The following is a 47,140-nucleotide window of genomic DNA, read 5'->3' as shown; positions in this document are numbered from 1 at the left end:
AAACTGATTGTGTTTGGTCACCAACCAGTCTCAGATCTTCAATGTGAGTGAACAACCTTCTTAGATTTCACACCTAGCCATCAAATTTCCTGGCCCTGAGCTTTTCCCTGATCAGAGCCAGCAGCCGGTCTGCGTCATCGATTTCCATGACCACGTCGAGAACTTCCGTGCTGGATGCAATCCAGTGGAACAATTCTCCACTCGCCGACGCAAGCCGCGCCATATCCTTTGACGTGGTGACCAGTTGAAGGCCTTCTTTTTCAGCCTCGGTCAAAAGCGCGCGCGCGTCGGCTTCGGTATATTGATGATGGTCGCCGAACTCGCGGGTCTTTCGAACCTGGTAGCCAAGGCTCTTAAGCGATCCGAAAAACTTGCCGGGTCGCCCAATGCCGGCAAAGGCAAAAAGTTTCGCACCTTCGAGATCGGCGTTCGGCTGCGCACGCGCGTGGGCATGAACGATCGGCAATCCCTTGCGTCCCGCCAGGTGGACCGCTTCCTCTGCTGCATCACCGTCACCGACAAGCACAAGGCAGTCCGTCTTGACGATCTGCTTCAGGGCGGGTGCCCTCAACGGTCCCGCAGGGACACAAAAACCGTTGCCGAAGCCTGTCGCACAGTCGACCAGCACGAGGTTCAGGTCCTTGGTCAGCGACGGATTTTGGAACCCGTCATCCATCAGCAGCACGTCGATATCCAGGTCTTCGGCGAGTTTCGCCCCGGCTGGCCGGTCCGACGAAACAACAACCGTCCCATGCTGCGCCAGCAAAAGCGCTTCGTCGCCAACGTGGTTGGCTCCGTGGACGGACGGATCGACCTGCAGAGGCCCCCTTTCCCGTCCACCATAGCCACGCAGCAAAAAACCGGGCTTATGGCCGTCCTCGCGCAAGAGACCCGCCAGTTCGATTGCAAAGGGTGTTTTTCCGGTGCCACCAACGACAAAGTTGCCGATGCAAATCACCGGCAGCGCGCTCTTGTACTTCGGCTTGGCAAACATTCTCCGGCCGGAGATGGTCCCGTAGAGCCAGCCGATTGGAAACAGCAAAACGGCAAGCAGCGACCGTTGCGGTTGCCACCAGAAATCAGGAGATTTGCTCATCCTCCGCCTCCGCTGAGCGGACGTTGCGCGCATCGCCCAGGTAGGGCTGCAGCAGTTCCCGTGTCTTTGCCAGCGCACCGCGCCCCGCCTCGACGAGTGCCTTGGCCTTTTCGGCCTGAACCCTGACCTCTTCAGGGGCTTGCAGCAAAAGACCTACACGTTCCGCCAGATCCGCCGGCTCGGCGACGCGAAGTGCAGCGCCGCTGTTCCAGAAATCCTTATAGACGGCGCGCGCGTTGGCAACATTCGGGCCGGACACCAGCGCGGACCCTGCCAAAGCCGCCTCGAGCGGATTGTGCCCGCCCGCATCGTTAAAGGATCCACCCAGGAAGGTGACCGGCGCCAAACGATAGTAAAGCCCCATTTCTCCGAGCGTGTCGCCCAGATAGACCTGCGTCGCCGGTTCGATCTCCAAGTCCGCGCTGCGCCGTACAAGGTTCAAGCCGCGCCCGGTTGCGAGGTCTTGAATGTCCGGTGCACGCGCCGGGTGCCGAGGTACCATCACGAGCAACAGATCGGGATAGTCCTGCCTCAAGCGGTCGTATGCATCCAGAACAATCTCGTCTTCACCTGGATGCGTGAGCGCTGCGAGCCAGACCGTGCGATCGCCGATTTGTGACTTGAGTCTTTTAAGTTCCGCTTCGTCTGCAGCCGGTTCAGGCGCATCGAATTTCAGGTTCCCGGGCACTTCAATTTCTGTGCATCCAAGGTCGGCGAACCGGTTGGCATCCGGTTGGCTTTGCGCAAGTACCAGGTCCAGGCAGCGGAAAACGTACCGGGATGTCGCGGGTATGCGGGCCCAATTGTTTCGGGAACTGTCCGAGAGCCTGCCATTCAACAGGACGAACGGTGTTTTTCGAACGTTCATTTCGACAAACAGGCACGGCCAGATCTCGGACTCGACAACCATTGCAAGATCAGGAGACCAATGGTCCAGAAAACGAGCCCAATGCGCCGGCGCATCGTAGGGAGCGAACTGATGGATCGCCCCATGCGGCAAGCGTTTTTCGGCAAGTTCGGAAGCTGTCACGGTTACCGTCGTCAGCAGAACCTTATGGCCTTCCTCAACAAGAAGCGTAATTAGCGGCAAAATCGACGTTGTCTCGCCGACGCTTGCAGCATGGATCCAAACAAGCTTTCCTTCCGGCCGCGTGCTTACCGGCTTGCCAAAACGTTCCCCCTTCCGCGCCACCAGTTCCTTGCCGGATCTGCTCCTCAGCCAGAAAAGCAGGCTGAACAGAGGTGCCGCCAGGCGGGCCAGACCACGGTAAAGACGCAGGAGAAGGGGACGTTGTTCAGCCATCTGACCTGCCGACAAGTTCATAGGCGTGCCTGGTGGCTGCGTTAAGGCCATCTTCGACTTGTTGTCTGAAGCTTTCCAATGCCTCGTCTTCCGTGTCGGCAGGCACCCAGATCAAGTCGCCGACGGCAATGCTGCCGCGACCAAAGGGCAGGTTCACGCTTGCCTTGTCCCAGCTGTTGAGCTCAATGCTGCGGCTTGTTGCGACTGCGACCGGCAGAATTGGGCGTCCGGAATGCTTTGCCAGTTGAACGATGCCTTCTCCAGCCTTCCGCGCCGGTCCCTTGGGAACGTCCGCTGTCATGGCAATGCTGTAGCCGTCGCGCAGCGCCTTGACGGCTTCTATGAATCCTCGCATGCCACCGCGCTTGCGGATCTGGCGCGCATTTTTGCCGCCAGACGCCCGGATGAGCCCAAGACCGAATTTGCTCGCGGCAATCGCATTCACTTCCCCGTCCGCAGACCTGGAGATCATGACCTTGGCCGGCCACTCCCTCGGTTTGGCAAACGGCACCATGAAATGCTGGCCGTGCCACATCGCCACGATGACGGGCAACTGTTTCTCGGTTTCATCGTGCACACCGTCAGGTTTCACAACGAAGCGGTTGGTGTGGTAAACCAGCTTGAGGTAACCGGCGAGCGCGGAGCCGATGCCTGCGAGAACCCAGGGGTGGCGACCGAGGCGTTTGATCATTGTTCTTATCGCCTGAGTTTCTTTCTCGTTACGCTGCCGTTTCCGGATCCAGCAGGCGGTGCATATGAACGATGAAGTACCGCATATGCGCGTTGTCGACTGTCGCCTGCGCCTTGGCCTTCCAGGCCTTGTAGGCTTCCGCGTAGTTCGGATAGATGCCGACAATATCGAGCTGATCCAGATCGCGGAATGTCAGGCCTTCAGGCGATTCCAGCTCGCCGCCAAAGACCAGGTGCAACAACTGTTTCGGGGCGTCAGTATCGCTCATCGGTATCCTCGCTATGTTTTACGCCGTGCCGGCGACGTTTGAAGCAAATCTGCGAGCACGGTGCGCACAGGTCCTATAAGCTCGCTTGAAGCGGCAATCAATGCCGAGTGACCGGTGCGAACACGATTATAAATCAGCTCGTTTCCGGAAAGATCCGTCAACATTCCGCCTGCTTCATGCACCAGGAGGTCCGCTGCCGCGAGATCCCAGTCGCTCGGTCCTCCGCGGGCAACCCCGACATCTGAGGACCCTGCAGCTACGGTCACGAGCCGATAGGCCAATGACCGGAATATTTCCGCTTTTTCGAACCCGGCGGCAATCACATCTATATTCGAAACAATCGAATGCGGCCCCGAGAGCGTCGCACCTTCCACCGTTCGTTGACCGGACACCTGTATCTTGTTGCCGTTCAATGATGCCCCCCCGCCGCGTTGGGCAACAAACATTTCCTCGCGCCGCGGACAATAGACGCACCCGGCGACCGGACGCCCGTCTTCAACCACCGCAACCGAAACCGTCCACTCGTCTCCCCCGGCCAGAAAGGCGCGCGTTCCGTCAATCGGATCGACAATGAAGACCCGCCGGAAATTCAACCGTTCCTTGTTGTCGGCGGTTTCCTCCGAAAGCCAGCCATAGTTCGGCCGGGCGCCCAGCAGCCGGTCGGCGAGAAACCGGTCGACGGCAATATCGGCTTCCGACACGGGTGATTTGTTGCCCTTGAACCAGGTTTCGAGCCCTTGTCCAAAGTAACTCATCGCAAGCGCACCAGCCTGGCGCGCCGTCGTCTCCAGAAGTTCAACGTCCGCTGAAAGAGGCCGATCGTATGTGTCCTGATCAGTTTCCGGCAAGCGCCATTCCTTCAATCATGACGGAGGGCGTTGCTGCAGAGTAGCGGTTGTCGAGGTCGCTGCCGGGCACAAGGCGCTGAAACATGTCATTCAGATTGCCAGCGATGGTAATTTCACTGACTGGCTCAACGATTTCACCATTTTCGAACCAGAAACCGGCGGCGCCGCGTGAATAATCGCCGGTAATGCCGTTTACACCATGGCCGATAAGATCGGTGACAAGCAATCCGCTGCCGGTTTCCGCCATCAGCTCTTCCATCGATTTTTCGCCCGGCATCAGGGTGATATTCGTGGCCCCCGGCGAGGTTCCGCTGCCGCTGCGATGCGCGCGGGCGTTCGGTTTCAATCCGAGTTCGCGCGCCGAAGCACCGTCCAGGAACCAGTGTTGCAGGACGCCGTCCTCGATCATGTTCAGGACCGAGGCAGCCGTTCCCTCACCGTCGAAGGGGCGGGTCGCAGCACCGCGGCGCTTGAAGGGATCGTCGACGACCTGAATACCGGGCGCAAAAATCGCCTCGCCCATACGGTCCTTGAGAAAACTGGTCTTGCGGGCAACCGACGCCCCATTGATGGCACCGGACAGGTGGCCGAGAATGCTGCGAGCCGCCCGGGACTCGTAAATCACATTGGTCGTGCGTGTGGACAGCTTTTGCGGATTGAGGCGGCGAACCGTGCGTTCGCCCGCACGGCGGCCGATCTCCGCAGGCGCATCGAGATCTTCAAAGTAGGTTCGGCTGTCGAAATCGTAGTCACGCTCCATCGCGGTCCCGTCCCCGGCTACCGCTGTCATGGACATACCGTAGCGGGACGTCATATAGGCGCCCTGAAATCCGTGACTGGTGGCAAGCACAACACCCGCCAAGCGCCAGGACGCGCCGGCACCACCAGACTTGCTGACGCCCTTGACCGCAAGCCCGGCAGCTTCCGCTTCAAGCGCAATCTCTGCCAGCTCGTCTGCGGTCAGTTCCTTGGTATCGAGAAGCTCAAGCGACGGCAGATCCCTGACAAGCAAGCCGGGATCGGCCAGACCCGCATAAGGATCTTCAGGTGCGACCTTGGCCATCGCAACGGCCCGTTCTGCCAGCGTGTCCGGATCATCAAGCTGATTTGCGGAGACGGCTGCGGTCCGTCCACCGACAAACACGCGCAGGGTTACGTCGTCGCCTTCCGCGCGCTCGGTCTCCTCGACCTGTCCTTCCCGGACATCGACCGACAGGGAGACGCCTGTCACCGCGACAGCGTCGCAGGCATCCGCCCCGGCCTTGCCGGCTGCTTCAACGAGGCGCACAGCGCGCGACTGCAATTCACTTTGATCAATCAATTCCGACATAAATTCCGCCTCGATGGGTCTGTTGCTTCCGCCCCGCTCCGGTTGTTTACGCCCAGCGCCCGGGCTCCGCAACAATTTGCGGTGAAACAAAGGCGAGACGTCTTTGTCAGCCCATTGATCGGACTTTGGAATTCCTGCATCGGCCCATTTTCGCCACAGGCATGAACGGGACGTAAGCGTCGTGATTACTTTCCAGTAACCCTCTTTAAAATCACAGTTTTTTAACTCTATCTCTTAAGTGGTTCACGACCATTCTCCGGTACCTTCAGGTGCATCAAGAGGCCAAAAGGCCCGACGGAGAGTCATTTGAGACGTCAAACAGAACAACAGGCAGCAGCGGCAACCGGGAATACTGCAGAGACAATACTGCACCCCGGTTGCTTGCCGGTGCAATTTGAGCAAAGACTCGAATCCCGTCCTGGAACTCCTTCCTTTCCTGCAGAGATTTTTCTGGACCAGAACCGCGCGGTCATCAAACGCCGGGTCGCGGGCGTACCGGTCAGGGTCGTTGTCCCGGCCAGCGGATTTGACGGTGTCATGGTACGCGTGACACCTGGCCAGGTTCCGGGTGAAATTGTCGCCGCGCTGATCCTGAAACATCCGGACAGCGCCCTGTCGATCAAACTGGCAGAAACCGCAAATTCAGACGATCTGGCGGTTCTTTGGAGCCGTTGGGCACAGACACTGCAATTGCCGATGCTGGTTTGTGATCTGGGCGGTCAGGTCAAGCCGATCGATGCCTTCAGCGCCAATCCGGCGGCCAAGCCTGCACCGCGCCGCAAGATGCGCCTGCTGACGGGTCGCCGCCCGCGCTTTTTAAACAAGCGTGCCGCCGCACGCCTTCCCGAGCGCCCGCTGAACTTTGCGCACGAACGGGAAATCATCGCCCGTACCTGAGCAAAGCTGCCGGCGGTTACAGCCACCCGATAAACGCATCCAGAACAAAGCCTGCGAACAGGATCCAGCCGTAAGTCGTGTTGGACCGGAACAGTTTCAGGCACTGGTCGCTGTCATCGATGTCGAGCACAACGACCTGCCAGGCAAGATGAACACCCCCGGCGAGAATGCCGACAAATGCAAGAGGTCCGGCGTCTGCAAACATGGCCGCCAGGGAGAAAAGCACGGTCGCCAGCGCATACAGGACGATCAGCGCCGGCTTCGTGCGATCGCCGAACAGGCGTGCGGTTGACTTCACGCCGACAAGGGCATCGTCTTCCTTGTCCTGGTGCGCATAGATCGTGTCATAGCCGATCGTCCAGCAAATGCCGCCTGCATAGAGCAGCATCGGCGTTGCGGCGAGCGCTCCGAATTCGGCAGCCCAGCCCATGAAAGCCCCCCACGAAAACGCAAAGCCCAGGAAAAGCTGAGGCCAATCGGTGAAGCGCTTCATGAACGGATAAATCGCGACGGGGAACAGGGCCGCAATACCGAGTGCTATTGAAAACAAATTGAACTGCAAGAGCACGGCCAACCCAACCAGGGCCTGGGCTACCAGAAAAATCCTTGCCTGGTTCTTAGTCACCTGGCCGGCAGGAATTGGCCGCGAACGCGTGCGTTCGACTTGGGCGTCAATATCCACGTCCACAAGGTCGTTATAGGTGCATCCGGCACCACGCATCGCAACAGCGCCGACAAAGAACAGAACAAGATGCCAGGGATTGGGCCAGCCATTTCCAGCGGCAATCGCCGCGAGCGCGGCCGACCACCAGCAGGGCCACAACAACAGCCACCAGCCGATAGGCCGCTCCCACCTTGCAAGACGGGCATACGGGCGCATGGCGGCAGGCAGTTTTGTGTCGACCCAATGCCGTTTGACAGCATCGGCAACTGGCCCGGTATCCTTCGTGGAAAAAAACATCTTGCGCCCTCTGTGACTTCGGACCTTCTACAAAAATTCGAGATGGAATCCATCCCGCAAATCACTTTAGTCTCGCCGATGTGGGCCTCATCCAGGGTATCCTTGGCCAACCGTTCCGGAGCACACCGTGATTTTACCACCCAATCGTTCGAGCGCTCTTTTCGTCGCCATCGTTTTAGGCGTGTTGAGCGTTGCGACCGTATCGTCAGCACAAAATCCGCCTTCGCCACCGCCGCGTCCAGATGACGCTTCGCCGCCCCCAAGGCCCGGTGACGCGCCACCACCACCCCGCGCGGGTGATCGTGCGCCTCCGCCCAAACCGGGAAGCGGTGGACGGGAGCTTACCGAAAGCAGTCTGAGCAATCAGGGCGCGTACAGCGTCACTGGCGAAGTTTGGGCCGACAACTGGTTCAAGCTTTACATCAACGGTGCACCGCTTATCGAAGACAGCGTTCCGATCACGACCGAACGATCCTTCAACGCGGAAAGGTTTGCGTTCCAAACCGACTTTCCGATGACAATCGCCTTCGAATTCCGCGATTTCATGGAGAACAGCACCGGCCTGGAATATGTCGGGACACGGCGTCAGCAGATGGGCGACGGCGGTGCAATTGCCCAATTCAGGGACGTTGCGACGGGTAAACTTCTGGCGGCAACCGGTTCCGACTGGCGCTGCATTACGGTGCAGTCCGCCCCTCAAGACCGATCGTGCGAACGGGAAAGCAATCCCGCGACCTCGCTGGCCAATTGCGCCGAAACGCTCACACCGGTTTCCGGCGACTGGATGACACCGGGCTTCGATGACAGCGCATGGTCCGGCGCGACTGTGCATAGCGCGTCGGCGGTGAGACCGAAGGGTGGCTACGATCAGGTCAAATGGGACCCTGCTGCAAAACTCATCTGGGGGCCGGACCTTCAGAAGGACAATATCGTGTACTGCCGGATCACGGTCGGCGGATAACACCTCGTCCGTCTCCCCGGAGACCAAATCTCCGGGGAAAACACCTCCCAAAAGATCCAGATCTCCGGTCATCGCGTTCATCCAATTGCGGCAGCAGGTTGCTCGTGTTAGACCGCGCATCTGCAAGGCTGACCGCCCAAAAGTCAGCGATATGGACCGTTTGAAGAGATCGGCGATAGATGAAACTCCTGCTTATCGGATCCGGCGGGCGCGAACACGCCCTGGCCTGGGCATTGGCGAAATCTCCTAAACTCACCAAGCTATATGCAGCACCGGGGAACGCCGGCATCGCCGAGGTGGCTGATCTTTCCGATATCAATGTGTCCGACCATGACGCGGTGATCGGCTTTTGCCGGGACATGGGGATTGACCTTGTCGTGGTTGGTCCCGAAGCCCCTCTTGTTGCCGGGATTGTTGACGATCTGGAGGCTGCCGGCATCAAGGTGTTCGGACCCAGCAAGGCCGCGGCGCAACTGGAGGGCTCCAAGGCATTTACAAAAGGCGTTTGCGACGAGGCGGATATACCGACCGCCGGATACGGCCGCTATTCCGACCGCGACTCCGCCGTTGCTTACCTGAATGAGAAAGGCGCACCGATTGTCGTCAAGGCCGATGGTCTTGCAGCCGGAAAGGGTGTTGTGGTCGCACTCACCGCACAAGAGGCTGTAGATGCTGTAAACGACTGTTTCGAAGGCACTTTCGGCGACGCCGGGGCTGAAGTCGTCATCGAGGAGTTTCTGCGCGGCGAGGAAGCCAGTTTCTTTGTCCTGTCAGATGGCGAAAATGTCTTGCCGCTTGCCACGGCTCAGGACCACAAGCGCGCCTTTGACGGCGATGAAGGGCCGAACACGGGGGGCATGGGCGCCTACTCCCCAGCACCGGTCCTGACCGACGAACTTGTTGCGCGCGTGATGAACGAAATCATCGAACCGACGATCAAAACCCTGGCGCAGCGCGGAACACCTTTTAAAGGTGTCTTGTATGCCGGTCTGATGATCACTGCCGACGGACCCAAGCTGATCGAGTACAACACCCGCTTCGGCGATCCGGAATGCCAGGTGCTGGTGATGCGCCTCAAAAGCGACTTGCTGGAGCTTATTCTTGCCAGTGTCGAAGGGCGGTTGGCAGACACGGCAGCCGAATGGCACGAGGACGTGGCACTGTCTGTGGTCATGGCGACGAAGGGTTATCCATCCGGCTACGAAAAGGGCAGCGAAGTCAGAGGACTGGATGAACTCCGCTCTGAAGTTCTTGAGGTTTTTCATGCGGGAACCAAGCAAGAAAGTGGCCGTATCCTGGCCAATGGTGGCCGGGTTCTGAATGTCACCGCGCTTGGCCAAACGGTCGCTGATGCCAGAGAACAGGCTTACGCGGCAATCGAGAAGATCGACTGGCCGGAGGGATTTTGCCGCAGTGACATCGGATGGCGTGCCATTGAACGCGAACGGTCAGAACAATAACTGACTGTCCCGCGTCAGCGCGCAATCGAAGGATCGCTTCGGCTGATCTGACAATTTCAGCTTGGCAGTGTTCAAGACGTGCAGCTAGTGTTCTCCCGGCAACGACCTCGGGAGAGCAGCTTGAGCACGGAATTGCCGGATCTTTATCCTGGATTTGAGACCAGGATCGTCGACGTAAAGGGCATGCGCCTCTTTAGCCGGATCGGCGGTTCCGGTCTGCCACTTCTTCTATTGCATGGGTATCCGCAATCCCATGTAATCTGGCACAAGTTCGCGCCCGAGCTTGCCAAACACTTCAAGCTGATCATGCCGGATCTGCCGGGTTACGGTAATTCGTCCATCCCCCCGATCCGCACCGATTACGCGAATTACTCAAAGCGGGCGATGGCAACAGCGGTGCTTGACATGATGCGGGCCCTTGGCCACCAGGAGTTTTACCTGGCCGGCCACGATCGCGGCGGTCGGGTCGGATACCGCCTTGCGCTCGATCATCCGGAGGCGGTGCTAAAGCTGGCCGTTCTCGATATCCTGCCGACATCGGATTACTGGGACCGGCTCGATCGCGAATTCGGGCTCGCCGTCTACCACTGGATGTTCCTCGCCCAGCCATTTCCGTTTCCGGAAAAGATGATTGCTGCTGCACCAATACGGTTTCTCGAACACACACTGGCAGGCTGGACTGCGGAAAAGAGCCTCGACTGCTTTACCGATGAAGCGCTTGCACATACGCGCGACTGGTTTTGCGAGCCGGACCGGATTTCAGCTACCTGCGAGGACTATCGGGCGGGCGCCACGCTTGATTACGAGCACGACAAGACCGACAGGGAGGCAGGAAAGACCATAAAGGCTGACCTGCTCGCGCTTTGGGGTGACAAGGGAATTGCAACGAAGGTCGACGACCCGCTTGCAATCTGGCGCACCTGGTGTCCGCATGCGCAGGGCGCTGCCCTTTCCTGCGGTCACTTTCTGCCCGAGGAAGCCCCGCACGAAACCTGTGAAGCTTTGCGAAGGTTTTTTGGCTCTTGATCTTGCTTGCTCGAATGATCTCGAGAAATGCAAAACAAGGTTAACGAATTGATTTTCCGCTCTCGGCCATGCCTTAAACTTTCATGACTTAGTAATTGATTGCTTAATACCAATTCGGGCGACCATTCAATCCAATTTAACTATTCGTCTTTATTAAAGAAATCGGCGATGAATGCTTTCACCTCAACGTTGTACCGCTCTTTTGGACAACGCACCGAAAGCAGGTCATGCCGATTGGTTCGCGGCTTCGGCTGCCGGGGGTATTTGTGCTGGGCATGGGCAAGAAAGGTCCGGGGAATCGGGAGAACCTGCGGGGTGAAGAACCGCGCCGGGAACAATCCACTCGTCTTCTCGACACCCTCGTGGCGAAGCTTTGCCCGGACGATTCCAAGTTCGAAAGACCCCTCAGGATTGTCTTTCTTTCCTTTCTTGCGCTCACGGTCTGCGTTCTGACTGTCCAGAACTTTGTTTCGGAATACCGGAATTTGCGGGAACCTCAGGACGTGATCGTCAAAACCGCAGAGCGACTGTTGCTGCAGCAAAAGGCGCTCGGGTCCGAGACACTGGACGAGATTGTCAAAACAATCGGTTCGAACAGCGAGCTTCAGGACGCGATCCGCGAAAGAAACCATCAGAAAATCAAACAGATTGCCGACAGCCAGCTTTCCCTCAGGTTCGACAGCCTCAACATTGAAGAGTTTTCAATCTATGCCGCGAACAGGGAACGCGTTTACCCCGCTGAAGGCACATCTCCCCTGGAAGCGCCCGGAACGGCATTCAAGTCAGACATGACTGAAGCCCTTTTGAGCCGGACCAACGGTATTGAATTCGGACCGGACAATCGCTTCGTTGTCAGCGTCTTCCGGCCCTGGGTCTCGGACGGTCAGCTTCTTGGATATCTGAAACTTGCGATCGGCATCGAGCGATCGCTTGCGCTCGCCAGTGCTGCGGTCGACGCCCAGATCGTGAAGATATGCGAAGTGCCTGCGACGGAAACCGGTCAAACCGAAGCAGCCAGTTACAAGGTTCTGGGAAATCTTGCGCCGACAGGTTTCAATCTCGACGTTTTCACAACAGATGGCACGAACCTTACGAAAATCAGCCCATTCTACCTGCAAGACGGCAAGGTCTTCATGGTGCGTGACTTGCCGATCGCCATTTCGCAGCGAGATCACGTATCCAGACTTCTGCTGGTCAAGGACATCACCCAAAACGTTTGGGCGTCTCTCAACGGCATATTGATCTCGATCCTTGCAGGGACCGGACTGACGCTCATCGCCTGGGCGGTCATCCATCGCCTCCTCACACGCTTGCAGTCATCTGTCCTGGTGACGCGCACACGCTTGGAAGCCGAGGTGCGCAACCAAACGGAAAAACTGGAGCAAAACGCAGCCAAGCTCCTCGAAGCCCAGCGCATTGCCACCGTCGGCAGCTGGGAGCGGGACGTTGTCACCAACGAGGTCAACGCGACGGAAGAGTATTTCCGGATCATGAATATCCCGGCAGATCTGCCGTCGGAGAAAATCATCGAACGGGTCTATGCTCAAATTCCCGAAAATGAGGGACAGGCCGCAAAGCTGATGGTTCAACGTGCCATCGACACGTGCAGTGAATTCGACTTTGAGCACTCACTCGTTCCGGACAACGGCCCTGCCCGCTCACTGCACATCCGTGGTTACGTTCTTGCCGGTCAGGACGGAAAAGCCTCCAAGGTTGTCGGCACCGTTCACGACATTACCGACCGCACCGAGGCGGAACGGAAGAACAATCTTCTCGCCAAGATTTTGGAATCGTCGCTGAACGAGATCTACATCCTGGATGCGCAGACATTCCGCTTTGAACACGCCAACAGGTGCGCCCTCAGCAATCTCGGCTATGGGATCGGCGACTTCAAGTCGCTGCATCTTTGGGACATCAACCCGATCTACAATGAGGAAACGATCCGGCGTCAGGTCAGACCGCTTCAGAACGGCGAGCTTGAGGGCGTTGCGGCTGAGTGTTTGCACAAACGCAAGGACGGTTCCGAATATCCCGTGGATTTGCGCATCCAGTTGCTCCGGGACGCGGATCAGGACCTTTATGTCATCATCGCAAACGATGTGACCGAGAGAGTTCTGAGGGAAACCGAAACACGGGAGGCACGCGTCCGTGCGGAGCGTCTGGCCTATTTCGACCCGCTTACCAAGCTCTCCAATCGCGCCGGATGCCAGCGGGATGCAAAGTCCCGCTTCGCCAAAGAAGATAAACCGGCCTTTTTGGTGCATGTCGACATGGACAACTTCAAGCGCGTGAACGATACGCTTGGGCACCTTGCCGGCGATTATTGCCTTGAAGAAACCGGACGCAGGCTGCGTGAAGTGTCGCGCGGGCTCGGTACACCCTACCGGTGGGGCGGCGACGAGTTTGTCATCATCGCGGAATCCGGCAAATCCGACCCGAACGAGCTTTGCGAGCGCGCGCGCCGTCTCATGCGTATGCCGATGGAGTTCAACGGAACCAAATTCTGGCCGACCGTCAGCATGGGCATTGCCCTGTGTCCCGAAGACGCTCTCAACTTCGAAGACCTGCTCTTCAACGCGGACCTGGCGCTGTATCAGTCGAAGGAAAACGGCAAGGACCGCTTCACCTTCTTCAGAAAAGACATGAAGACGGACAGCGAGACGGAAGCCAGGATCGAGCGCGAGCTTCAGGACGCAGTCAAGAACCACCAGTTCTTCATGGTGTTCCAACCCCAGGTCAATCTGCGGTCACAAACCGTGACGGGCATCGAAGCCTTGATCCGGTGGGACCATCCGGAACGCGGGATCATTTCGCCTGCTGACTTTCTGCCGATTGTCGAAAAGACCAGCCTTGCACCCGTCTTGGGCGAGATCATCATCGACAGGGCGCTCACAGCGGCGCGCTACTGGCTGGATCAGGGGCTCGAGTTCGGCCGGATCTGCGTGAACGTCTCGCCCGCCCACCTTGCCTCGGGCTTGCTTGTCGATCACTTCAAGGCGGCAATGTCGAAACACCGCATCGAACCGCACATGGTGACGGCAGAAGTGCTTGAATCGGTATTTCTGAGCGACAACCGGTCGGGACATCTTGAAGCGCTGCGAGAACTCTTTGAGCTCGGCGTTCACATCGAACTGGATGATTTCGGCACGGGATACGCCTCGCTGACCCATGTGGCGGACCTGCCGATCAACGGCCTGAAAATCGACCGTTCCTTTACGGCTCAGATGATCGAGGATGCCAAGAAAGAAGCGGTCGTCAACCAGCTCATCCACCTTGCGCGCTCGCTCAACATCTCAATCGTTTGCGAAGGTGTCGAAACGGAAGCGCAATATGACCGCCTGCGCATGATGGGCGACTTCTCAATTCAGGGCTTCCTGATTGCAGAGCCGATGACGCTCGACCGGATGACCGACTGGATGACAGAGACGTCCGACGATCTTTACTTCGTCGTGTGACCCGCCCGGAGGCCACCCTGCGCCTGACTGCCCCAGGATTAAGCTTGTTCCCTATCAGTTCTTGGAATTGAGCCCTCCGGTCCCCATCTGCCAGGAACACTGATTAATCCAGGGTACGGACAGAAATGGCTCTGCCTCTTACTTCTTCTCATGACAGTCCGCGTATTGGCCTTGCACTTGGCGGCGGCGGCGCGCGAGGTTTAGCGCATATCCCGGTCCTTGAGGCACTCGACGATATGGGGCTCAAACCGGTCCAGATTTCTGGAACGTCGATCGGTGCGATCCTCGGAGCAGCGTATGCAAGCGGACGGAGCGGTGAGGAGATCCGGCAAATCGCACTGGAAATATTCGCTGACCGGAACAGCGTTCTATCCAGGGTGTGGCAGCTGCGGCCACGGCGCTTTACCGAAATGTTCCGGCCCGGTCTCGTCCAGTTTGATCCCGAACGCGTTCTGGAGGTTTTCGTCGCCGACTATCTTCCCAATCGTTTCGAGGACCTGGAAATTCCACTGCGCCTTCTGGCGACGGACTTTTTCGGTTGCACGGAGGTGGATTTCGAATCCGGCCCGCTTCTGCCGGCTCTCGCAGCGTCGATTGCAATCCCGGCCCTGTTTCGTCCTGTGCGCCACGGAGACCGCTTTCTTGTGGATGGGGGTGTCGTCAATCCGCTCCCGTTCGAGGGCATGCGTGCCAATTGTGACATCGTCATCGCCGTCGATGTTGTGGGCGCGCCGGTTCCAAGGCCCGAGAAGTCCGACATCAACATGCTGGATTCCCTCTTCGGCTCCGCACAGATCCTCATGCAGACCATCACAACTCAAAAACTCAAGATGGAACAACCGGATATTCTGGTTCGTCCGCCCCATGACACCGTCCGGGTTCTCGATTTCATGAAAGCAGAAAAAATTCTGGACCGGGCTGAATCCTTGCGAACAACAACAAGAGAACAACTAACTAGATTGATAAAAGAGCCCGTAGAGATCACCTGATTGTGATCTAAGTAAATTTGTCCAGATAGCCCGTTTATATTGGGCTCGTTTTTGAAATTAATAAACTTTTAATAAAATCCTGAAATCCTATTCTTGATATTTTAGGGATGGACCAATGCGGACTTCGGGATCTACAGACTTGGAGAATTGCCCGGTATCTGAAGACCTGCTCAAGCGGTTGCTGGACGCAACACTCTCCGCGGGCTCGGACCTTGGCGCCCAATTGCCTGAACCACAGCGCGCGGCGCTGGCAGTCTATTGCTACCGCAGGTCTCATTTGCGCCGTCTGGGTCTTTCCCTTGCCGCCCTTTGCAGCCGTTCTGCGCTGATGATGGAAGCCGGGCACGCCGGTGAACTCATCCACGTACAGGCTCAGGCCGGAGTCATGCATGACACTGACACTGCGAGCCGCCCCAAGGGAACGCGCGCACCTGTCAGCCTGCACGTGGTCTAACAGAGCAATTCGGGGCAGGTCCTTCCTCCCTCCTGCCCCCACCTGCGGCAACCGCCTCCGCACCGATCTGCGCTGGCCGGTTGCCTTTTCTTTCGATTTTCCTCGCGAGACGGGAAGAATCCCGCAATTGGCACGTGTTGCAGCCGATCCGGCTTGCCGTGGGCGATCTGGCCGCTAATATCACATAGAGGACCAGCAACAGGATCATGGCATCATGGCTTTCGCCGTTTCCGCCCTCGTCAAGGCCCTCAAAAGGGTATTAAGCCGCCGGCAAACCGCTGCAGTCGCAATCGGGTTGACGGCGATGGTTACGGCGGCACCGGCTCACGCCATCTGCCAGCTGATTGCCGAGGCGCCTTACAAGTCGCCTCAACCCGGTCAGGCGCGCGTGTGGAACGCGCAACTGGAGGCGGGGCAGATACAGATCCGCTATATCGGCCATTCGACTTTCGAGCTTGAGACGCCCGGTGGCGTGCGCATCGCGACCGACTATAACGACATTTACCGGCCGTTTCTGACGCCAACAGTCGCGACGATGAACGGCGCCCATTCAACCCACTATTCGTTGGCACCTGATCCGGAAATAGAACACCTGCTTTACGGATGGAACCCCAACGGCGGACCGATGGACCACGATCTGACGGTCGAAGACGTCCGCATCCGCAATATCCAGACAAACATCCGCGGTTGGGATGGCGAGACCCGGCGCCTCGGCAATTCCATTTTCATATTCGAGATCGCAGACTTGTGCGTCGCGCATCTCGGCCATCTGCATCACAGGTTGACGAAGGAAGACCTGACCCGGCTTGGCCAGATCGATATCGTGTTCGCCGCGATCGACAATTCATCGACACTGCGCCTCGACAGTCTCATGGATGTTCTGGGGAACATCGGGCCTGCCATGGTCATCCCGATGCATTTCCACTTTGCGGGCGCCCTGGATGCATTTATGGGCCGTGCGACGGAAGCCGGCTACACGATCGTCAGGGCGGAAATTCCGAAACTTGTGGTCAGCCGGGCCAGCCTTCCGGCGAAACCAACCGTTTACATCATGATGCCGGGCGGTGCGTGACCCTGCCGTTTCAGGCTCCGGCTTCAAACCTCAGAAAGATAACCTGGCTATCTCCCGCGCGGCGGCGGTCCACTTCTGAAAAGCCAGGGGGTATTTCCACGTCAGTATTGGAACGCTCTTCGAGGACGCAGGTCGCACCCGGCTTGAGCCAGTTGCCCGCTGCAGCCGAGACAAGAGCCTTTTCGCCCAATCCCTTGCCGTAAGGCGGGTCGGCGAAAACGAGGTCGAACGGATCAATTGTGCCCGTGGGTCCAAGCCGGGTCGCGTCTCGGCGAAAAATCTTCGCGACCCCGTTCAGTCCGAGCGTCTCCATGTTGCGGCGGATGACACCGCGGGCTTCGACGTTCTCTTCGATGAATGTGCAATGGCGGGCACCACGGCTGAGCGCTTCAAAACCAAGTGCGCCGGTTCCGGCGAAAAGGTCCAGAACCCGTGCATCCTCGACTTCCACATCGAGGCCATGCGCCAGGATATTGAATATCGTCTCACGCAAACGGTCGCTTGTTGGCCGTGTCGCCTGTGACTTCGGCGTGGCGAGTGCCGTGCCCTTGAAGCGACCGGCGACAATTCTCACGAGCGGTTGCCGCCGCGCGGACGCCCGCCACGGTCAGGTCTCTCGCTGCGGTCCTGACTGCCACGCCCGGTCCGGCTCTCCTGCTGCTTGTCTTCCACAAGGCCGTCTTCACTCCAGATCCGACGCTGAGGCGCCTGCCGCTCTTCTGCGAAATCCTTGCGCGGCTTCGGATTTGAGGTCATGCGGAAGCGGGAACGCGGCGAAACCTTTTCCTGCCTGGGTCCCGCGTTTTTTCGCTTTGCCTGTTTCTCGTCAGAGCGTGTGGCTTTTGCAGCCTTGCGGCGGTCGGTCTCGGACTTGCCTTCGCGCGCCGTCAGCCATTTTCCCTGGGCTGCCTCGCGACCGGCCGACTTGCGCGCGGGACCTTTCCCGCTGCCCTGCCGGCCTTCCCGCGCCTTTTTCGGCTTGTCCTGCTGCGGTTGATGAAAGATCGGCGCATCAAAATCCGCGCCGGCTTCACGGGCCAGCGTTTCACCGAGCTGATCCCGCAGGATCCGTCCACGGATTTCCCTGACATCGCCCTCCGGCAGGTCCATCAACTGGAAGGGGCCGTAGGAAATCCGGATAAGCCGGTTTACCGTGAGGCCGAGATGTTCAAGAACCCGTTTGACCTCGCGGTTCTTGCCTTCGCGAAGGCCGACGGTGATCCAGACATTGCCGCCCTGCTCCTTGTCGAGCGTGGCCTCGATCGCACCGTACAAAACCCCGTCTATGGCAATGCCGTCCGCAAGGCCGTCAAGATCAGCCTGGGCAATCTTGCCGAATGCGCGCACGCGGTAGCGACGCAGCCAGCCTGTCGAGGGAAGTTCAAGCACACGAGCGAGTCCACCATCGTTCGTGAGCAGCAGCAGTCCCTCGGTGTTGATGTCCAGCCTACCAACTGTCAGCACGCGCGGAAGCTCGTCGGGAAGCTTCTGGAATACGGTCGGCCTGCCTTCCGGGTCCTTGTTTGTCGTCACCAGCCCGCGGGGCTTGTGATAAAGCCAGAGGCGCGTGCGCTCTCTCGTCGGCAACGGCTCTCCGTCAACAAGCACCTTGTCGTTGCCCGTAACTGTGATCGCCGGTGTCGTCAGAACCTTGCCATTCAGCTCAACCCGTCCATTCTCGATCCAGGTTTCCGCCTCCCGGCGTGAGCAAAGACCCGCGCGGGCCATGACCTTGGCGATGCGTTCGCCGCGCTCGGCCGCATCGTCGCGAGGCTGGTTTGCAGGTGCCGGTCCCGCTTTCTTAGCAGCCGGCGGACCGGACCGCTTCTTGTCCGGCATAGATTTCGTGCGCCCGCGGCCTTTTGGCGTTTCAGGGCGTCTCGGAGATGATTTTCCTGTCGTCATGGGGGCGTCATAGCAGAGCTTGGCGGTTTCGGAAATCGCTTGTTGCCGCCCAATTCTGCAAGGGAGCTCTTTTCCTGGCGCATGGCGCGTGCGAAACAGGAACGCGAACCGACACGTAGCCACCTCGAACAAGCACAGGCATGACCGCTAACCGTCCCCCGTCCGATCAGGTCTCCTTCATGAGCATCGCCCTTGAAGAGGCGGAAGCAGCAGCAGCAAGGAACGAGGTGCCCGTCGGTGCCGTGATCGTCAAGGATGGAGACATTCTGGCGCGTGACGGCAACCGGACGCTGGAACTGAACGATCCGACCGCGCATGCCGAAATTCTGGTCATCCGGGCAGCCTGCGCCAAGCTAGACTCCCAGCGGCTGACCGGATGCGATCTTTATGTGACGCTCGAACCCTGCCCCATGTGCGCCGGCGCCATATCTTTTGCCCGCATCAGGCGGCTTTATTACGGTGCCGGCGACGAAAAGGGAGGCGGGGTCGATCATGGCACCCGGTTCTTTTTCCAGGCAAGCTGCCACCATGCGCCAGAGGTCTATTCCGGAATAGGCGAAACAGACTCCGCAAAACTGCTGAAAAGTTTTTTCTCCACCAGACGGTGATGACGGTCTCACGTTGCGCAAAAGCAACATCGACCGGGAATTGACCGCCGCAATGATGCTGAGATCGGTTTCCGTTAGCAATTTGTCATTCACCGCTTCCATAGTTGTGTCAGGGGCCATTGCGCAACTAAGGAGCAAGCCATGATTCGCTATTCTGTGCTCGGAGCCGTCACCGGTCTTATTGCCGCTGCCACTCCGCTCCAGGCCGCTGACCTGCCGGTAGCGCCGGAGCCCGTCGATTACCTGCGGATCTGCGACGCTTACGGCGCGCGCTTCTATTACATCCCGGGCACCGAGACGTGTCTTCGCGTGCGCGGCCGGGTGCGCACCGAATTCCGCGTCCGGAACTTCGGTGAGGCGCAAAACAGCTGGGGTGACCGTGACACCGACGGCTACCAGATGCGCTCCCGCGCTTATGTCTATCTCGATGCAAGGACCGCGACCCAATTCGGCACGCTGCGGGCCTTCTCCGAAATCTACATGCAGCAAACCAATCAGAGAGCCGATTTCGAAATCGACAACGCCTTCATCCAGTGGGGCGGCCTGACGATGGGTTTCACGAATTCCAATTTCGACTTCTTCACCGGATATGCCTTTGACGTCCAGATCGAAAGCTACTCGGATCAATCGATCAACCAGGTCGCCTATACCTACGCATTCGGTGACGGCTTCAACGCAACGATTGCCGTTGAGGACCGTTCCAACCGTGAATTGGGCATCGCCTTGAATGGCAGCACGCTTGACTACGGTGGAACCCGCATGCCGGACATCGTAGGCGCGCTCGGGCTCAGCCAGGCGTGGGGCAGTGCCCAGGTCATGGGTGCGCTGCATCAGGTCTATCCGAACGCGTTCTACAACGGCACAACCGGCAGCTCGGAGGACGAACTCGGCTTTGCCGTTGGTGCCGGTGTTGAACTCAACTTCGGCGGTCTTGCCAACGGGGGCCGCGTTGCCCTTCAGGGCGTCTATACGGACGGTGCCAGCTCATATGGCTCCACCGGCTGGATCAGCCAGATCACGGATGCCGTGTGGGATGGCAACAGCACCGAAACGACCAAAACCTGGAACGTCTCCGGGGGTGTCAGCCTTGGGGTGACCGACACGGTCGAGGTCAATCTCGAGGGTGGTTATCACACCGTCGACGCTGGTACGGATGCCTACGATTTCACGCAATGGAGCGTGACGGGTAACGTAGTCTGGGAGCCGTACTCCGGATTCATCATCGGACCGGAGCTTCAGTATCGGGATCTCGACTTCAACTCGGCCTCAGGCCTCGACGATACCTACCAGCTCTTCGGTACAATCCGGATGCAGAAGTCCTTCTAGGGTCGGACCAAACGCTCCGGGTCTCGGTATGAACCATAGTGACCCGGAGCTTTGTTTTCACGGTTGAATTTCGGCCCAGTTCTCCTGAACCGAGTTCCAAAGGCCCCTCTTCCACAAATCGCCATGGCCGGCGCCTTCTAAGATCAGTAGCTCCTTGGGCTCCGGCGCGATCTCGAACAGTTTGCGGCCGTGCTCGACGGGAATGACCCTGTCTTCAGTCCCGTGAATGACCAGGACAGGCGCTTCGACACTTGCGATGCGGTCACGAGTCTTCATCGGATCCTTCATCAGAAGGTTGACGGGGAGCCATGGATATTGCTCTGCGGCCATGTCGACGAGCGCCGTGTAAGGGGCTTCCAGCACCAGAAGCCCGACATCGGGACGGACAGCGGCAACTGCGGTTGCGATGCCGGTTCCCAGGCTCTCGCCATGGACAATCACGGGCGCTCCTGATGCCGACAATGTGTCGTAGACCTCAAGCGCATCCGAGATCAGGGCAGCTTCGGAGGGACTGCCCTCACTCCCGGCATAGCCGCGGTGGGTCGGCGCATAAAGGCCATAGCCGCTGTCGAGGATCTGCCGGAACCGTTCCGAACGGTTGGACAAATTGCTGGAGTTGCCGTGAAAATAAAGAACGGTCGGAGCTCCTTCTATCGAAGGGTCTGCCGCCCAGGCGGTGATCCTGGTTCCATCCGCCATTTCAACCAGTTCGACGGAAACATTTTCGAGGCCTCTTTCTTCCGGTGTCATCAGTTCACCGGTCGGTACGAAAACGAAATTGCGCTGGTTAAGATACATAAAGCCCGCAGCCATGCCGTACGCGATTGCGACGATCACGGCCAGTTTCACGAGCCATCGTCCCGACTTCGCCCAAAAGCCGGATGACTTGTGTTCAGTTGTCCCTGCCCTGCCGGTTTCGGCATCGGCCATTTCGTACTCCTTTTCACGAAATTCAATAGACGGTACGCGAGGCAGGCCCTGGCCGATCAGCTTTTCACCATTACTTGCGGCCAAAGAGCTTTTCGATGTCCGTTAGCTTGAGCTCAACCCAGGTCGGTCTGCCGTGATTGCATTGCCCTGATTTGGGGGTGGCCTCCATGTCCCGCAAGAGCGCATCCATTTCTTCTGCGCGCATGCGGCGCCCAGCCCGGACCGAGCCATGGCACGCCATCGTTGCGGCGACGTGGTCGAGTTTTTCCTGAAGACCGTCAGCCGTTTCCCACTCGGCAAGTTCATCTGCGAGATTGCGCACCATGCTCTGAATGTCCATGTCGCCGAGAAGCGCCGGTGTTTCCCTGACAGCAACAGCACCCGGACCAAAGGCTTCCAGAACCAGACCGGCCTGCTCCAGGTCGCCAGCCTTCTCGGCAAGGCGAAGCGCGTCTTCCTCGGTCAATTCCACGATTTCGGGAATCAGCAGGATCTGGCGGGGAACCTCGTTCTTCGCCAGCGCGTCCTTCAACCGCTCATAGACCAGGCGTTCATGGGCCGCATGCTGGTCGACAATGACAACGCCATCCTCCGTTTGGGCAATGATGTAGGTCTCGTGAACCTGAGCCCGCGCTGCACCAAGGGGCAACTGCGTTTTTTCCTGTTCAACCGGGACCTCGTTTGCCCTTGCGTCTGCGGACGGAACGGCCAGACCGGAAAACCCGTTTTGTGTCTCGTAGGCCGGTTGAGCCGCCTCGGCAAAACCTGGCTGGGGTTCGCCATCTGGATCAAGCGGGCGAAAAACGTCGGGGTTCCAGCGAGGCGCTGCTTCCTGGCGCGCATATGCAGTTGACGCGCCCATACCGTTTGCGGTGCGCATGTGCTCGGCCGAGGCAAGGCCACCGGCAGGCGGCGCCTGAAATCCGGCCCCGTGCGAGCGAAGAGCGTCGAGGGCAACAGCCGCATTCGAAGTTGAAGACCTGTGCCCTGCCTGAACGAGCGCCTGCTTGATCGCTCCGACAAGCAGGCCGCGCACAAGCTGGGAATCGCGAAAGCGAACGTCTGCCTTGGCCGGGTGAACGTTGACATCCACCTGAGTCGGATCGAGGTCAATGAAGAGAACGACAACGGGGTGCCTGTCTCTCGCAAGCACATCCGCATATGCCCCGCGCAGACCGGAGAGCAGCAGCTTGTCCTTGACCGGCCGCCCGTTGACGAAAAAAAACTGATGCTGGGCATTGCCCCGATGGTGGGTGGGCAGACCGGCAAATCCGCTCAACCGGACGCCTTCACGTCCGGCATCGATCTCCATAGCATTGTCCACGAAATCCTGTCCGAGGATCTGGGCAATGCGCGCCAGATGCGGCTCGCTGCCTCTGGCCGCCGGCCAGCTTTGGGGCTGGCGGTCGGCGCCTGAGAGGGCAAAACCGATATCGGGATAAGCGAGCGCAATCCGCTTGACGATTTCGGTGATTGCCGAGGCTTCGGCGCGGTCCGACTTCAGGAACTTAAGCCTTGCTGGCGTGGCAAAGAAAAGGTCTCGGACTTCAACCTGCGTCCCTCGTGCCCGCGCGGCGGGAACCAGCGGCTGTTCCTTGCCGCCTTCCACGGCAATCGCCCAGGCGTGGTCCTCGTCCGCATGCCGGGTCTGGATCAAAAGCCTGGCGACAGACCCGATCGACGGCAACGCCTCGCCGCGAAACCCGAGCGTTCGGATATCAAAGAGATCATTGTCTGATATCTTGGAAGTGCAATGCCGGCGGATGGCAAGCCTGAGATCGTCCTGGCGCATGCCCTCGCCATCATCGGCAACGCGCATGAGGGTCTTACCGCCGGCTGCGGTCGTGATCTCGATGTTGCGCGCTCCGGCGTCGACAGCATTCTCAACCAGTTCCTTGATCACGCTGGCGGGCCGTTCGATCACTTCGCCGGCTGCGATCTGGTTGATCACCTTTTCGCCAAGTTGCCTGACCTGCATGAATGTCCCTTTACTCGGTTTCCCCCCGAGCCCTGTTCCTATATGGTCCGCGCCGAGTCTGTCTCGATTCTTTTGCAAGCTTACCAGATCAATCTCAATCCGAGTGACCCTCCATGACCGTTTCTGCACCGCTTCTCATTGACGGGCTTCGCGCCGTTGCTCCCTTGTACAAGGGGATCCTGTGCGACGTCTGGGGCGTGTTGCACAATGGCATTGCCGCGTTTGAAGATGCGCACAAGGCCTTGCGCGCCTACCGCGAGGAAACCGGTGGCAAAGTTGTGCTCATAACCAACGCGCCGCGCCCGGCCAAACAGGTCGGCGAGATGCTGGCAAAACTTGGGGTTCCCGAAGAAGCTTATGACGACATCGTCACTTCCGGCGACGTGACACGGGAAATTCTGGAAGCACAGGGCGACAAGACGCTGTTGCATATCGGTCCAAACAGGGATCAGCCGCTTTACTGGAACCTGGAGGCGACCTTCACGTCCAACGACGAAGAGGCCGACGCTATCAGTTGCACGGGTCTCGTGGACGATGAGCGTGAAACACCAGACGACTACCGGGACCGCCTGCAGAAACTGGCAGATCGCGGCCTTCTGATGATCTGCGCCAATCCGGACATTGTCGTTGAACGGGGCGACCGGCTGGTCTGGTGTGCCGGTGCACTGGCCCGGCTTTATGAAGACCTGGGCGGCGATGTTGCCATTTTGGGCAAGCCTCATGCCCCTATCTATCATGCCGCTCTGAAACGGCTGGAAGCACTTCACGGCGCGCCGGTCGCCAAGGAGGATGTTCTTGCCATCGGCGACGGGCTTCCGACCGATATTCGTGGCGCCGTGTCTCAGGATATCGACGTGTTGTTCATCACGGCAGGCATCCATGCATCCGATTTCGGTCCAAGTGATGCGCCGGAAGAGCACCTGATCCGCAAACGCCTGATCGAAGAGGGCCTTCGCGCCCGCGCTGCACTACCGCGTCTCCGGTGGTGAACCCAAAAACGCCGAAACGGACTTCTTTTGACAGTCCTGAGCTTTTAAGGGGAGGCCCGATCCTCCGGATCTGCGGCAAAACGGAAACGGGCCCTCGAGAGGAGGACCCGTTGCGCCATCCGGTTTCGGACTAAATCCGACCGGAAATTTAGTCGAACAGTTTGTCGATGTCGGCCTGAACGTCCGTGAGCAAGGCGTCGATATCGTCCTGCGAGACGCCCTCGCCGGTATGCTGCGGCCCGTGCAGGATCAGCTCGCGCTTCCGGCGATCCTCTTCGCTTTCCTCAATCGCAGCGTCAAGTTCCTCGGGAATCCGAAGGTGCTCGATGAAAGACGACACGCGTTCGTCAATATAGTTCAGCGTCGTGACGACCTTTGAGATCCGCTGACCGGTAATGTCCTGGAAGGTGCAGGCCTCGAAGATGGAAATCATCTTGTTGCTGACCAGTTCCTGATACGCTTCGGCATCACTGGTGTCGGCCCCCATGATTTCTTCGGCAGCTTCCATGATGGTGTTGGTGGCGTCTTCGGTTGCTTCGACGATCGCGTCCAACTCCCGCCCGGCATCCGGGATCTTGTTGCCGGTCATGTCGTTTGCGCGCAACTGGGAGATTTCATCCTTCATGCGCGAGATTTCCTTGCCGATCAGCGTCAGCTCTTCCGTCACTGCCGGCTGTACCGCTGTCAGGAAATCGTGCATCGAACCGGACATGACTTCGGCAAGGTGCATGACGTCGGTCAAGGAGACCTCGCCATCGCGATTTTTGTTCTGTTCCAGGAAGTCGATGACGCGAGCCACGTTTTCCTGCTTCATGTTGGCCATGGAATTCGCCCCCCGAATGAAGCCTTCTCCAACATGCGGTTCGACATGGTTTGAACCGCACTTTCTTACGGGTTTGTTGTGCCGGCGAACGACCTGCCCCCCGGCAGGTCCCCCCGGACACCCGTAGCGTTCGGGCGGAGTTCCCCTTGTCGGGGCCCCGCCAGATGCATGAAATCAGTCGGAGAAGACGGCTTCGATCTTGCCTTTCAGCGTCTGAGCGTTGAATGGCTTCACGATATAGTTGTTCACGCCGGCCTTTTTCGCGGCAATGACGTTTTCCGTCTTGGATTCCGCGGTGACCATGATGAACGGGGTTTTGCTGAGACCCGAGTCGGACCGGACCTGCTTGAGCAGCTCGTAGCCGGTCATCGGCTCCATGTTCCAGTCGGAAATGACCAGGCCGTAGCGGCGCTGTTTCATTTTTTCCAGGGCTTCGGTACCGTCCGCAGCATCGTCGATGTCTTCGAAGCCGAGTTGCTTCAGCAAGTTGCGAATGATGCGAATCATCGTCTTGTAGTCATCGACCACGAGGACCGGCATCTGAAGATCAAGGGCCATTGTCTACTCCATACTGTCAATTAGCGCGGCCCCTGGCCGTGGGCCGGTGGAAACGCGATTTGACTCTGAAGGAGAGCGACACAATTCCTGTGTCCTCACCTCCCCACACCCGGCGTAATCTACCTGCTGGCCCTGAAAAGACCGTTAATTTCAGATTCTTTTTGTTCGCCGAAAGCACAATTGTCAGAAAACCTTAGGAGGCCTAGCGTCCCTCGCGGTGGGAAAAAAGAAAAAATCGGGCGGAAATTACAATGTTGGAATTGCGAACACTCTATTTCGAAGATCTGGAAACGGGAATGCAGGAAGAACTGGTCAAACACGTCAGTTCTTCTGACGTCGTCGGTTTTGCCGAAGTCTCCGGAGACCGCAATCCAATTCACCTGTCGGAACACTTCGCGGCCCGCACACCGTTCAAGACCCGTATCGCCCACGGCCTCTATACCGCCAGCCTCATTTCGGCGGTGCTCGGCACGCGCTTGCCGGGCCCCGGTGCGATTTACCTCTCGCAGACGCTGAACTTCAAGGCGCCGGTAAAGATCGGTGACGACGTCAAGGTTACGGTAACGGTGGAAGAACTCATGGAACGGGGCAACCGCGCACGACTGTCCTGTATCTGCAGCGTGGACGACACGATCGTTCTGGAAGGTGAGGCCCTGGTCAAGGTGCCCAGCCGCGGCGACGACAGATCGCGTCTTTGACAAAGCTCTGCGCCCTTGACGTTTTCACGTGTAAGCGGCAGGTTCCCCGCCAGCGTCGGCAACGCTCCCATTAGGAGCGTTTGTCCTGTCTGCCGATTCCTGAAGAGCCGTCCCGGCCGATAGATTGCACGAAGGTCTGCTGCATGAGCCCGTCTCCGTCCTCAAGGTTCTTGTATGTTGAAAACCTTGAAGCCTTTCCCGAAGAGCTGAAGGGCGGAATTGTTGCAATCGGCAATTTCGACGGCGTGCATCGGGGACATCGGGCTGTGCTGGATGCTGCACTCGGTCTCGGCCGTGGAACCCATCATCCCGTCTTTGCGATGAGCTTCGAGCCGCACCCGCGCACGGTGTTTAATCCGTCGAAGCCCGTTTACCGCCTCACTCCGCCGCCACTCAAGGTCGAGATGCTGAAGGTGTGCGACTTGGACGGGGCACTTATCCTGCCGTTCACAAAGGACTTTGCCGGGATCGAGGCAAACGTCTTCGTGGAAGACATCCTCATAAACACGCTCGACATTTCACACGCGGTGACGGGATACGACTTTCACTTCGGCAAAGCCCGCAAGGGAACACCTGACTTCCTGCGTGCCGCAGGCGCCGACTATGGCTTCGGCGTTACGATCGTCCAGCGGGAGGAGGATGAAGGCGCAGAAGTGATCTCGTCCACCCGCATCCGGGATTGTCTGAAAACAGGAGACATTGCGCAGGCCAACGCGCTTCTCGGATACCGGTGGTTTTTCGACGCGACGGTCGAACACGGCAACAAGCGCGGCCGGGATCTCGGCTATCCGACAGCCAACTTGCACCTGGACGAAGGGTGCCCGTTGCTCAGCGGTATTTACGCCGTGAAGGTGAAGACGGAAGACGGCTGGTATGACGGCGTTGCCAGCTATGGGCGGCGCCCGACATTCGACAACGGTTCCGTTGTCTTCGAAGTCTTTCTGTTCGATTTTTCAGGCGATCTCTACGGCAAGACGCTCAGGGTGCACCTTGTGTCCTATCTCCGCGGTGAAGAGAAGTTCGAGACGGCCGATGCACTGGTCGCGCAGATGGATCGTGACAGCGAAGAAGCGCGTGCAGCGCTGCAGTCCCTTCAGCCGCTGTCGGAAATAGACATGAAACTTCTGGATCTTGCCACGTGACACGAAGCAGCGCCGGGGCTGCGGTCGAGCAAAACCCTTTGCAGGCAATTTTCCTGATGACATCGGCGATGCTGATCGTTCCGATCATGGACATCATCGCGAAGTACCTGTCGGCTTACATTCCCGCGCTTGAAATTACCTTCGGGCGATTTCTGTTTCAGTTCCTGATCTGTCTTGCCATTGCGCTTTTGACCGGCCGGATCACACGGCTCCGGGCAAGGCAACCGGTGGTCAATGCCGTCCGAGGCATACTGCTTGCCATTGCCTCGCTCAGCTTCTTCACCGCAGTCAAATACATGTCCGTGGCGACAGCGATTTCAATCTTCTTCATCGAGCCGATGATCCTGACTGTTCTGGCGGCGCTGATTTTGAAAGAACAGGTCGGCATTCGCAGGATCGGTGCCATTCTGGTCGGATTGCTCGGCGCCATCATCATCTTGCGGCCCAATCTGGCAGAGATCGGGTTGGTCAGCCTGTTGCCGGTCTTCACCGCAATCGTGTTCGCGTTCTATCTCCTCATCAACAAGCTTTATCCGGTCGAAGACGACCTGCTCACAATTCAATTCGGGGCCGGGCTCTCCGGTGCCGTGCTGTTGGGTAGCGCGTTGCTGATCGGTTCACTTGGCTCATTTGAGGGCTATGAATTCGTGATCCCGTCCGGACCGCAAACCGGGTGGATGGTCCTCATCGGTTTCATTTCCTTTGCCGCCCACGGCCTTGTCGTCGCCGCGTTTCAACGCGGCAACGCCAGCCTGCTGGCACCGCTGCAATATGTTGAAATCGTCAGCGCCACGCTCTTCGGCTATCTCGTTTTTTCCGATTTTCCCGACGGCCCGACCTGGATCGGCATCGCGCTCATCATCGGCAGCGGGCTTTACATCACCCACCGCGAACGAAAGCGGAAACTGAAACATCAGACTGAAACCGTTCCGGAGATATGACCCTGTTTTTCCGACGGTGTGCTCGCAAGCGGCAGCATCTGCATGCGGCGCATGCCGAGATAAAGTACAATCGCCGGCAGCAAGGGCGCAATCGGCAGGCCGAGCAGAATGGCAAAGGGTGCCGTTGACGCCGACAGGCCGATGACCAGCGCAAGCAACACTTTTTCATAAGGAAAAAAGCCGTCCTTCAGTCCGTCCCGGATGAGGAAGGCGCATGGTATGACCAGCAGCGTCAGGTCATAAGACAGGGCAAATGGCGTCACGAGCAGGGTGCCGCAGACAAGAACCGAAGCCCGTACGGCCATGTCGGTGGTTCCACGCCAGACTTTCCAAACGCACACCAACGCGCCGAATGCGAACAGTGCCTGAATGGCCATGGCAGGCGCATGCCCGAGGCCGAACTGGCGGAAGCTGCTGTAGACCGAGATCATCTTGCCCCACTCGACACCACCAAGTTCCATCATCGCCGACGCGACCGGTGCCTGATGCCAGAACACCTGCCAGACGCCGATCCCGAGCACGGCAACGCTCAGGGCTGCAAAGGCAAGTGTCGTAACCGAGGCGCTGAGAAAGGTTCGCCAGTTGAGGCTCGCGATGAGCGCGATCGGCGCCAGGATCCCGAGTTGAGGCTTGATGGTCAAAAGGCCGAGCGCAATTCCGGCCAGGAACAGTTTCTGCCGCTCGACACCTACAAGAAAAAACCCGTATAGCGCAGCGGTCAGCGCAGCGTTCTGACCGTGAAAGGCGTTGTTGGCGCAAGCCGGAATGATGATCAGGCAGAGCGCGAACAGCCAGTTGCCCGTGATCAGACGGCACGCGACGCACAGAAGGGCGGTGGTCGAAAGGATGAAAGCAGCAAAGGCTGCCTTGTAGGGAAGCAGCGCATAGACACTTTGCAGGAGCTGGAACATCGGCGGATAGAAGAACCCGAACACCGTGTCGGAGCCCGACAACTCTGCCTGAAGCGCGGAAAAGTCGGCCGGAACATAGACGATTTCAGGTGTTCCGGCGAGAACCTGCCGGCCTGCTAGCCAGAAGCTCAGATAATCCATCAGCAGGGTGCCGCTGGGGGCTCCGAAGGAATTGGGCATGAGAAGCAGCCAGATGAGACCGAGACTGATACCGATTGCAGAGCACAGGCTTGCAAAGCCGATGCGGTCCCAGGTCAACCAGTCACCGGAGCGGACACCGCGCTCCCAAAGGCCGCGGTCCGGATCCGCCGGCGGTGCTGCCTCGTGTCCGTCCTTGTGCGTTATCGTCATGTCGCCGATGCCACTCTTGCCCTGTTCTTGTCTGATAAGAGTGCATACACGGGACTTGTCTATTTTCGGTTACCGTGCGTTTCGCACGGCACGCTTCCAGCCATTTTCCGCTGGTCTTCAACGTTAGTGAGCCGGAACGCAAAGCAGAAAGGCGCGCGCCTTCAGATGCATCGGCGGTAAATCGAAGCTTTCTCTTTATTCACGCGACAAGTGCTGCTATGTCCCATGCCATGCTCGACACGGACCTCATATTCATCGGTTTTGAGATGAACGCGATCACGCGAATTACCAGCCCGGCCTTCGGCTGACGCGAACACCGCGGCGCCAGGGTCCGGGATCTCCCTGTTTTTTGCTGCCTGACGACAGGCTTGCAAACACCCTTGATAAATTGGCGGGCCACAGGCCCGAACGACCGGATCGAACAGACGATGACCGAGACAGATAAACGCGACTATTCAGAAACCCTCAATCTGCCGCAAACCGAATTTCCGATGCGCGCCGGGCTCCCGAAAAAAGAACCGGAAATCCTTGCGCGCTGGGAAGCGCTGGACATCTACAAAAAGCTACGCGAGCAGGGTAAGGACCGCAACAAGTTCATCCTGCATGACGGCCCCCCTTATGCCAATGGCAACATCCACATTGGCCACTCCCTGAACAAGACATTGAAAGACATCGTGACCCGGTCCATGCAGATGATGGGTTACGAGAGCAACTATGTGCCTGGTTGGGACTGCCACGGCCTGCCGATCGAATGGAAGATCGAGGAACAGTATCGCGCCAAGGGCAAGAACAAGGACGAAGTGCCGATCAACGAGTTCCGCAAGGAATGCCGGGAATTTGCCGAGCACTGGATCGACGTTCAGCGCAAAGAATTCAAAAGGCTCGGCATCGAGGGCGACTGGGACAATCCCTACCTCACCATGAAGTTCGAAAGCGAAGCCGTTATCGCCCAGGAACTGATGAAGTTCGCCATGTCCGGTCAGCTCTACCGGGGTTCCAAACCCGTCATGTGGTCGGTTGTTGAAAAGACTGCACTGGCCGAAGCGGAGATCGAATACCAGGACTACAAGTCCGACATGATCTGGGTGAAGTTTCCGGTCGTGACGGCCGGCGGCAGCGACGAAGCCGCCGTGGAACAGCTTCTGAATGCTGCCCTCGTGATCTGGACAACCACGCCCTGGACGATCCCCGGCAACCGCGCGATCTGCTACTCCTCGCGCATTGCCTACAGCCTCTACGAGGTCACACAAGACGGACTGCCGGAAGACAACTGGGTCCAGAAAGGCGATCTGCTCGTTCTTGCCGATGCGCTGGCCGCGGATGTCTTCAAGAACGCACGCATCGAGGCCTTTGAGCGTGTTCGCGGGGTAAGCGCCGACGAACTGGCCACCCTCACCTGCGCCCATCCACTCGCGGAGCTGGGCCTTGGCGGCTACGAATTCGACGTGCCGGTGCTTGACGGCGATCACGTTACCGACGATGCCGGTACGGGCTTCGTCCACACTGCGCCGGGTCACGGGTCGGACGACTTTGAAATCTGGATGGAAAAACGGTCCGAGCTCGAGGAACGCGGCATCAACACGGCGATCCCCTTCACGGTTGCCGACGACGGGTTCTACACAAAGGACGCGCCGGGCTTCGAAGGCTTTGAGGTGATCACCCACAAGGGTGAAAAGGGCAAGGCCAACAGGGCTGTCATCGAAAAGCTCAAGGAAAGCGGCAACCTGATCGGCCTCGGCCGGCTTAATCACTCCTACCCGCATTCCTGGCGCTCCAAGAAACCGGTAATCTTCCGCAACACGCCGCAGTGGTTTGTCTACATGGACAAGACACTTTCAGGCGAAGGCGACACGCTGCGCACCCGTGCTCTCAATGCCATCGATGAGACCCGGTTCGTTCCGGGCAGCGGCCAGAACCGTTTGCGCTCGATGATCGAGAACCGCCCCGACTGGGTGCTCTCGCGCCAGCGCGCCTGGGGCGTGCCGATCACCGTCTTCATCCATAAGGAGAGCGCGGAGATCCTGAAGGACGAGACGGTCAACGCGCGCATCTACGACGCTTTCTGCGAAGAAGGTGCCGACGCCTGGTATGCGGACGGTGCCAAGGAGCGCTTCTTGGGCAATGACTATGCCGCCGACGACTGGGACATGGTCACCGATATTCTCGACGTCTGGTTCGATTCAGGTTCCACCCACGCTTTTGTCCTGGAAAAGCGTGAAGACCTGATGCCAAAGCGCAAGACGGACGGCGGCAACGACTACGTGCTTTATCTGGAAGGCTCCGACCAGCATCGCGGCTGGTTCCATTCCTCCCTCCTGGAAAGCTGCGGGACGCGCGGCACGGTGCCTTACGACGCGGTGCTGACCCATGGCTTCACCATGGCGGAGGACGGGCGCAAAATGTCCAAGTCGCTCGGCAACCAGATGTTCCCGCAAGACATCATCAAGCAATATGGCGCCGATATTTTGCGGCTTTGGGTGGCTTCGACCGACTACTGGGAAGACCAGCGCCTCGGCCAGGAAATCATCAAGACCAATGTCGACAGCTACCGCAAGCTGCGCAACACCTTGCGATGGATGCTCGGATCGCTGGCGCACGCAAGCGGCGAAGAGGTCGCCCTTTCCGACATGCCGGAACTCGAAAGGCTGATGCTGCACCGGCTCGTGGAACTGGACGAGATGATCCGCGAGGCTTACTGGGAATTCGATTACAAGAAGGTCTTCCACCAGCTCTTCACTTTCATGACCGTTGAGCTGTCGGCGTTCTATTTCGATATCCGGAAGGATGCGCTTTACTGCGATGCTGGTTCCTCCACGCGGCGCAAGGCGTCTCTTTTTGTCATCGACAAGTTGTTCAACTGCCTCGTTACCTGGATGGCGCCGATGCTGCCGTTCACCATGGACGAGACCTGGGTGTCCCGCTACGGCGAGGCAACGTCGGTCCACCTGGAGCAGTTCCCTGCCGTTCCGCAAGCGTGGCGAGACGATGCGCTCGCTGCGAAGTGGAGCAAGATCAAGACAGTTCGCCGGGTGATCACCGGTGCTCTTGAAATCGAACGGCGTGAAAAACGGATCGGGTCCTCGCTTGAAGCGCATCCCGTGGTCTATGTCACCGACGCGGACTTGATGGCTGCTCTGGACGGACAGGACATGGCGGATATCGCGATCACCAGCCAGTTGACACTGACAGCCGATCCCGCGCCGGAAGGAGCTTTCACGCTCGACGACACCAAGGGCGTCGCTGTTGTGCCCGCTTTGGCGGAGGGTCAGAAATGCGCCCGTTCCTGGAAGATCCTGCCGGAAGTGGGCTCTGATCCGGAGTATCCGGACGTCACCTTGCGCGATGCAGCAGCACTGCGTGAGTGGGACGCGGCCCACGCCGCGGCCTGACAACGCGACCGGACGACGGCGACATGAGTGAACCGACGCACACAGATCCGGCTGAAGACAAGCGGCCCCTGCTTTGGGGCCGTTTCAGCGCGTTTGTTCTGACCGTTGCGCTCATCGGGGTCGCCGCCGACCAGGCCAGCAAACTCTGGCTCGTCTTTGGATTTGATCTCGGATTGAACGGACCCGTCCGGTTGTTTCCGTTTCTTGACTTCGTCCTCGTCTGGAACAGAGGCGTTTCCTACGGTCTGTTTCAGCAAAACAGCGACGTTGGCCGCTGGCTTCTTGCCGGCGTAACCGTCGCCATCACGATTGGCCTTTGGGTTTGGTCGGCGCGGTGCGGGTCCAAACTGGTGGCGCTTGCTCTTGCGCTCGTCATCGGAGGTGCAATCGGCAACGGAATCGACCGAATCGCCTATGGGGCGGTCGTCGACTTCGTACATTTTCACGTTGGCAGCTTCTCCTGGTACGTGTTCAACCTCGCAGATGTGTGGATCGTTGCAGGCGTGGCCGGTCTCCTGTATGACAGTTTCAGAAATGGTCCTAATTCAGCCGTAAAATGAAGGTTTAACGCTGAGTCGATGGATCCGAGACGGGCGCTGGCCCGCATTTTATAATTCACAATCGGGGAGTCTGCTGTGCTGCGGACGATGTTTAGCTGGATCAAAAATTCCGCCCTGCTTGTCCTGTTGGCAGGATTGGCGGCGTGCCAGGCGGCTGACGGCACGAGCCAGTCGCCGGATACGGCACTGGTGAATTCGATCATGACAGGGCTTGGCGCGGTAGATCCGAACGCGAAGCCGATTGACTACAAGCCCCGTGCACCGCTTGCCATGCCAGCCGAACCCGGCGCGCTCCCGGAGCCTGAAACCAAGGTCGCCGGCACCGAGTCCGAAAACTGGCCGAAGCAACAGGAAAACGCCGAGTACGAAGAGCTCAAGGAACTTTACGCGACAAGCGGCGGCTTTGGCGCTCCGCTGACGCCTGAGCAAATGCGCGGCTTCAAGATCACTGGCGTTACGGGACAGGCGGAACGCGACCGTGTAGCTGAGCGCCGTCAGCAGGAGATCGACGACAACGCTCCGTTGACGCGCCAGGAACAGAAACAGGAGTTTGAAAATCTCCAGGCAATCAGGGCGCAACAAACAGGACTGGCGGAAGGCACGCTGGCGACGCGTCGTTATCTGACGGAGCCGCCGACCGCCTACAGCACGCCGTCGCCTGACGCGCCGATGCCGGAAGTCGTGAGCAAGTCGAAGTCGACCAAGAAACCGTCGAACTACGATCCCTACTCACCCAAGCCGCTCGATCCGCGCTGCCTGGAAGGCGAACAGAAGTACTGTAACTGATCAGACCGCGGTTATGCCGCGAATGACAAAATTGTAATGAGACCTCTGGGCCGACCTTCCTATATGGAGGGATTAGTCCGGAGGTTTTTTTGTTTTCAGGCCATAACGGGAGTTGCACGTGAACCCTTGCCTTAAAGATTTTCGTTTCAACCTTACCCAGCACGTCGGGAAGTCAGCCAGGATCCTGCTATTGCCCGCCCTACTCCTCGGGACGACAGCGCTGCTGCCGCCCGTCGAGGCCAGGGCGGAAGCACTTATTTCCAGCAATATTGTAATTGCTCCCAACCTGGAGAGCTTTACTCTGGAAAACGGGCTTCAGGTCGTGGTCATTCCCGATCGCCGCGCACCTGTCGTAACCCACATGATCTGGTACAAGGCCGGTTCCGCAGATGAACCGGAAGGCCAGTCCGGTGTCGCCCATTTTCTCGAGCATTTGATGTTCAAGGGCACAAAGAACAACCCGGATGGTGCGTTCTCGAAAATGATTGCGGAACGGGGCGGCCAGGAAAACGCGTTCACCAGCACCGACTACACCGCCTACTTCCAGAAAGTCGCAAAGGAACACCTGCCTCTGATGATGCGGCTTGAGGCGGACCGGATGGAAAACCTGGTGTTGTCCGACGAGGTTGTTGACCCCGAACGCGATGTTGTTCTTGAAGAGCGCCGCAGCCGGGTCGACAGCGAGCCGGGATCGCGGCTGCGCGAGGCGATGAATGCCATCACATTCGTCAATCACCCCTACGGATCACCTGTGATCGGCTGGCAAAGCGAGATCGAAGCGCTGAACAAGGATTCGGCCCTCGCCTTTTACGACCGGTTTTACACGCCCAACAATGCGGTCGTCGTGATCGCCGGGGATGTCGACGTCGACACGGTCCGCCAACTCGCTGCCGAAACCTACGGCAAGGTGGAGAGACGTGCAGAACCCGGCGAGCGCATAAGACCAGTGGAGCCGCCGCTGTCGGGCGAGCGCCGCATTGCAGTTTCCGATCCCAGGGTCCGGCAGGAATCCATTTCCCAAACCTGGGTCGTCCCCAGTCAGTCGACCGGGACCGGCAGAACCCCGGAGGCCCTCGACGTGCTTGCCTATATTCTTGGGGAAGGCCCGTCGAGCCGCTTGCATAAATCGCTTGTCCTGGACCAGGAAGCGGCGATCGGCGCAGGGGCCTATTATCAGAGCCGCGCGCTGGACAACAGCCGCTTTGGGCTCTACGCAGCCCCCCGTCCCGGCCGTACTCTGGCGGAAATGGAGCGGCTGATTGCAGAAGAGTTGAACAAACTCCTGGAGACCGGCGTGAGCGAAGAGGAAGTCGACCGCGCCAAGAACAGCATGATTGCAAGCGCCATTTATGCGCAGGACAGCCAGTCTGGTCTTGCGAGGCTGTTCGGCGGCGCCCTTACGAGCGGGCAATCGATAGAGGACGTTCAAAGCTGGCCGGCGCAGGTCAGTGCCGTCACGCCTGAAGACGTGCTGGAGGCCGCCAGAACCTATCTGACCGGTACACCGGTCATCGGAGAATTGCGGATTGAAAGCCGGACAGAACCGGAAGCCGCTCTGACAAATGCAACACAAGTCAACGACAAGTCCTGATCCATGACCCATAAAACCGCTAATATTCGCAACGGCCTGGTTCTTGGTGCGCTTGCGTTTTTCCTTTTTGTCGGCCTCGCGCGTACAGCGCATGCCGTTGAAGTCCAAAAAATCGTCAGCCCCGGGGGGGTCGAAGCGTGGTTGGTCGAAGATCACACCGTCCCCATCATTGCGCTGAATTTCTCCTTTGACGGAGGGTCCGTACAGGATCCGGAAGGCAAGGAAGGCGTGACACGCCTGCTCGCGGCCACTCTCGACGAAGGGGCCGGCGATCTCAGCTCAGAAGAGTTTCAGGGGCGCCTGGAGGAACTGGCTGTAAGCATCGGTTTCAGCACCGGACGAGACCGATTTTACGGCAGCCTGAGAACGCTCAGCCCGACCTTGGACGAAGCCACGGACCTGTTGGCGATTGCCGTAAACGCGCCCCGCTTCGACGAAGCGCCCGTCGAGCGCATGAAAACGCAACTGGCAACCCAGATCAGGCGCAACGAAAGCGACCCGAACGCAATTGCAGGCCGTTCGCTGGCCAGCGCCATGTTCGGCGACCATCCTTATGCGCGTCCGACACTTGGAACGGGCGTTACAATGGGTGCGCTTACGGCGGATGACCTTAGGGCACAGCACGGCAAACTCATCTCAAGAAACGGTTTGAAGATCGGTGTCGTCGGCGCAATCAACGCACAGACGCTTGCGCAAGTTCTGGACAAGGTCTTTGCCGACCTTCCAGACCGGAGCGACCTTGCGAGCATTTCCGACTTTGCCCCTGATAGCGGTGAGACAATCCATCGGGAGCTTGATGTTCCACAGACCACCATCCTTGTGGCCCTGCCCGGCCTGAAACGCGACGACCCCGACTATCAGGCAGCCTATGTCATGAACCACATCCTGGGCGGTGGCACGTTCACCTCGTGGATGTACGAAGAAGTGCGCGAAAAGCGCGGTTTGTCCTATGGTGCCGGGACCTCGCTTTCACCCTACCGTCACACTGGTCTGCTGGTCGGTTCCGCCGCCACCATAACGGAACGCGCCGCGGAAACGGTCGATGTCATGCTCGATCAAATCAAGCGCATGGCAACGGAAGGCCCGAGCGACGCGGAACTCGCTTCCGCCAAGCGCTTCATCACGGGCTCCTATGCGCTGCGTTTCGACAGCTCGGGAAAGATTGCGCGGCAATTGGTGGCCTTGCAAAACGCCGAACTCGGCATTGATTACTTCGACCGCCGCAACAGCGAAATCGAGGCAGTTACGCTCGAAGACGTTCAGCGGGTAGCCAAAAGACTTCTGGCGGAAAGCAAACCGACGATTATCACCGTTGGGCAAGAACAAGGCTGATCAAACGGTCAGGAATCAAATCGCGCACAAGAGCCAGGCGGCGGGATCACCCCGCCGCCGTTTTTCTGGGCCCGGGCGCCGGTGCGCCCTGCAAGACCTCTGCTCTGACCGGACGCGGCGGCGAGAACAGGTTGCCCTGCGCGAGTTTCACATCGTAGTCGAGAAGCTCCAGAACCTGCGATTCCGTTTCCACATGGTCAGTCACCAGCTCCATCCCGTAGCGATGCAGCAGATCACCGAAATCTGACGGGTGAATATGGCCATGATTGGCTTCTCGACGGCCGATCAGATAATCGGCATGCAGTTTACCGAACTTGAACCCACGGCCCGCCAGCGAATTGAAGTCCATCTTCATGTCGGTGATCCGGTCGACCGAAAACCGGAAGCCGAGATCGTAGAGCGCGCTCAGGCTTTCAAGTTCCATCGCCCCCATATCGGCGACATCGCTTTGCGCAAACTCGAAGACCAGCACATCGGCAAAGTTCCGGTTTGATTTCACAAATTCCAGAAAGCCAGGGAAAAACGTCTCATCGACGAGCGAGACGGATGCAATGTTGCAAAAGAGGATCGCGTTTCGATTGCGCGAGGTGAGACGCCGGATGACCTGGATGGATCGGAAGAGAAGCAGGTTGTCGATCCGGGCGATTTGTCCCGACAGAACGGCTTCCGGCAGGAAAGCCGCCGCTTCGACCGCATTCCCCTCTGCGTCTCTCAAACGGGTAAAGGCTTCGTAGTATTTCACCTGTCGCTGGGGCAGCGTTACGATCGGCTGCAGGTGAAGCTCGACCCGATTGGCGTTGAGTGCCGAGGTGATCAGCTCTCGCATCGCCATATTTGGCTGGGCCCGCTCGGGCTCCACGGGCTGGTGATCGCCTGACGGAAAGTCAGCGTGAAACTGTTCGTCAACCGCGATGTCACGCTCTGATCCCTGCATCGTCTGCGGCGGGACTGCAGCTTCTCCCGGCAAGTGTCGGGACTGAACATCATATCTGCGGTCCCATCCGACCATGTCACCCCGGACTTCATTGCCCGTGAAATGGGGTCCCGGCATCTGGGCCGGGGCGGCTTCACCCGTCATGCCCGGTGGAGACACATGAGCCGGAGGGCGCTCCTGCTGACGCATATCCGGCAGCGGGTCGGGTTGCGGCGGCGATACGGGCGGTGCGGGATAACCGGGGTGCGTCGCTGCGACATTTGCCTGTAACGCGGGTTGAGGCTGCGCGTAGCGTGGCAGGTGCGGCGCTTGGGGCGGCGGCATCAGGGCCTGCTGATCTTCTACCCTGGTTTCCAGATCCGACATGGCTTCAGCCATCTGTTTGACAAGAGTGCCAAGAACTTCGACTTCAGCAAACAGCGGGTCCATTTCGGCGCGGGTGCGTCGCGGCATGGTGTGTTCCATGCCGGTCAGGCGACCTTCCAGGTTGCCGACATCCTCGTCGAGGTCGGTCATGCGCTCCTCGAGCCGGTCGACTGCCTCGCTCACCGCTCCACGGTCACGCGCCCTGCCGATCAGCAGATGGATGAGTATCATCGTGCACATAAGCGCAAGCGAAAGGGAAACTGCCTCACCGAACGGGCGGCCGAACTGAAAAATCAGCACAGTCGCGGACGACAGCGCGATGATGGCCATGCATATTGCTACAAAAATGGTCCCCGTCCGGCCCATGGCGTCTGAAAGTTCCGACCCGAATCAAAATTACCGGTTAATCATGCCTTAAGAACCAGCTTGCTCCGAATCCGCAAGCCGCTTTCAAGTGCGGAATCCGTCACTTGTCCCCGACTATGGTTGAAAATGCCCGCCGATTTTCGGTCTGTGAAACCGCTCAAGTGCCTGAAACCGCGAAAACTTGCTTCCGCAGCGTCGATTTCGCCAGAAGCTCCGTGAACGGCAGAAAAATTTGCATTCAGCAGCGACTTCGTTAGAATTGTGGCAGGGCAATTTGTCGTGGTGCATAGACAACCGGTTACCATAAGGGGACTGGCATGCACGCCGCTGTACAGCCGAGTCGAAACAACGCGCGACGAAGCGATCAGGACCAAAAGCCGGTCACCGAGCCCCATTCACAGACCAGAAATACCAACTCCGGCGACAGTGTTGGCGCCGAACCCGGTTCGTTCCCGGCTTCCATTGGCGTACAGCTTTCGGAAGACCAGATTCAATCAGCCCTTTTCAATGCCCTCAAAAGCCCGGAGTTTCGCTCAGCACCTCAATTGCGTGCGTTCCTGGAATTCGTCGTTCGCGCGGCACTCGACAACAAACTCGAGAAAATAAAGGGCTACACGATCGCAGTGGAGGCGCTTGGCCGTCCGGAGGACTTCAATCCGGTGACAGACCCGATTGTGCGGGTCGAAGCAGCCCGTCTCAGGCGCCGGCTTGTAAAATACTACACCGGCTCCGGGCTCTCGGATCCCGTCAGGATCTCCATTCCAAAAGGCAGCTACGCGCCGTCTTTCAGTGCCTCTGACACATTGCCCAAAACCGCTTCGGCAGATCAGAAAATCGCTGATTTGGCGCATCCCGGTACCAAATTCATTGAAGCGGATAGTGCCGGAACGGCTCAACCGGCATTCGCTCCTCCGGAAGAAAACGTGGCAGCTGCAACCGACGCAAGGCTTGCGAACGGGGCAAGCGAACAAGCTTCAGATCCGGCTAACACACTGATCCTCGATACCAGCAATGAAGTGGCGTCCACTCAGCAGAAACCGGCACAGCGCCTTCATCAAATAAGAATGTCCATCCCGTTCGCCGCTGCACTTGCGGCAGGGTGCTTTGTAGCGGGTTTCATTGCCGGTTCGCTCTGACAGCGCTTCGGCTGCTAACCGGTTTTCTCCGTAAAAACTGCAAAATGCGTCATCTGACAACGCTTTGTTTACCCTGTTCGGAGAATTATCAGGGTGACGAATCTTTCGATACTCGATTGACCCAGCTCAAGCGACGGGAGTTACCCAGCAATGGGGAGTAATGAGGGCAAAGAGTTGCCTGTGATTGTACGCGTATTAGACGCTTCAGCCTCGGAAGCTGCCCGCACATCCGCTGTCTGCGCAAAATTATCCGCCTCCTGCGCCGATCCGATCCTTTACACGGAGTCCGCCTCCTGCCTTCAGGATCTCGCGGACAAAACGACCGATATTCTTGTAATAGATCTGGAAACGATCGGTGGTGACGAGGCCCTGGAAGCTTATGCCGTCAGATGCCCAAAGGCCGTTATTGTCGCTGTTTCGGCAAAGGGGTCTGTGTCTCGCGCCGTGAGCGCAATGCGGGCCGGCGCGCATGATTTTCTGACCAAACCTTTCTCGCTTGATGCACTCGCCACCAAAATTACGTTCCAGCTTCAGCAAAGACGGCCCGTTCTGGTGCCAGTACAGCCGGAAGCAGAGCCTGAACCTGCATCTGGTCCCGCGAAACAAGCGCTGCAGTCACGCCCGGAGATCTCCAGCCGCGAAGAGACCGGTTTGAACAGGCTGGTCGGAACGTCGCAGCAAATGCGCGAGATCCACGATCAAATCAAACGTATGGCGCCGTCTCAGGCTCCGGTCTTCATCACCGGAGAGTCCGGGACCGGCAAGGAACTTTGCGCCAACGCCATCCATGACCTGTCAGAGCGCCAGCCCAACCGTTTCATCACGCTGAACTGTGCCGCAATCCCGCGGGATCTCATCGAAAGTGAGATTTTCGGCTACATGCGCGGTGCCTTCACCGGCGCGACCGAAAACCGGGCGGGAGCGGCGGAACAGGCCGATGGCGGGACCCTGTTTCTCGACGAAATCGGCGAAATGGACCTGATGCTGCAAAGCAAGCTGCTCAGGTTCCTTCAGACCGGTTCCTTCCAGCGGCTCGGCGATACACAGTCTCGACAGGTCGATGCGCGCATCATCTGTGCGACCAATCGCAATCCTGTTGCCGAGATTTCGGCCGGGCGTTTCCGGGAAGACCTTTACTACCGCCTTCATGTTCTTCCAATCCACCTGCCCCCGCTGCGCGAGCGCCGGGACGATATCCTTCCGCTCGCAGAAGCTTTTCTGGACCGGTATTCCGGTGAAGAGCGGCGTGGGTTCAAGGGATTTGACGCGGATGCGGAAGCGCGGATCGTTTCCTATTCCTGGCCGGGCAATGTGCGGCAACTGGAAAACACCATTCGCCAGATCGTCGTCATGAATGACGGCGCAGCAGTAACCTTCGATATGCTGCCGATGGTGATCCGCGACCAGAGCGGGCGCCCGAATGCGGTGATCGATCTGTCCCGCGAGCGCTCGCGCGTAAGCGCCCCAAGTCGTCCGTTTGGCGCGATCGAGCCCTTGTGGGCGCAGGAACGCCGGATTATTGAGGATGCGCTCGACGCCTTTGACGGAAACATTGCCATGGCCGCCGCTGCCCTGGAGATCAGCCCGTCGACAATCTACCGGAAACGTCAATCCTGGTCGGCGCGTAGCCTTTAACCGGCTAGCGTTTACTGCATTGCACACATTTTCTTGTGTAACGCCAAAAGTCAGTCTATATCGGCCAAATCGCCAAGAAACGACAAGACTTAAGGGCGTGCGGGGAAGTGATAATGCTGACTGGAAGATGTTTAACCCGGCGGACTGCTGCCGTTCTGGTCCTGGCGACTGGGTTGTTTGCAGGGTTTTCTTCTGCAACTGCATTTTCTGAAACTGTTTCCGCACCTTCCGAAGCTTTCAACGAAGCTCTTGCCGCATATGATGCCGCCTGGGAGGCCAACGGTCTTGCGTTTGCGGTCGCTACCTTTACCGAAGAGGGTGGCGGCGCCTACGGTCAGTACACACCGCGGTCCGACTCCGTCTTTCAAAATGACGAGGTCCTCTCCATCTATGCGGAGCCGATCGGCTACGCCTACAACGAGGCTGACGGTCAGTACGAATTTGAATTGACGGCAAGCTACCGGCTGCTCACGCTTTCCGGCCAGGTTCTGGCCGAACAGGACAATTTCGCGGTCTTTGCCGGCAAGGGCCGGTCGAAGCAACGCGAACTCGCCGCCGCGCTTTCCTTCCAGTTCAGCGGCCTGCCTGCCGGCGACTACGAACTGGAGACCCTGTTCACGGATGGGGCCAGCGGAAAAGAGGCCGGTTTCACCTTGCCATTCAGGATCACCGCCCCTAACTAGAGGCCAAGGAGAGCGCGCCTTTGGAGCGTTCTTCGCGACAGATTGTGCTTTTCGGTGTCGAACGGCCACCATCGCCGGAATACACGAGCGATTTCCAGATTAAATTCTGCTCACAAAGCATTGACAATTTGAACGCTGCTGCATAAATCCAGTGCGCTGTTAGCACTCGCCTTGAGGGAGTGCTAACACGTAGCAGGAAGCAGGGTTTCCTGTTCCATACAACCCAATAATCATGTCTCGCGCGCTGCCAACTGCGTGGGGCGCGCTCATGAGAGGAAACAGTCTTATGGCATTTCGTCCACTGCACGACCGTGTCGTAGTTCGCCGAGTAGACTCTGAAGAGAAAACTGCTGGCGGCATTATCATTCCGGACACCGCAAAAGAAAAACCGCAGGAAGGCGAGATCATCGCCGTCGGCACAGGCGCTCGCAAAGACAACGGTGAAATCGTTGCACTCGACGTCAAGGCAGGCGACCGCGTCCTGTTCGGCAAGTGGTCCGGCACCGAAGTCAAGATCGACGGTGAAGACCTCCTGATCATGAAGGAATCCGACATCATGGGCGTGATCGCTTAACACAGCGAACCGCTTCTGATCTCCTCCAATTCCAATTTTAGGTGAGACGACTCTATGTCTGCTAAAGAAGTAAAATTCTCCTCTGATGCCCGCGAGCGCATGCTCCGCGGCGTCGATACCCTCGCAAACGCTGTCAAGGTGACCCTCGGCCCGAAAGGCCGTAACGTCGTTCTCGACAAGGCATTCGGCGCACCGCGCATCACCAAGGACGGTGTCTCCGTTGCCAAGGAAATCGAACTGGAAGACAAGTTCGAAAACATGGGCGCCCAGATGGTGCGCGAAGTGGCTTCCAAGACCAACGACATCGCTGGTGACGGCACCACCACTGCAACCGTTCTGGCACAGGCCATCGTCAAGGAAGGCGCCAAGGCTGTTGCTGCCGGCATGAACCCGATGGACCTGAAGCGCGGCGTCGACATGGCTGCTGCTGAAGCCGTCAAGTCTCTGGAAGCTGCTTCCAAGACCATCACCACTTCTGAGGAAGTTGCCCAGGTCGGCACCATTTCCGCAAACGGCGACGAGCAGGTCGGCCAGGACATTGCCGAAGCCATGCAGAAAGTCGGCAACGAAGGCGTGATCACCGTCGAGGAAGCCAAGTCCCTGGAAACCGAGCTGGAAGTCGTTGAAGGCATGCAGTTCGACCGCGGCTACCTGTCTCCGTACTTCGTCACCAACGCCGACAAGATGCTGGCTGACCTGGAAAAGCCGTTCATCCTGCTGCACGAGAAGAAACTCTCCAACCTGCAGGCCATGCTGCCGATCCTGGAAGCTGTTGTTCAGTCTTCCCGTCCGCTTCTCATCATTGCTGAAGACGTCGAAGGCGAAGCTCTGGCAACCCTCGTTGTCAACAAGCTGCGCGGCGGTCTGAAGATTGCTGCCGTCAAGGCTCCGGGCTTCGGCGACCGCCGCAAGGCCATGCTGGAAGACATCGCGATCCTGACCGGTGGTACCGTGATCTCCGAAGATCTCGGCATCAAGCTGGAAAACGTTTCCCTCGACATGCTTGGCACTGCCGAGAAGGTGGCCATCACCAAAGAAACCACCACCATTGTTGACGGTGCAGGTTCCAAGGAAGACATCGACGGCCGCGTCGGTCAGATCAAGGCCCAGATCGAAGAAACCACTTCCGATTACGACCGCGAGAAGCTCCAGGAGCGCCTGGCCAAGCTCGCAGGCGGTGTCGCTGTCATCCGCGTCGGCGGTGCGACCGAAATCGAAGTGAAAGAAAAGAAAGACCGCGTTGACGATGCACTGAACGCGACCCGCGCTGCCGTTGAAGAAGGCATCGTACCGGGTGGTGGCGCAGCTCTGCTGCGTGCTAAGGACGACGTTGCAAAGCTGTCCTCCAGCAATCCGGACATCGAAGCCGGCATCAAGATCGTTCTGCGCGCTCTTGAGTCTCCGATCCGTCAGATCGCCGAAAACGCTGGTGTCGAAGGCTCCATCGTTGTTGGCAAGGTCGGCGATAGCGGCGACGCTTCCTTCGGTTTCAACGCTCAGACCGAAGAATATGTCAACCTGATCGAAGCCGGCATCATCGACCCGACCAAGGTTGTGCGCACGGCTCTGCAGGACGCAGCTTCTGTTGCCGGCCTGCTGATCACCACCGAAGCCATGGTTGCAGAGCTGCCGAAGAAAGAAGCAGCACCGGCAATGCCGGGTGGCGACATGGGCGGTATGGGCGGCATGGGCTTCTAAGAAACCCAAGCTAATCAGCTTTACGGAAAGGGCGGCCCTCGTGCCGCCCTTTTTGCTTGGCGCGCCGCACCCTTTATTTGACCGGTTCGCGTCTGTTAAAGGTAGCGAATGGACCTCACTTCCCTCCTTCTGCTGGCAACCGCAATGGCTTCAGCAGGGACGCCTTCACCACAAGCTGACTGGGGCACCTTTCCTCGGTGCAGGCGTTGGATTTGTAGCGGCGCGCGTCGAGCGCTGCTGCATGCAGATCCAACCGAGACCCGCTGAAGCCGCACTTCTGACACACGATCGAGAAAGCGCATTATGGCCGTCATCGAATATGTCTATTCCGCTCATTCCGCGTTTGCTTATCTCGGCTCTGCGGAAATTCAGCGTATCTGCGCAGACCACGGTGTGGTTCTGGTGCATCGGCCGATCCTGCTGTCGCCGGTCGTCGAGGCACAGCGCAGCCCTGCCTTCCGCAAGCGAACGCAGCAGCATGTCGACTATTTCTTCGGACGGGAAATCGAACGGTGGGCGGAATTCCGCTCCGTTCCGATCATTAATCATCGGCCAAGCCAGCATGACGCCGACTACAGCATCGCATCTGGCATGATCATCGCCCTGGGTGAAACGGGACCGCAAACCGACAGGATGGCGCACCGGTTGATGGATGCGCATTGGCGCGAAGACGTCGACCTGTCCGATGAGATCGCACTAAAGGCGATTGCGCGGGAACTGGGGCTCGACCCCGAGACCCATCTGACGAAGGCCGCCTCACGCGAAGTCCAGGACACACTTCAGGCCAACACGCAATGGGCCGTTTCGAAGGCGCTCTTCGGATCACCAACCTATGTCGTCGACGGCGACCCCTTCTACGGACAGGATCATCTGCCGTTGGTGGAACGTGCGCTGAAGACCCCGTTCAAGCCAAGTGACTGGTCCAATCCGAGTGTTGACTAAGGCGCGCCGGACCTATGCCAATTCGGCCAATCGGGCACGCAGGAGATTGATCGTCGGCAGGTCGGTCGCAAGCGAAATTGCCTTTTCATAGCAGCGGGACGCTGACTCGCGGTTACCGAGCCCAGCGTTCAGGTCCGCCCGCGCCGCCCAAAGCGGCTGGAACCCGGTTCCGGCCTGCGCCTCTGCGATATCAAGCGCCCGCAATCCCGCGTCAGGTCCGTGCAGCCTGCCGGTGACGACGGCCTGCGCAACAAGACCGCCAGCCGACGGCGCTACTTTTTGAAGTGCGAAATAGAGCTTGTTCAAGGCCTGCCAGTCCGTCCGGCCGGTCTCCTTGCGCGCGACGTGTATGGATTCAATCGCCGCTTCGATCTGGAACCTGCCAACCATCGATTTGCCATAGGCGCGGGTCAGCTGCCGTTTGCCGTAAGCGATGAGATCGTCACGCCAGAGCGAAACATCCTGTTCGCCGGTTGGAACTAGCACGCCGTCGATGGTCCGCGCGCCGGCTCTTGCATGACTGAAGGCAATCAGCGCAGCCAGGCCGAGCGCTTCCGCATTGCCTGCCATCAGGCGGCTGGAAAGATCTGCAAGGTAGAATGCTTCGTCGCCCAGGGTATCGGCCGGGTCCAGCCAGTCATGGGCGTGGAGGGCATAAAGGGCTTCGAGCAGGGTGGAGCTGCGCTCCTCCAGAACGGCCCCCTCCGGGATCTTGAACGGTATGCCCGCATCCCTGACCTTGGCCTTGGCTCGAACCAGGCGCTTGGCGAGTGCTGCAGGCGAGATCAGAAACAACCGCGCAATAGTCCGCGCCTCCATGCCAAGGACGGTCTGCAGCATCAGCGGGACATGCAGATCGGTCGCGATGGCCGGGTGGGCACACACCAGCAACAAGGATAATCGCTGATCGGGCAGGCTGTCTTCCAAGTGATCGTCATCCGACATGTCGGGTATCTCGCTTTCGCTTGGAAAGCGCAGCTGTTTTCGCTGCCAATCGGTCAACCTGTTGCGCGCGGTGGTGAGCAGCCATGCATCCGGATTGTCCGGAATACCGTGCAAGGGCCAATGGTCAAGCGCCTTGGCGAACGCATCCGCCAGGGCGTCTTCAGCCATTGCAATGTCATGGGTGCGAACCGACAGAAGTGCCAGCAGGCGTCCATAACTGTCCCGCGCAGCC

General features: G+C 58.6%; 42 protein-coding genes. 25 read left to right on the top strand and 17 right to left on the bottom strand.

Annotation, left to right across the window (positions count from 1 at the left end; all coding sequences use genetic code 11):
* Nucleotides 1–73 precede the first annotated feature (73 nt).
* Genes lpxK through RBB47_RS28860 form a run of 6 tightly spaced genes read right to left on the bottom strand, consistent with a single transcriptional unit; the run spans nucleotide 74 to nucleotide 5,536 of the window.
* The gene (lpxK, locus tag RBB47_RS28885) at nucleotides 74–1,096 is read right to left on the bottom strand and encodes a tetraacyldisaccharide 4'-kinase (protein WP_305989396.1); all 1,023 of its coding nucleotides are present in this window, start codon (nucleotides 1,094–1,096) and stop codon (nucleotides 74–76) included.
* Nucleotides 1,080–2,399: a 3-deoxy-D-manno-octulosonic acid transferase gene (locus RBB47_RS28880; protein ID WP_305989395.1), complete on the bottom strand. Its 1,320-nt coding sequence runs from the start codon at nucleotides 2,397–2,399 to the stop codon at nucleotides 1,080–1,082. The genes lpxK and RBB47_RS28880 overlap by 17 nt, the downstream gene beginning before the upstream one ends.
* The gene (locus RBB47_RS28875; protein WP_305989394.1) at nucleotides 2,392–3,090 is read right to left on the bottom strand and encodes a lysophospholipid acyltransferase family protein; all 699 of its coding nucleotides are present in this window, start codon (nucleotides 3,088–3,090) and stop codon (nucleotides 2,392–2,394) included. Before RBB47_RS28875 ends, RBB47_RS28880 begins: the two co-directional genes overlap by 8 nt.
* Before the next feature lie 28 nt (nucleotides 3,091–3,118).
* Nucleotides 3,119–3,358 (bottom strand): DUF4170 domain-containing protein, encoded by a 240-nt coding sequence (locus RBB47_RS28870; protein WP_305989393.1) that lies wholly within the window; start codon nucleotides 3,356–3,358, stop codon nucleotides 3,119–3,121.
* An 11-nt stretch (nucleotides 3,359–3,369) separates the two neighbouring features.
* Nucleotides 3,370–4,206, bottom strand: a complete 837-nt coding sequence (locus RBB47_RS28865) for a 3'(2'),5'-bisphosphate nucleotidase CysQ (protein ID WP_305989392.1) — start codon at nucleotides 4,204–4,206, stop codon at nucleotides 3,370–3,372.
* The gene (locus tag RBB47_RS28860; RefSeq protein ID WP_305989391.1) at nucleotides 4,193–5,536 is read right to left on the bottom strand and encodes a TldD/PmbA family protein; all 1,344 of its coding nucleotides are present in this window, start codon (nucleotides 5,534–5,536) and stop codon (nucleotides 4,193–4,195) included. The genes RBB47_RS28865 and RBB47_RS28860 overlap by 14 nt, the downstream gene beginning before the upstream one ends.
* Nucleotides 5,537–5,842: 306 nt before the next feature.
* On the opposite strand from RBB47_RS28860, the gene RBB47_RS28855 reads away from it, so the two are divergent.
* The gene (locus RBB47_RS28855; RefSeq protein ID WP_305989390.1) at nucleotides 5,843–6,433 is read left to right on the top strand and encodes a DUF6101 family protein; all 591 of its coding nucleotides are present in this window, start codon (nucleotides 5,843–5,845) and stop codon (nucleotides 6,431–6,433) included.
* A 16-nt stretch (nucleotides 6,434–6,449) separates the two neighbouring features.
* Here the strand turns inward: RBB47_RS28855 and ubiA are convergent, their stop codons facing one another.
* Nucleotides 6,450–7,394, bottom strand: coding sequence for a 4-hydroxybenzoate octaprenyltransferase (gene ubiA, locus RBB47_RS28850; RefSeq protein ID WP_305989389.1), 945 nt, complete (start codon nucleotides 7,392–7,394; stop codon nucleotides 6,450–6,452).
* A 127-nt stretch (nucleotides 7,395–7,521) separates the two neighbouring features.
* Here ubiA and RBB47_RS28845 point away from each other — a divergent pair, with 127 nt between their 5' ends.
* The 3 genes from RBB47_RS28845 to RBB47_RS28835 all read left to right on the top strand — a co-directional run bounded on the left by RBB47_RS28845 (nucleotide 7,522) and on the right by RBB47_RS28835 (nucleotide 10,841).
* Entirely contained in the window at nucleotides 7,522–8,355 is an 834-nt protein-coding gene (locus tag RBB47_RS28845) for a PEBP family protein (RefSeq protein WP_305989388.1), read from the top strand.
* Nucleotides 8,356–8,534: 179 nt separating this feature from the next.
* A complete protein-coding gene (gene purD, locus RBB47_RS28840) occupies nucleotides 8,535–9,815 on the top strand; it encodes a phosphoribosylamine--glycine ligase (RefSeq protein ID WP_305989387.1) in 1,281 nt (426 codons plus the stop codon).
* Nucleotides 9,816–9,935: 120 nt separating this feature from the next.
* On the top strand, nucleotides 9,936–10,841 hold the full coding sequence (locus RBB47_RS28835) for an alpha/beta fold hydrolase (protein WP_305989386.1): 906 nt from the start codon (nucleotides 9,936–9,938) through the stop codon (nucleotides 10,839–10,841).
* Between the two features lie 140 nt (nucleotides 10,842–10,981).
* Here RBB47_RS28835 and RBB47_RS31060 read toward each other — a convergent pair whose 3' ends face one another.
* Nucleotides 10,982–11,473, bottom strand: a complete 492-nt coding sequence (locus RBB47_RS31060) for a hypothetical protein (protein WP_371932871.1) — start codon at nucleotides 11,471–11,473, stop codon at nucleotides 10,982–10,984.
* A 156-nt stretch (nucleotides 11,474–11,629) separates the two neighbouring features.
* On the opposite strand from RBB47_RS31060, the gene RBB47_RS28830 reads away from it, so the two are divergent.
* The 4 genes from RBB47_RS28830 to RBB47_RS28815 all read left to right on the top strand — a co-directional run bounded on the left by RBB47_RS28830 (nucleotide 11,630) and on the right by RBB47_RS28815 (nucleotide 16,811).
* Complete coding sequence (locus tag RBB47_RS28830; protein ID WP_371932870.1) at nucleotides 11,630–14,296, top strand: putative bifunctional diguanylate cyclase/phosphodiesterase; 2,667 nt, start codon at nucleotides 11,630–11,632, stop codon at nucleotides 14,294–14,296.
* Nucleotides 14,297–14,421: 125 nt separating this feature from the next.
* Entirely contained in the window at nucleotides 14,422–15,285 is an 864-nt protein-coding gene (locus tag RBB47_RS28825) for a patatin-like phospholipase family protein (protein ID WP_305989384.1), read from the top strand.
* A gap of 115 nt (nucleotides 15,286–15,400) precedes the next feature.
* Nucleotides 15,401–15,739, top strand: a complete 339-nt coding sequence (locus RBB47_RS28820) for a hypothetical protein (protein ID WP_305989383.1) — start codon at nucleotides 15,401–15,403, stop codon at nucleotides 15,737–15,739.
* A 214-nt stretch (nucleotides 15,740–15,953) separates the two neighbouring features.
* Complete coding sequence (locus RBB47_RS28815; protein WP_305989382.1) at nucleotides 15,954–16,811, top strand: MBL fold metallo-hydrolase; 858 nt, start codon at nucleotides 15,954–15,956, stop codon at nucleotides 16,809–16,811.
* Between the two features lie 10 nt (nucleotides 16,812–16,821).
* Here RBB47_RS28815 and rsmD read toward each other — a convergent pair whose 3' ends face one another.
* Together rsmD and RBB47_RS28805 are read right to left on the bottom strand one after the other, a co-directional pair.
* Nucleotides 16,822–17,385, bottom strand: coding sequence for a 16S rRNA (guanine(966)-N(2))-methyltransferase RsmD (rsmD, locus tag RBB47_RS28810; RefSeq protein ID WP_305989381.1), 564 nt, complete (start codon nucleotides 17,383–17,385; stop codon nucleotides 16,822–16,824).
* A complete protein-coding gene (locus RBB47_RS28805) occupies nucleotides 17,382–18,650 on the bottom strand; it encodes a pseudouridine synthase (protein ID WP_305989380.1) in 1,269 nt (422 codons plus the stop codon). The genes rsmD and RBB47_RS28805 overlap by 4 nt, the downstream gene beginning before the upstream one ends.
* Nucleotides 18,651–18,856: 206 nt before the next feature.
* On the opposite strand from RBB47_RS28805, the gene RBB47_RS28800 reads away from it, so the two are divergent.
* A complete protein-coding gene (locus tag RBB47_RS28800) occupies nucleotides 18,857–19,324 on the top strand; it encodes a nucleoside deaminase (RefSeq protein ID WP_305989379.1) in 468 nt (155 codons plus the stop codon).
* A gap of 141 nt (nucleotides 19,325–19,465) precedes the next feature.
* Nucleotides 19,466–20,650: a porin gene (locus tag RBB47_RS28795; protein ID WP_305989378.1), complete on the top strand. Its 1,185-nt coding sequence runs from the start codon at nucleotides 19,466–19,468 to the stop codon at nucleotides 20,648–20,650.
* Between the two features lie 57 nt (nucleotides 20,651–20,707).
* Here the strand turns inward: RBB47_RS28795 and RBB47_RS28790 are convergent, their stop codons facing one another.
* On the bottom strand, nucleotides 20,708–21,580 hold the full coding sequence (locus RBB47_RS28790; protein ID WP_305989377.1) for an alpha/beta hydrolase: 873 nt from the start codon (nucleotides 21,578–21,580) through the stop codon (nucleotides 20,708–20,710).
* A gap of 70 nt (nucleotides 21,581–21,650) precedes the next feature.
* Complete coding sequence (gene mutL / locus RBB47_RS28785) at nucleotides 21,651–23,558, bottom strand: DNA mismatch repair endonuclease MutL (protein WP_305989376.1); 1,908 nt, start codon at nucleotides 23,556–23,558, stop codon at nucleotides 21,651–21,653.
* 113 nt (nucleotides 23,559–23,671) lie between these two features.
* Between mutL and RBB47_RS28780 the strand changes: the two genes are divergently transcribed.
* Nucleotides 23,672–24,547, top strand: coding sequence for a TIGR01459 family HAD-type hydrolase (locus RBB47_RS28780; protein ID WP_305989375.1), 876 nt, complete (start codon nucleotides 23,672–23,674; stop codon nucleotides 24,545–24,547).
* A gap of 148 nt (nucleotides 24,548–24,695) precedes the next feature.
* On the opposite strand, the gene RBB47_RS28775 is transcribed toward RBB47_RS28780, so the two are convergent.
* The gene (locus RBB47_RS28775; RefSeq protein WP_305989374.1) at nucleotides 24,696–25,370 is read right to left on the bottom strand and encodes a protein phosphatase CheZ; all 675 of its coding nucleotides are present in this window, start codon (nucleotides 25,368–25,370) and stop codon (nucleotides 24,696–24,698) included.
* A 174-nt stretch (nucleotides 25,371–25,544) separates the two neighbouring features.
* On the bottom strand, nucleotides 25,545–25,928 hold the full coding sequence (locus RBB47_RS28770) for a response regulator (protein WP_103221220.1): 384 nt from the start codon (nucleotides 25,926–25,928) through the stop codon (nucleotides 25,545–25,547).
* A 251-nt stretch (nucleotides 25,929–26,179) separates the two neighbouring features.
* Here RBB47_RS28770 and RBB47_RS28765 point away from each other — a divergent pair, with 251 nt between their 5' ends.
* The 3 genes from RBB47_RS28765 (at nucleotide 26,180) to RBB47_RS28755 (ending at nucleotide 28,709) form a co-directional block, all read left to right on the top strand.
* On the top strand, nucleotides 26,180–26,626 hold the full coding sequence (locus tag RBB47_RS28765; protein WP_305989373.1) for a MaoC family dehydratase: 447 nt from the start codon (nucleotides 26,180–26,182) through the stop codon (nucleotides 26,624–26,626).
* 143 nt (nucleotides 26,627–26,769) lie between these two features.
* Entirely contained in the window at nucleotides 26,770–27,768 is a 999-nt protein-coding gene (locus RBB47_RS28760) for a bifunctional riboflavin kinase/FAD synthetase (protein WP_305989372.1), read from the top strand.
* Nucleotides 27,765–28,709 (top strand): DMT family transporter, encoded by a 945-nt coding sequence (locus tag RBB47_RS28755; protein ID WP_305989371.1) that lies wholly within the window; start codon nucleotides 27,765–27,767, stop codon nucleotides 28,707–28,709. The genes RBB47_RS28760 and RBB47_RS28755 overlap by 4 nt, the downstream gene beginning before the upstream one ends.
* Here the strand turns inward: RBB47_RS28755 and RBB47_RS28750 are convergent.
* Nucleotides 28,682–29,971, bottom strand: coding sequence for a glycosyltransferase family 87 protein (locus RBB47_RS28750; protein ID WP_305989370.1), 1,290 nt, complete (start codon nucleotides 29,969–29,971; stop codon nucleotides 28,682–28,684). The two genes, RBB47_RS28755 and RBB47_RS28750, sit on opposite strands and share 28 nt — an antisense overlap.
* A gap of 428 nt (nucleotides 29,972–30,399) precedes the next feature.
* On the opposite strand from RBB47_RS28750, the gene ileS reads away from it, so the two are divergent.
* From ileS to RBB47_RS28725, 5 genes are all read left to right on the top strand, one after another.
* Nucleotides 30,400–33,360 carry an isoleucine--tRNA ligase gene (gene ileS, locus RBB47_RS28745; RefSeq protein ID WP_305989369.1) on the top strand — a complete coding sequence of 987 codons (2,961 nt, stop codon included), beginning with the start codon at nucleotides 30,400–30,402 and terminating at the stop codon, nucleotides 33,358–33,360.
* Between the two features lie 23 nt (nucleotides 33,361–33,383).
* Entirely contained in the window at nucleotides 33,384–33,920 is a 537-nt protein-coding gene (lspA, locus tag RBB47_RS28740) for a signal peptidase II (RefSeq protein WP_305989368.1), read from the top strand.
* A gap of 75 nt (nucleotides 33,921–33,995) precedes the next feature.
* Nucleotides 33,996–34,706, top strand: coding sequence for a hypothetical protein (locus RBB47_RS28735; RefSeq protein WP_305989367.1), 711 nt, complete (start codon nucleotides 33,996–33,998; stop codon nucleotides 34,704–34,706).
* 190 nt (nucleotides 34,707–34,896) lie between these two features.
* Nucleotides 34,897–36,297, top strand: a complete 1,401-nt coding sequence (locus RBB47_RS28730) for a pitrilysin family protein (protein ID WP_305989366.1) — start codon at nucleotides 34,897–34,899, stop codon at nucleotides 36,295–36,297.
* Nucleotides 36,298–36,300: 3 nt separating this feature from the next.
* On the top strand, nucleotides 36,301–37,629 hold the full coding sequence (locus tag RBB47_RS28725; RefSeq protein WP_305989365.1) for a pitrilysin family protein: 1,329 nt from the start codon (nucleotides 36,301–36,303) through the stop codon (nucleotides 37,627–37,629).
* Nucleotides 37,630–37,675: 46 nt separating this feature from the next.
* On the opposite strand, the gene RBB47_RS28720 is transcribed toward RBB47_RS28725, so the two are convergent.
* Nucleotides 37,676–39,259 (bottom strand): EAL domain-containing protein, encoded by a 1,584-nt coding sequence (locus RBB47_RS28720; RefSeq protein ID WP_305989364.1) that lies wholly within the window; start codon nucleotides 39,257–39,259, stop codon nucleotides 37,676–37,678.
* Nucleotides 39,260–39,612: 353 nt separating this feature from the next.
* Here RBB47_RS28720 and RBB47_RS28715 point away from each other — a divergent pair, with 353 nt between their 5' ends.
* From RBB47_RS28715 to RBB47_RS28690, 6 genes are all read left to right on the top strand, one after another.
* Nucleotides 39,613–40,431, top strand: coding sequence for a hypothetical protein (locus tag RBB47_RS28715; protein WP_305989363.1), 819 nt, complete (start codon nucleotides 39,613–39,615; stop codon nucleotides 40,429–40,431).
* Nucleotides 40,432–40,581: 150 nt separating this feature from the next.
* Entirely contained in the window at nucleotides 40,582–42,066 is a 1,485-nt protein-coding gene (locus RBB47_RS28710) for a sigma-54 dependent transcriptional regulator (protein ID WP_305989362.1), read from the top strand.
* Between the two features lie 113 nt (nucleotides 42,067–42,179).
* The gene (locus tag RBB47_RS28705; protein ID WP_305989361.1) at nucleotides 42,180–42,749 is read left to right on the top strand and encodes a hypothetical protein; all 570 of its coding nucleotides are present in this window, start codon (nucleotides 42,180–42,182) and stop codon (nucleotides 42,747–42,749) included.
* Between the two features lie 286 nt (nucleotides 42,750–43,035).
* Nucleotides 43,036–43,323, top strand: a complete 288-nt coding sequence (groES, locus tag RBB47_RS28700; RefSeq protein ID WP_094074079.1) for a co-chaperone GroES — start codon at nucleotides 43,036–43,038, stop codon at nucleotides 43,321–43,323.
* Between the two features lie 54 nt (nucleotides 43,324–43,377).
* On the top strand, nucleotides 43,378–45,021 hold the full coding sequence (groL, locus tag RBB47_RS28695) for a chaperonin GroEL (RefSeq protein WP_305989360.1): 1,644 nt from the start codon (nucleotides 43,378–43,380) through the stop codon (nucleotides 45,019–45,021).
* Nucleotides 45,022–45,324: 303 nt separating this feature from the next.
* Nucleotides 45,325–45,963, top strand: a complete 639-nt coding sequence (locus RBB47_RS28690; RefSeq protein WP_305989359.1) for a 2-hydroxychromene-2-carboxylate isomerase — start codon at nucleotides 45,325–45,327, stop codon at nucleotides 45,961–45,963.
* A 12-nt stretch (nucleotides 45,964–45,975) separates the two neighbouring features.
* On the opposite strand, the gene RBB47_RS28685 is transcribed toward RBB47_RS28690, so the two are convergent.
* The coding region (locus RBB47_RS28685; RefSeq protein ID WP_305989358.1) for an RNA polymerase sigma factor at nucleotides 45,976–47,140 on the bottom strand (1,165 nt) is incomplete at its 5' end.

It is taken from the genome of Roseibium sp. MMSF_3544 (assembly GCF_030732845.1).
Lineage (GTDB): Bacteria > Pseudomonadota > Alphaproteobacteria > Rhizobiales > Stappiaceae > Roseibium.
This window is presented reverse-complemented; position numbering and strand designations above follow the sequence as displayed.

Coding starts and splice junctions, on each gene's coding strand:
- lpxK (WP_305989396.1), bottom strand. CDS start 1,096: ATGAGCAAATCTCCTGATTTCTGGTGGCAACCGCAACGGTCGCTGCTT.
- RBB47_RS28880 (WP_305989395.1), bottom strand. CDS start 2,399: ATGGCTGAACAACGTCCCCTTCTCCTGCGTCTTTACCGTGGTCTGGCC.
- RBB47_RS28875 (WP_305989394.1), bottom strand. CDS start 3,090: ATGATCAAACGCCTCGGTCGCCACCCCTGGGTTCTCGCAGGCATCGGC.
- RBB47_RS28870 (WP_305989393.1), bottom strand. CDS start 3,358: ATGAGCGATACTGACGCCCCGAAACAGTTGTTGCACCTGGTCTTTGGC.
- RBB47_RS28860 (WP_305989391.1), bottom strand. CDS start 5,536: ATGTCGGAATTGATTGATCAAAGTGAATTGCAGTCGCGCGCTGTGCGC.
- ubiA (WP_305989389.1), bottom strand. CDS start 7,394: ATGTTTTTTTCCACGAAGGATACCGGGCCAGTTGCCGATGCTGTCAAA.
- purD (WP_305989387.1), top strand. CDS start 8,535: ATGAAACTCCTGCTTATCGGATCCGGCGGGCGCGAACACGCCCTGGCC.
- RBB47_RS31060 (WP_371932871.1), bottom strand. CDS start 11,473: ATGGTTTCTTTCGCGGATCGCGTCCTGAAGCTCGCTGTTCGAACCGAT.
- RBB47_RS28830 (WP_371932870.1), top strand. CDS start 11,630: ATGACTGAAGCCCTTTTGAGCCGGACCAACGGTATTGAATTCGGACCG.
- RBB47_RS28825 (WP_305989384.1), top strand. CDS start 14,422: ATGGCTCTGCCTCTTACTTCTTCTCATGACAGTCCGCGTATTGGCCTT.
- RBB47_RS28820 (WP_305989383.1), top strand. CDS start 15,401: ATGCGGACTTCGGGATCTACAGACTTGGAGAATTGCCCGGTATCTGAA.
- RBB47_RS28815 (WP_305989382.1), top strand. CDS start 15,954: ATGGCTTTCGCCGTTTCCGCCCTCGTCAAGGCCCTCAAAAGGGTATTA.
- RBB47_RS28805 (WP_305989380.1), bottom strand. CDS start 18,650: ATGCCGGACAAGAAGCGGTCCGGTCCGCCGGCTGCTAAGAAAGCGGGA.
- RBB47_RS28800 (WP_305989379.1), top strand. CDS start 18,857: ATGACCGCTAACCGTCCCCCGTCCGATCAGGTCTCCTTCATGAGCATC.
- RBB47_RS28795 (WP_305989378.1), top strand. CDS start 19,466: ATGATTCGCTATTCTGTGCTCGGAGCCGTCACCGGTCTTATTGCCGCT.
- RBB47_RS28790 (WP_305989377.1), bottom strand. CDS start 21,580: ATGGCCGATGCCGAAACCGGCAGGGCAGGGACAACTGAACACAAGTCA.
- mutL (WP_305989376.1), bottom strand. CDS start 23,558: ATGCAGGTCAGGCAACTTGGCGAAAAGGTGATCAACCAGATCGCAGCC.
- RBB47_RS28780 (WP_305989375.1), top strand. CDS start 23,672: ATGACCGTTTCTGCACCGCTTCTCATTGACGGGCTTCGCGCCGTTGCT.
- RBB47_RS28775 (WP_305989374.1), bottom strand. CDS start 25,370: ATGGCCAACATGAAGCAGGAAAACGTGGCTCGCGTCATCGACTTCCTG.
- RBB47_RS28770 (WP_103221220.1), bottom strand. CDS start 25,928: ATGGCCCTTGATCTTCAGATGCCGGTCCTCGTGGTCGATGACTACAAG.
- RBB47_RS28765 (WP_305989373.1), top strand. CDS start 26,180: ATGTTGGAATTGCGAACACTCTATTTCGAAGATCTGGAAACGGGAATG.
- RBB47_RS28760 (WP_305989372.1), top strand. CDS start 26,770: ATGAGCCCGTCTCCGTCCTCAAGGTTCTTGTATGTTGAAAACCTTGAA.
- RBB47_RS28750 (WP_305989370.1), bottom strand. CDS start 29,971: ATGACGATAACGCACAAGGACGGACACGAGGCAGCACCGCCGGCGGAT.
- ileS (WP_305989369.1), top strand. CDS start 30,400: ATGACCGAGACAGATAAACGCGACTATTCAGAAACCCTCAATCTGCCG.
- lspA (WP_305989368.1), top strand. CDS start 33,384: ATGAGTGAACCGACGCACACAGATCCGGCTGAAGACAAGCGGCCCCTG.
- RBB47_RS28725 (WP_305989365.1), top strand. CDS start 36,301: ATGACCCATAAAACCGCTAATATTCGCAACGGCCTGGTTCTTGGTGCG.
- RBB47_RS28720 (WP_305989364.1), bottom strand. CDS start 39,259: ATGGCCATCATCGCGCTGTCGTCCGCGACTGTGCTGATTTTTCAGTTC.
- RBB47_RS28715 (WP_305989363.1), top strand. CDS start 39,613: ATGCACGCCGCTGTACAGCCGAGTCGAAACAACGCGCGACGAAGCGAT.
- RBB47_RS28710 (WP_305989362.1), top strand. CDS start 40,582: ATGGGGAGTAATGAGGGCAAAGAGTTGCCTGTGATTGTACGCGTATTA.
- RBB47_RS28705 (WP_305989361.1), top strand. CDS start 42,180: ATGCTGACTGGAAGATGTTTAACCCGGCGGACTGCTGCCGTTCTGGTC.
- groES (WP_094074079.1), top strand. CDS start 43,036: ATGGCATTTCGTCCACTGCACGACCGTGTCGTAGTTCGCCGAGTAGAC.
- groL (WP_305989360.1), top strand. CDS start 43,378: ATGTCTGCTAAAGAAGTAAAATTCTCCTCTGATGCCCGCGAGCGCATG.
- RBB47_RS28690 (WP_305989359.1), top strand. CDS start 45,325: ATGGCCGTCATCGAATATGTCTATTCCGCTCATTCCGCGTTTGCTTAT.